This window comes from Flagellimonas sp. S3867 (assembly GCF_014698935.1).
In the GTDB taxonomy this organism is placed as follows: Bacteria; Bacteroidota; Bacteroidia; order Flavobacteriales; family Flavobacteriaceae; genus Flagellimonas.
Genome location: NZ_JACVMN010000001.1, coordinates 1,325,953 through 1,383,623 on the forward strand (window position 1 = coordinate 1,325,953; position 57,671 = coordinate 1,383,623).

The following is a 57,671-nucleotide window of genomic DNA, read 5'->3' on the forward strand; positions in this document are numbered from 1 at the left end:
CCCTGCGTACACTCCCTTTGGCCGAATAGGTTACCAAAACTCCATTTTGCTTCAGTGCCCGGTACATGATTAAAAATATTTCCTCGGTCCAAAGATCGGGCTGTACTCTGGCCCCAAAAGCATCAAAATAAATAAGATCGAACAAATTAGTGTCGGCTATCAATTTAAAATCCTTCAACTGTTTTTCTAAATAAAAACCTTCACTGATCATTATTGGTTCTTCCCAAGGTGTTTTATGCATTTTCATAAATGCTTCCCGATGTTCCTCAACATTTAGCCGACTGCAATAATCCAATTGATCTACTTCTTCCATAGGAACGGGGAATGCTTCGACTCCAACATAGTATATTTGCAAACCAAGGTTTTCCTTTTCCAAAAGTGTAATAAGGGTATTGAGGCCCGTACCAAATCCTATTTCCAAAATCTTGATGCGTGTATTTTTGAATAATCGAAGGCCATGGTCTATAAATACATGATAAGCTTCTTGCACTGCGCCATGTTTGGAGTGGTATTGCTCGTCCCAATCCTCTATTTGGATGGTTTTAGAACCGTCACCCGTTGTAATTATTCTTCTTTTCACAATAATTTGTTCGGATTATACTGATAATCAGGCATTCATTTCAGCCTACAATTGTACAAGCTGCACCAAAAATGTTAAATACTTTAGAGAATGAAAAAATCCTAAAATTTCAGCACAAAACTGTTTAATTTTAAGATAAAAGTAAGCAATGCACTAGCTTATTGTTTAATTTTACCGGTTCAAATCTTTTCAATATGGAAACAATGACAAACTCTTTGGTTGTAGAGAAGGCAAAAAACTCCAAAATCCATGATGTAGATTTTAACAATCTATCTTTTGGAAGCATTTATTCAGACCATATGCTGGTCTGCGATTATGCGAATGGACAATGGCAAGCTCCAAAGATTGTTCCATATCAGCCCATTACCCTGGAACCTTCTGCGAAGATATTTCATTATGGTCAATCTATTTTTGAGGGAATGAAAGCCTACAAAGATGAATCGGGCAATGCTTGGTTATTCAGGCCTATTGAAAACTTTACAAGATTTAACAAGTCGGCAAAACGATTGGCTATACCAGAACTTCCTGAAGCATATTTTATGGAAGGGTTGACTACTCTTTTGCAAGTAGAAAATGACTGGATTCCGCAAACACCAGGGAGTTCATTATATATAAGACCTTTTATTTTGGCTTCCGGAACTGGATTCCACGCTTCCCCGGCCGATGAATATAAATTCATAATTGCCTGCGCTCCTTCTGGAGCTTATTTTTCTGGCAAGGTAAAAGTGTTGATTGAGGAGAATTATTCTCGAGCAGCCAATGGGGGTGTTGGCTATGCAAAGGCAGGAGGAAATTATGCCGGACAGTTCTACCCAACCCAGCTCGCGGTTGAAAAAGGATATCAGCAGGTTATTTGGACCGATGATAACAACCACGAGTACATTGAAGAGGCGGGCGCCATGAACATTTTTGTTCGAATAAACGATACCTTGATCACAGGACCGACCAGCGACCGTATATTGGATGGCATCACCAGAAAAAGTATTTTGGATATTGCCAAAGATGAGGGAATTGCCACGGAAGTACGAAAAATAAGTGTAAAGGAGGTTGTTGAGGCTGCCATGAATGGTTCATTAAAAGAAATGTTCGGGGCGGGAACCGCTGCCGTGGTTTCACCCATTGCCGCTTTCGGATATAAGGATACCGATTATGAACTTCCTGAATTGGAAAATAGCTACGCTTCATTGCTCAAAAAACGGATAACCGATATTCAATATAACCGTGCCGAGGATAAGTTCGGCTGGCGCTACAAAGTATAGCACTACAATAAAAAGGGCGCCTTAAGGCGCCCTTTTTATTTATCTAAAATTGTTTGAATATCCGGTTTAAAATAATTCGGACCCTTCAGCACCTTTCCATCTTCTCTATAAATGGGTTTGCCGTCCTTGCCAAGTTTACTCATATTACTGCGCTGGATTTCTTCAAATACCTCTTCAATTTTGTATTGCATACCATGTTCCAAAATAGTTCCGCACAAAATATAAAGCATATCTCCCAAAGCATCCGCAACCTCCACAAGGTCATTATCATTGGCCGCTTCCAGGTATTCTTTGTTCTCTTCATCCATAAGATTGAACCGCAAGCGATTCTTTTCTTCTCCCAAATTGGCTTTTGGTCCTTTGGAAACTCCCAGTCCAAAAGAATTATGGAAGAGTTCAACAGCTTTGATTTTGCTTTTCATTATCCTTCGAATTGATTTAGTTTTGCATAAAAATATGAAATATGTTCAGCACAGGGCAACTAATTTTTGCCACCCTTTTTGTCATAGGCTTTGTAGCCATAATCATTTTTTCGTACCGTAAGGATAAAAAGCTTCATAAAAGGAATTATAAGGGGGTATTATGGATTCTAATCTCTTTTGTCACATTTATAATGATTTTGTTTTTGATTAAAAATTTTCTCAAAAATTAACACAAATCTTGCATTCACCACAAAAATCGTTTGCTTTACAACTTAAATCAGGGAGTATCACGTATACTATAGGAAAAGACGTACTTTTGTACTACTAAAGTTTGGTAAGAAATGACAACTTTTTTCGGCATCCTTTTTATTTTACTTGTGATTAACGCAGTTTTATTGATTTTTAGCGTTAACGGAGCTAGTGAGAAGTTCAAAAAACCTGTTATCAAAATTTCGGAGGCTTCAATTACCAAAATTTCCCCTGATCAACACTCCGATGCAGCATACAAGAAAGCGGTATAGTTTGTACCTTTAGGGTATGAAACAGGTACTTCTTGTTTTTTTGGGCGGTGGTCTGGGCAGTGCGCTCAGATACGTAATCTCCAAACCACTCAATTTAGTTTTACACAACTTCTTTTTGGGAACCTTTCTGGTTAATATTATAGGTTGTTTACTTATAGGTATTATTCTCGGTGTATCTGCACGAAACAATTTACTTTCTGCCAATGCCACTCTCTTTCTTGCCACAGGTTTTTGTGGTGGATTCACAACGTTTTCCGCCTTCGCTTTTGAAAAACATGGCCTACTAAAAAATAGTGAGCTTTTTCATTTTTCCGTTTATACCATATCCAGTATTGTTGTCGGAATAATTGCCGTTGCGCTAGGCCTTTGGCTTTCCAGACTAAGCGAATAAATTTCCATATAGCACCTTTCCTTTTTCTACTGACTTCTGAAGTTTCCTCAGAAGAACCGTTTTTATATTCAAAAAAAACAAGTGTTTAACCATTAAACAGTTTACTACGGAGGTTAAATATTCAATAAAGTTACTTTTTAAATCATATACCCCTAAAATTGTAGGGGTTATTTTAAAATAACCGTAAAAATATTACAATACCCCTATGTTTTTGTATGGCTAGATGTCAATTCACATATATTTGACCCATCAATTAACTACTTAAATATGAAAAAAGTTGAAGCAATTATTAGAAAATCCAAATTTGATGAAGTCAAAAAGGCACTTCATGAGATTGAGGTAAACTTCTTCAGTTACTGGGACGTAACCGGAGTAGGCAATGAGAAACAAGGGCATGTGTACCGTGGTATTTCCTATAGTACTTCCGATATACAGCGTAGGTACTTGGTCATCGTAGTATCGGACAGTTTTTTAGAACGAACCGTGAATACTTTGCTAGATGCCGCATCCACAGGAAATGTAGGTGATGGTAAAATATTCGTTTCCGATGTTATCGAGGCCTATCGAATCAGAACCAAGGAAAACGGAAGTGCCGGAATTAACTAACCACTAAACTTAACTCACAATACTTAAAAGATTATGGACGCAGGATTATTTACAGCGAATAACGTTTGGATGATGATTTGTACCGCATTGGTGTTTTTTATGCACTTGGGGTTCTCCTTTTTGGAAATCGGTCTCACCAGACAAAAGAATACAGTAAATATTTTATTTAAAAACGTATTTATTATATGTGTTGGACTCCTATTATATTATATAGGTGGATTCAATTTAATGTATCCCGGCTTTGAAGATGGGGATTGGGGCTTTTTAAAATTTGCAGGTTTCGGAATAGCAGCACCTGAAAACGGAATGACTCCAGAATATGCAGATGGAGGATATACTTGGTGGACAGACTTTTTGTTCCAAGGTATGTTTGCGGCAACGGCGGCAACCATTGTTTCCGGTGCAGTTGCTGAAAGGGTAAAACTTAAAAGTTTTATGCTCTTTACCATATTATATGTTGGATTGGTATACCCAATTGTAGGTTCATGGCAATGGGGAGGCGGCTTCCTTTCTTCTCTTTCTTTTGGAGAGGCCGAAGGGTTCTACGATTTTGCAGGTTCTACCTTGGTACATTCTGTCGGTGGATGGGGAGCTTTGATAGCCATTTATCTACTTGGAGCTAGAATAGGAAAATTTGGTGATGACGGAAAACCCAAGGCTATTCCAGGTCATAACCTACCGCTTGCAGCCGCTGGCGTATTAATTCTTTGGGTGGGGTGGTTCGGATTTAACGGTGGGTCCGTACTATCGGCCGATCCCGAATTGACCTCATTGGTTTTAGTTACAACTTCGTTGGCGGCAGCTGCTGGAGGAGTATCAGCTTTTGTAACTTCATTGTTCGCATACAAAACCTACGATCTTACTATGTTCTTAAACGGAATCTTGGGTGGTTTGGTAGGAATCACGGCTGGAGCTGATCAAATGTCTCCCAATGAAGCAGTAATCATCGGTTTAATCGCGGGTGTGGTAATTGTTGCTGGCGTTGCATTGGTTGACAAGCTTAAGCTTGACGATCCGGTTGGAGCTGTAGCAGTTCACTTGATCTGTGGAATGTGGGGAACCTTAGCCGTAGGTATTTTTGGGGCAATGGCAGGTTTTGACCAGTTCTTAGTGCAATTGGCAGGAATCGGCGCAGCGGCCACGTTCTGTACCTTGACCGCATTTATTATTCTGTTTACCATCAAAAAGGTGTCTGGAATTCGAGTGGATGAGCAGGAAGAACTACAAGGATTGGATATACATGAGCATGGAATGGATGCATATGCAGATTTTAGAATGAATCAACACTAACATTAAAAAAGGAAACGGAGCGTTTGGCAGAACGCTCCGTTAAATAACCTTTTTCACTGAACAATCTCTATTTAAAACAAATAAATGCTTCAGTATGAGGCACCTAAATGATTAAGATTATGAAAACGATTATCAGCACAAAATACATAAAAAAAATAGCTTTTTTAGCTTTCGCAAGCGTATCAACAATTGCTCTTTCGCAGGAGGAAGAAGAGGTCAAAACCAAGTTTGAATTCAGCGGAACTGTTGATGCTTATTACAGAACCAACCTTACAGCACCCAATGGTGAAGATGCCATTGCGCCAGGATCATCCTTTGCAAATTTAGATGGATTTTCATTGGGCATGGCCAACCTAATCGCCAACTACGAAGGTGAAAAAGTGGGCTTTGTGGCTGACTTGGTATTTGGACCAAGAGGAACAGATGCTATTTTTGCATCGCCAATGTACTCGGCCACAGGAGATGTTGTTAACCAATTGTATGTATATTGGAATGTAAGCGAGGATGTAACCTTAACCTTTGGTAATTTCAATACCTTTTTGGGGTACGAGGTAATTTCACCAGCCGCTAACTTTAACTACAGTACATCTTACCTGTTTTCATACGGGCCATTTAGCCATACTGGTTTAAAGGCTGATTTTGATCTAGGAAATGATTGGAGCGCCATGTTGGCTGTAATGAATCCGACCGATTTGACCGAACTAAATGGAACAGGGGATTATGCTGTTGGAGCACAATTGGGATACTCAGGTCAGTTCTTGAATTTCTTGTATAGTCAAGGTGGATTTGAAATCGACTACACAGGTGGGTTTGATGTAACCGAAGATTTCTTTTTAGGAATCAATGCTGCACATTTCAGTCAAGAGGATGACGGAGGAAGCTTTACGGGAATAGCCCTTTACCCTCAATTGGTCACCTCTGAAAACTTTACTATTGGATTAAGGGGTGAATACTTTATGGAAGGAGATTTCTTCGGAGCAATAGGAGCTTCTGATGCCGACGGAGATTCCAGCGTTTTGGCTTTAACCCTTACAGGAAGTGCAACAATCGGAGACTTGATCTTAAAACCTGAAATCCGTTTGGACAGTGCTTCGGAAGACGCTTTCATTGATAACGATGCTGATCCATCTGCAAGCTTGGCTTCCGTACTTTTTGCAGCTATTTATTCGTTCTAACCCAAACAATTATAGAATTGAACTAAAAGCCCTATTCTAAAGAATAGGGCTTTTACAGTTTTAAAAAATCCTTCACTCCTGCTCTCACCGGAGTTCTCAAATAATTTTGCCTCGGTACTAGAGGGCAGGAGTATTTTTTGTTATAAACGCAGTAAGGGTTATATGCTTTGTTGAAATCGATTAAAATGGCATTCCCCTTCGGAATGGTAAGATCAATATAACGACCTCCACCGTAGGTTTCATTCCCATTGGTTTCATCCAAAAACGGCAAAAACAGATAATCTTTATATTTCTCCTGCGTAAGTAACTCTGGGGTTTGATAAATTTCCAGCTCATGTCGTTTTCCGTTCAACTCAAAGTGAGCAATTCCATATAACACTTCTTCGGTTTTTTCGTCCGTGGTGGTATCCAACAAAAAAGGAACCGCATCCGGCGTTCTTTCAAACCTGGCTTGCACCATATACGTGGTATCTGGACCAAAAAAATCCAGCCCCTCAAAATCTTTACGATATTTATCTGGCAATGGCGATGTTTTAGGGTCCTTAAAACTCTTATTCAACTCATTTTGAAAATCCAGTATTTCCTTTACCCTAGACGATTCTATTTGTACAGTTTCATTGGAAACATGATATTTTTTATCCGATTTGCAGCTGGTCATCATGAACAAAGCCAAAAGTATTGGGCGTACCATTTTCTTAAATTAGTTTGATATAAAAGTAATGGAAATCATTCTTAGTAGTACCTTAGTACAGCTTCTTTTAAGTTGTGATTCTTATGAAAAACTCGATTATTTTGATGGTGTTGTTTTTTGCAACCTCCTGTATTTCCAAAAAAGAAGGTGAGCAGATCAGTTCAATTGAAAGGATTTTACCTGAACTTGCTACAGATAGATATAATGTTGGTTTTTTAATCATGGATGGGGTTTACAATACCGAGTTCACTGCTCCTTACGATATTTTTCAACATACACAGTATCGGAAAAACATTAAGGCGATGAACACCTTTACCGTTGCCAACACCCTGAATCCTATAACATCCTTTGAAGGCGTTCGTATTCTTCCAGATTTTGATTACACCAAGGATTCCATTCCCGATATTGACATTTTGGTGGTGCCAAGTGCAGAACATCATTTGGATACGGATCTACAGGACACCGTAATGCTCAATTTTGTAAAGAGAATAAGTAAAGATGCCATGTTTGTGACCTCGCATTGCGATGGGGCCTTCGTTTTGGCAAAAACCGGAATTTTGGATGAAGTTGCCTCTACCACATTTCCCAGTGATATTCCAAAGTACAAAAACATGTTCCCTCATTTAAATGTAAAGGACAGTGTTCTTTTTGTGCATGATGGAAAATTTATTACTTCGGCAGGAGGGGCCAAAAGTTTTGAGGCCGCACTTTACCTGTGTGAGCATTTGTACGGAAAGGAAATAGCCGAATCGATTGCTGGTGGATTAGTTATTGACTGGAATCTTGATGAAGTCCCCAGGTTTATTCCTCATTGATTTGATATCGTGCATCCTTCAAATATTTGGAAACCAACTCATTGAATTTTGAATCAATACGAAGTAGGGCAGTATCTTCCAGGTCATATAGTCTATCTGCATCATTAAATCCTTTTTTCAAGGCCTCTTCCAAATAAAAGAGTGCTGTGCCAAAATCTTCATTTTTAGCGCTCAGTGAAATAATATTTAGATAAAAGTCAAAATTTTCAGGTTCCAAAATAGTCTTCAGCATATATAAAAACGCAAGTGCATCTTCATCAATTAATGCCTCAGAATTTATGATATCAATATTATCCTCGGCCAAGGCATTGACATAACCCAACAGTCTGTTGCCCATTTCTTTTTCATATGGATTTGTACCCTTTCTGAATTTATCCAATTCCGTCATTTGATAATTCCACCAACCCAAATTATTGAAGTTGTGCGTAATAACATCCTCTTCTATATAGTATTGATAATCTTCTTTAAGCAATGATTCTTTGAGCATGGCCGCATTTTCACCTCTTTTCATCCCTTTAAAAATACGATCTCTACGTAATTCTTTTTGAACCATCCGAAGTGAATCAAGATTCTTGTACACACCATAAATTGACATCATCTCAACCATATGTTGCTCGGCTAACAAAAACTTTTTTAAACTTTTAAGCTCGTTCACTTTTTTTAGGTCATCAGCATAAACTTTGTTTACAAATGCGGAATCTGTTGGAATAACTCTTTTGCGCATTGCAGCCAAAGTAAAATATTGGAGCGCTTTGGATAAATACCCTGCTTCTGGCCAATCTTTGGATTGTCGGTACAATAATAATTGGTTTGGAAACCTGAACCTATCGAGCACTCTTTTCATTGCCCGCATTGAGGTGTAATTGTAATTGTTCTTGTTGCTAATGCCAATAAAATGAAAAGGTCGTTTGGGACTCAACAACTCAACATTGGCAATGGATGCTCCAACGGATAAAGCCCCTTTTACTTCTTTGACAAAAAGAGGAACCAAATTGGCGAAGCGACCACCGGAACCTGCCCCGGCAGCATAAACACGGGATTTTCCTATGGGCAGAATGTCTAAAACTCTATGAAACGTCCTCCCAGTTATGAGCATATTATCAGAAAGCGAAAGGCTATCCGCGAGCTTGGGAGCGGCCAAAACATATCCTTCTTCCTCTGCCGCATTTAAAAACATGGAAAGGGTTTGCTTTTCCTTTCCGTCCATATCGAAGACCAACAACAAAGGCCATTGCTTCTCTGTTGTAAAATTGGTCGGCAAGTACAATGAAAAGGTATCGGATACTGAATCGTTAACAGGCAACGCTTGCAGGATAGCGCCTTTTTTCAATACTATTTGCTGTGATACCACGATTTGCATAGCAATCATAGCAAAAAAAAGCGGTACGTATTTTTTACTCATAACTCTTTCATAGCAAAAATCTAGCCAAAAAGATTATCCTTTGGCTCAACATAAAATTAAACTAAAAAAACGATCAATCCTTAACATCTGTAATGGGCGCGTTGGCAACAACATTTGAAAGCACAATGTGGGTGCGACATTCACCGTATGCGATCAGTTCATCAATAAACTTTTCTAAATGCACTTGATCTTTGAGCACCACTTCCATGATAATATTTTCATTCCCGGTGATTCGGTAACAATTGACCACTTCTTTGTAGGTGCCGACCTTGTTTAGAAAGGGTTTTAACTTACCCATAAAAGCCCTCAACATTATTATCGCCTTTAACTGGTGGCCAGCCAGTGCATAGGAAACATTGGTGTTATACCCTTCTATAATACCCAAATCTTCCATTTTTTTTACTCTTTCGGCTACTGCAGGAGGCGTTAGCCCCACCTTTCGCCCAATATTGGCAAAAGACTCCCTCGCATTTTGTTGGAGGCATGTTAAAATTTCCCAATTAAGTTCGTCGATTTGCATAACAAGAAATTTCTGTGCTAAAAATTTGTAATTTAAAGTAATTTAGTGTTTTTGCTTTAGAAATCAAAGTCAGGTTATCTTATTCCTACGTAATTTTATACTAGAAAATTGCTAGAAAAAATGGAGAGAAATTCTTTAAATTCTCTTGGAATATACCGAAAATCGTTGGCTTTGCGTGACATGAGTGAAGCTGTGGCCCATTATTTCTCTTATAATAGGGATAGATTGTCATTACGTAAAATCGATAATTTTCGGAATGATATTTCCGATTCACTGATGACCGATGCATCTTTGATCACCAAAGAAGTGGAAATGGCTGCGCTTAGCAACTCCTATTCGGTCCGGATGAAAAGCTTGACCTTCATCAACATCATGACCCGTAACATTTTGGCCTATTGTAATGGTCTAGAGCGGGATGGTGTTAAGGAAAAGGAATACTTGAATTTGCTCAGAAGGGAAATTAAAACGTTTAGGTCTTCCTTTAAAAAATGGAGAAAATCATTCAATAACGGAAACGATTAAAACGGTTTTGTCCTAAATCTGCGCCTACATATTTCTTCGGTACTGACCTCCTACTTCAAAGAGTGCATTTGTAATTTGCCCTAAAGAACAGTATTTCGCCACCTCCATAAGTTTTTCAAAGAGGTTTTCGTTGTGAATTGCAGTCTGCTTGAGCTCATCCAGACATTTTTTTGCCTCAACCGTGTTTCTTTGTTGCAAGTTTTGCAACGAATCAATTTGATTCTGTTTTTCTTCTTCCGTCGCCCGAATCACTTCTGCCGGTAAAATGGTTGGAGACCCTTTTGAACTTAAGAAGGTATTCACCCCAATAATGGGATAGGCCCCTGAATGTTTCAACGTCTCATAATGAAGGCTTTCCTCCTGAATCTTAGAACGTTGGTACATGGTTTCCATAGCACCCAAAACCCCTCCTCGTTCGGTAATTCTATCGAATTCCAACAAAACGGCCTCTTCTACAAGATCGGTAAGCTCTTCAATAATAAAAGAACCTTGCAATGGGTTTTCATTTTGGGTCAAGCCAAGTTCTTTGTTAATGATCAGTTGGATGGCCATGGCCCTACGCACAGATTCCTCCGTGGGTGTAGTAATTGCCTCATCATAAGCATTGGTATGGAGCGAATTACAGTTATCGTAAATGGCATAAAGCGCCTGCAAGGTAGTTCGGATGTCATTAAAGTCAATCTCCTGGGCATGCAAGCTTCTACCTGAGGTTTGAATATGGTATTTGAGCATTTGTGCTCTTGGGTCGGCTCCATACTTCTCTTTCAGTGCTTTCGCCCATATTCTACGCGCCACCCTCCCGATTACGGCATATTCCGGGTCAACGCCATTTGAAAAAAAGAAAGAAAGGTTGGGACCAAATTTATTGATATCCATTCCTCTACTCAGATAATACTCCACATAAGTAAAACCATTGGAAAGGGTAAACGCCAATTGCGTGATCGGGTTGGCTCCAGCTTCAGCTATATGGTATCCAGAAATGGAAACGGAATAAAAATTACGTACTTGATGTTCAATAAAGTACTCTTGCACATCACCCATTAGCCTCAAGGCAAACTCCGTGGAAAAAATACAAGTATTTTGAGCCTGATCTTCCTTTAAAATATCGGCCTGAACGGTTCCACGAACCTGATTTAAGGTTTCTTTTTTAATTGTTGAATACACTTTTGCTGGCAAAACCTGATCTCCTGTCACTCCCAAAAGCATCAATCCCAATCCGTTGTTCCCTTCGGGAAGTTTTCCAGAATAACTTGGCCTCTTAACCTTTTTGGCTTTGAAAACCTTTTCAATTTTATCAGCTACATCTTTTTCCAAGCCATGTTGGTTGATGTACTTTTCACAATTCTGATCTATTGCGGCATTCATAAAAAAGGCCAAAAGCATCGGTGCCGGACCATTAATGGTCATACTAACCGAAGTCATTGGATCACTAAGGTCGAATCCAGAGTAAAGTTTTTTGGCATCGTCCAAACAGCAAATGGACACTCCGGCATTTCCAATTTTTCCGTAGATATCAGGTCTATGGCCAGGATCGCTGCCATAGAGGGTTGCAGAATCAAAAGCCGTTGAAAGCCTTTTGGCGGGCATATCCAAACTCACATAATGAAAGCGTCTGTTGGTACGTTCTGGACCTCCTTCACCGGCAAACATCCTTGTTGGGTCCTCACCTTCTCTTTTAAAAGGGTACAATCCCGCAGTATAAGGGAATTCCCCGGGTACATTTTCCTGCAAATTCCATTGGAGCACATCTCCCCAAGCTTCATACCTTGGAAGGGCAACTTTTGGAATCTGACTATGGGAAAGCGATTCGGTATGTGTTTTTATATTGACACCCTTGCCTCGTACTTTGAACGAATAGACGTCGGCTTTGTAACGTTCCTTCTTTTCCCTCCATTTTAGAATGGTCTCCCAATGATGTGGGTCAAGGTTCATTTTCAACCGATCAAATTCTTTTATCAACAAGGAAGCGAGCTGTTGGTCTTCTTTGTTTTTTAGCTGAGCATGTATATTGCTCTCTTCCAATCCCGATTTTGACAGTAATTGCGATGCGGAATTTTTCACATCAATATCTAAAATGGAAGTTAGGGTCAAAAATATGCCGTAGAGTTTTTGCGCAATCTTACTTTGCTCATCAACTTTAAAATCATAAGAGCGGTTATTCTCGGCTATTTCAGAAAGATATCGAGTCCTTGCCGGAGGTATCACGAATATCTTTTCAGACATTTCATCAGACACCTCGTAATCTGAAGTAAGGGTGGAATTAGCTTTTGAAACCAATGTATCCATGACCACCTTGTACAATTTGTTCATGCCAGGGTCATTGAATTGCGAAGCAATGGTTCCAAAAATGGGCAAATCGCTTTGGTCAGTGTCCCAAAGTCCATGATTGCGCATATATTGTTTTTTAACATCCCGAAGGGCGTCTTGAGCTCCTCTTTTATCAAACTTGTTTATAGCCACCACATCAGCAAAGTCGAGCATATCAATCTTTTCCAATTGGGTCGCAGCTCCAAATTCCGGGGTCATTACATAAAGTGAAACATCGCTATGTTCCAAAATCTCCGTATCTGACTGACCAATCCCTGACGTTTCCAAAATTATCATGTCAAAATTGGCCGCTTTGAGCACCTGAACTGCTTCCGCAACATGTTTGGACAATGCCAAATTGGATTGTCTTGTTGCCAGAGAACGCATATAAACATGCTCATTGTTGATTGCATTCATTCGAATGCGGTCACCCAATAAGGCTCCCCCAGTTTTCCTTTTGGACGGATCTACCGAAATAATTCCGATGTGTTTTTCTGGAAAATCTCCCAAAAACCTTCGAACCAGTTCATCGACCAAACTAGATTTACCGGCACCACCGGTACCTGTAATTCCGAGTACAGGCACCGAAAAGTTGTTTTTTTCAATGGCTGAAAGATAGGATTCAAACGCCTCATGTCTATTTTCGGCCAAAGAAATAAGTCGTGCCAGGGTATTCACCTGTTTTTCTTTCAGAAGGGTTTCCAATTTCTTCTTTTCAGGGATTACCAAATCTGGTACTGGAGCATCACAACGTTTTACTAGGTCATTGATCATGCCCTGCAATCCCATTTCTCGACCATCATCAGGAGCATAGATGCGTTCTATCCCATAATCCATTAAATCCTTGATTTCCTGCGGAAGAATCACTCCGCCACCACCGCCAAAAATTTTAATATGTCCTGCCCCTCTTTCCTGAAGTAAATCGAACATATACCGGAAATATTCATTATGGCCTCCTTGGTATGAGGTCATTGCTATGGCGTTGGCATCTTCTTGAATGGCACAATCCACTACTTCTGACACACTTCGGTCATGCCCCAAATGGATTACTTCCACTCCAGTGGCTTGTATAATTCGTCTCATAATGTTGATTGCGGCATCATGCCCATCAAAAAGGGAAGCGGCCGTTACGATTCGAATCTTATTCTTAGGCTTGTAGGGTATAATTTGCTCCATTGACAATAAATGGTCGAATTTAGAGCTGCAATTTACGGAAAATGCAATGAATAATACATTTTACTTAGGATATTATAAAAATAAAGGGCGCTTTCAGTTGCTTTTTGGATTATCCTAATTTTATCGAGATAAAAATACCATATGGAGTTAACGTTACTCATACATTGTACAGACCAGCCCGGAATTATAAGTTCCGTTACACAATTTATTCATTCGCAGGATGGCAACATAGTTTATTTGGATCAGCATGTGGATAAAGAAGCTGGGGTCTTTTTTATGCGGTTGACAAGTGAGTTTGACAATGTTTTCGGTTTATCTGAGTTCAAGAATGCCTTTGAACAAAATCTTGCAAAAAGATATGAGATGAGCTGGGATATTCATTTGGATGGTGAAAAACCCAAAATGGCCATTTTTGTATCTAAGTACAATCATTGCCTATATGACCTTTTAAGTCGATTTAATTCAGGTGAATTACCGGTTGATATTCCTTTTATTTTAAGTAACCATCCTGATTTAAAATATATTGCCGACCAATTCCAAATTCCATATTATCATGTTCCCGTATCCAAAGACACCAAAAAAGAGGCAGAGCTAAAACAGTTGGACTTACTTAAAGAGCATAAGGTCGATTTCATTGTATTGGCCAGATATATGCAAATAGTATCTCCTTACGTGATTGATGTTTATCCTCAAAAAATAATCAACATCCACCATTCATTTTTACCGGCCTTCGCTGGGGCCAAACCTTACCATGCAGCCTTTAAAAGAGGAGTTAAGATTATTGGCGCCACAAGTCATTATGTGACTGCAGAACTGGATGCCGGTCCAATAATTGAACAAGATGTGACCACTGTGTCGCATTCTCACTCCATTAAGGATTTTATTGCCAAGGGCAGGGATTTGGAAAAAATTGTACTCTCGAGAGCTGTTCAGCTTCATGTTGACAGAAAAACAATTGTTTATAATAACAAGACCGTTATTTTTTCCTAATTATCAATTGCATCTGTTTTTTTAAATCGATTTGCAGTACATTCACATTAATCATAAAACAAATTAATTATGAAACGTTTGCTGCTATGCTTTTTGGTTTTTCAATTTTTCGGGTGTGCCGAACTTCAACAGGTGGTCAACCAGTTACCTCAAGGTACTCCAGGAATAGGTAACGCTGAAATTGCACAAGGCCTTCGAGAAGCTCTCAATTTCGGAATAGAAAAACAGGTGAACAAATTAACGGCTAAGGATGGTTTTTTTAAAAACGATTTAGTGAAAATCTTACTCCCAGATGAACTTAAAAAAGTTGACAAAACACTAAGAGATGTTGGTTTGGGAAAATTAGCGGATGAAGGACTCAGGATATTAAATAGGGCAGCTGAAGATGCGGTAAAGGAAGCTACACCTATTTTTGTTGATGCAGTTAGTGGAATTACATTCAGTGATGCAAGACAAATTTTACTTGGAAATGACAATGCAGCCACCCATTACCTTGAAGGAAGCACAAGAAATAAGCTAAACAATAAGTTCACCCCAATCATCCAAAACTCTTTCAGTAAAGTAGGAGCGGATCAAATTTGGAGGAATATTATTACCAAATACAACAATTTACCATTAACTACGGATGTAAATCCTGATTTAACGAACTACACTACACAAAAAGCACTAGATGGTGTTTTTACGATGATAGCGGTTGAAGAAAAGGAGATAAGAACCAAAATTTCGTCTAGAACTACCGATTTGTTAAAAAAGATTTTCGCTTTGCAAGATTAATTGTAATTTTTTCTTAATAACGCAATAAGTTTCAGAAATTGTCGTTATTATCGTAATAAAACAAGGCAATTTCAATAAATTCCTAAAGTTATCTTAACCTTGGACTTTAAATAATGAAGGAATTTTGTAGTAAATTATCTGAGTTAGCATTTTTTTGAGTTAGTTAGTTTAAACCGGTGCATGCACCGGTTTTTTTATTTTCTTCAATTTATTGATTATCAGGGAAATAGGTGGGACCTGAATCTAAATTCAGATTAAATTGAAAAGGTAAACTATTATCGGGAGTTACTGATTTTAAGATTTCTTTAACATTTGGAAATGTTAATATCCTTAATTTCAAAGAAGGCTAATTCAATCAAAAACATGGGACGGTCATGTTATCTGATATTTTTATTCGCATTCGTTTGTGCGTCTTGTTTTTCCGCCATAAGTAAAAATGGTTGGAATAATGGAGACAAATATGCCAATATTGCCTTAAAAGATTCTCTAGAGTGGGCGGACTACTATTATAATATTGGAGAGTTTAATAAAGCCATTTCCATCTACCAAAAACAGCTTAATCTTAAGGATTCTGAAAATACGTATATCCTTAAAAAGTTGTCCCTTTGTTCTGCGGCAATGCAGAACCCAACTTCGGCAACCGGTTATTTACTAGATTATTTACAATTGGATTTCAAACCCACTTTCCTACTTAACGAGGGATTTGAATCTATACATGGTTCTGCAGAATTCGAGAATGTTTATGCCAAGGTGCTCCCAAAAGTCACCACTTGGTCCCTACTGTTTCTATTTGTTGCGGTTATTGGGTTTTATGTTGTTTTTGTAGTTACTATAAACAAACAGATACACACACAATCAAGGTTATTGATAGCTTCCTTTATTTTCATACACTCCCTTTTCATACTAAATATTAGCGTAAATAGGGCCAATTATATGTTTGAGTATCCGCATACCTATTTAATGTCCACCTGGGCTTCCTTTTTATATGGTCCATTGTTATACTTTTATTTTAAGGCAACATCACAGAAGTACAAGTTTAAAAAGATTGATATTTTACATGCCCTTCCAACACTCGCCCTGCTGGGCTATATGATGTTAAGTGTCTATGCTGTTTCTAGCGAAGATAAAGTTCATTTGATGCTTAGCCGAATTCAAAATGGATTGAACCCACAAGATTCTGGAAAACTACTATTACTGGTAATCTTAAAAATAGCATCCCTTACCATTTATGGATATTTTATACGAAAAATCTATTTAAAAAGCGCCCAAGAAAAGCTTCTGGATGCAAAAAAGCTAATTTGGCAGAAAAATGTCTACCAAATCCATATACTTTATGTAATAACCTATACAGCCTATGGTATTCTTGTCATAAATCAAGTTAATTCGGGTTTCCTTTATACCAGTTCTACAGCAGCCATGGCATTGATGGTACTCTATGTTGGCTATTCAGCAAACATTCAGCCCGATGTATTTAGCGGGGCCTATGCTTACAAAAATCGTTTGTTTCCCAAGTATGAAAAATCGGGCCTTACCCAAAGTTTATCGAATGAACTAAAAGAGAACTTAGTTTATCTTTTTGCTGTTGATAAAATATACAAGGAAAACAACATCAATCTGGATATGGTCGCCCAAAAGCTGAACACTACCAGACACAACGCGTCCCAAATCATCAATGAGCACTTCAATATTAGCTTTCATGAGTTTGTAAACATGTACAGAATTCAGGAAGCCAAAGAATTATTGTTGGAAGACAAGTCGCGCAAACTTAGTATTATCAATGTTGCTTACGAAGTAGGTTATAATAATAAGGTTACTTTCAACAAAGCTTTCAAAAAAGATACCCAATTGACTCCATCTGAATACCAAAAGAATGTTTTAAGGGTATAAAAAGAAGAGTATTTCTGCATCGGCATGGTAAAAGTTGATAAGTTTTAGCCCTTATTATCTACACTTTTCATTATTTTATTTTAGAAACAGCCCATGGGGACACTCCTAAAATATCATTGGTCTCATAAGGTAAATATTTGAATTAGTCAATCAATATCATCTTTGGGCTGTTTTTTATTTTTTCCAAACTGACCAATACATAAAAACCCTTTTTAGGGTACTGCAATTGAGGCGCGATAGCTACTAACCCTTATCCGTTAAAATTTTACCAAATTACCCGGTCATTCCGCGTAAATGGCCCTGATTTTGTTAATTTTTAGATAAAGTACCTGATTTCTAGACGAATACGACAAAGAGGCATGATCTATGCAGCCGTTTTCAACGTATCTTTGGTATAACAAATCTTATAGAATGAAAAATCAATATTGCAAAGTTGGAACTGTGACTCCAATTACAAGCGGAAATCAGGCCGTGGCCGTTTTAGAATTTAGGTATAGAAATTTTATCGAGAAGGCAGCAGATGCCACGTATATTGATACTAATCTTGGTGAATTCTTTAAAAGAAAAGCTCAGAACATTAAAAGGATATTGGAAGATTTGGGTAAATAAACTAATGTAGTTTTTCTAATTCCAATTGCATATCTTTTTGCATAATCTTTGCTTTTTCTGCAGCTTTTTCTGCAAAATCCAATCCTTGGGAAGCGTATAAAATTCCTCTCGAGGAGTTTACCAACAAACCTACATTTTTGGTAATTCCATATTTGCAGACCTCCTGCAAACTTCCTCCTTGGGCTCCAACACCTGGAACCAACAAAAAACTCTCAGGAACAATTTTTCTAATATCTTCAAGAAAAGTGGCTTTGGTCGCACCCACCACGTACATTAAATTTTCCGAATTCTTATAGGTTTTAGAAACCTCCAACACTTCTTTATACAATTCTTTTCCATTGACCTTCTTTGTTTGAAAATCAAATGCCCCTTGATTGGAGGTCAGGGCCAACAATATGGTATGCTTGTCACTAAACTCCAAAAAAGGTTCTACGGAGTCTTTACCCATGTAGGGGGCTATGGTGATGGAATCAAAATTTAAAGTTTCGAAAAATGCCCTGGCATAGCGGGTAGAGGTATTACCTATATCACCCCTTTTGGCATCTGCGATCGTGAAAATCTGAGGATGTTGGACGTTCAGATATTCCATGGTGCGCTCCAACGACTTCCAACCCTCCAGTCCGTATGCTTCATAAAAAGCAATATTCGGTTTATAAGCAACACATAGGTGATGTGTGGCATCTATAATTGCTTTATTGAAAGCAAAGATGGGGTCATCTTCCTTAAGAAGATGCTTGGGAATTTTATCTAAATCGGTGTCCAGACCAACACATAAAAAGGATTTTTTATGTCTGATTTGAGATACTAACTCTTCTATTTTCATAATAATGTTTCCCGAATACTCCTAAACACTGATTGTAATTTTAAAAAATCTCAGAAGCTTCCTTTAATTTCTCTGTGTTCTCAACCAGCATTAACTCGTCAACAATCTTTTGAATATCTCCGTTGATAATGTTTTGAAGATCATATAAGGTCAATCCTATTCTATGATCAGTCACCCTTCCTTGCGGATAATTATATGTTCTAATTTTTGCAGAACGGTCACCGCTGCTCACCTGAGAATTACGCTTGGCAGCATCTTCCTCCTGTTTTTTGGCCAACTCAAGGTCATATAATCTTGACCGAAGTACCTTGAACGCCTTTTCCTTGTTTTTATGCTGGGATTTCTGATCTTGGCACTGAGCCACCAAACCTGTTGGCACATGCGTCAATCGAACCGCCGAATAGGTTGTATTCACGGATTGTCCGCCTGGACCAGAAGAGCAGAAATAATCAATTCGAACATCTTTGGGGTCAATCTGTACATCAAAATCCTCAGCTTCCGGAATTACCATAACTGTTGCTGCACTGGTATGCACCCTACCCTGGGTTTCAGTTTGTGGAACTCTTTGAACACGGTGAACCCCAGCTTCAAATTTCAATGTGCCGTAAACATCTTCTCCGGAAACCTCAAAATGGATTTCCTTAAATCCACCACTCGTTCCTTCGTTTAAATCTATAATGTTGGTCCTCCAACCTTTGGATTCGCAATATTTGGCGTACATACGATATAAATCTCCGGCAAAAATACTGGCTTCATCACCACCAGTTCCTGCCCTTATTTCCATAACTACATCCTTTTCATCCTCAGGGTCCTTGGGAATTAGCAAGAGTTTGATTTCTTCTTCCAGTTTAGGAAGGGCGCTTTTGGCTTCATCCAACTGCATTTTTGCCATTTCCAACATTTCAGTATCACTACCGTCTGAAATGATTTCCTCGGCCTCTGAAATATTATTGGAAATTGATATGTATTCCTCCCGTTTATCAACAAGCATCTTTAAATCTTTGTACTCCTTGTTGAGCTTAACATACCTCTTTTGGTCAGAAATAATATCAGGTTGAATGATAAGGTCGGAAACCTCATCAAAACGTTGTTTTACAATGTTGAGTTTGTCAAGCATAGATCCATCCGCGTTAAGGTGCGAATTTACAATTTTTGATTGGATTGAAAGCTCAGGAGTTTCTGGCTAATTCCCAATAAAAGTCGTTCCCAAAGTGATGATAGAAGCATTGAGACCATCACTTCTGTCGTATTTACTAAATCGAAGGTCAATGGTCTTTAGTCCAAAAGAAAAAATCTTGGCATTTGTAAAAATATCCTTGTATTGCACTCCAAAACCATATTGATGTGCATCGTATTTTGAAAGATCATAGTCCGAAGTATAAAAATCTAAAGTGGACAGTGCATCTTCTTTCTGATAAAAATAATCCGCTGCAGATTGGGTGTAGTACCTATATGTTGGGTACAACGTGAACTTGTCTGTCAGCTTTAACGGTGCTTCAATGCTCGCCGTATGTGATGTTATGCCCCAATCATCCCAATAAAAGCGATAGTAGGAACGCAAAATCAAAAAATCAGTGGCATAAAAGTTTAAACGTCCTCCAAATGGCACCTTAAATCTTGAATCGGGCAATTGTTCAACGTTATCGGCCAATTGAAAATCATCTATAAAAAAGTCATTCACATCACCATAATATACCCGCTGAAAAGGTGTGCTCAGCAATCCATTTTGGGAAACCAAGTCCACAAACAATGCTCCTTGTAATTTTTTGCCCAAAATCTGCGAAAAGCTCAGTGAAACGGAATACGAATTCCTGTTTTCCTTGTCAAAAGCAGTGAATCCTGGATTATATGTTCCGATTCCCGTAATTCTATCATCAAAAAAACCAGGACGTAGCTCAATAGGATAAATGGCATTCCATTTATCTAAAAAGACACGAGCGCTTAGTGTAAGTTCTGTGTTTTTCTCATTAAAAAGTTTGGAATAACTTCCACCAAACCCTACAGAGAAATAATCGTATTCAGCAGAAAAATAAGCGTTGGCACTCCAAATGGAATTTCGGTCTTTGGAACTGTGTTGGTAAGTAGGGTTGATATAGGCCAACATATCTTTTCTTGAATCTCCGGAGGAGGCATCAAAAGGTGTAGCATTGATATTTCCGCCATCCAGAGGGTTTACGTTGCTTGAAGAGGCTGAGGTATATGCGGACAGCCCTACATCTACGGTTAACACATCGTCCTCGTTCATGGGCATACGTAACACTATGGTTGAAGTGGCATCGGTAAGTTCTTCGGTACCTTCCCCTCCGGTTACAGCTGCATTTTGCCCATCTTGGCTATAATAGCTGAACAACACATCTATTTCGCTCGTTTCCAAAACTCTTTTTGAATAGGAGTTATCTGTCTGCTGACCCCATGCGATGGAAATTCCAAAGCCTAAAAAAACAAGAAATGCCAATATATGTTTTGCAATCTGAACTCTTGGTTTATTTGATTTTTGGGGAATTGGACTTTTGGATTGCACAGTGCTCAATTTTTGTATTTAGTGTTTGATATTTGAATTTTCGCTTTCTAATTACAGCCGCAACCGCCACCTGTTTTTCCACCATTCGCTCCTGCCGAGGCTTCCCTGTAAATTTGGAAATTGGTTTCGAAACGTTCAGATGTCCGAGCGCCCAATTGCATTTCTATATCATTGATATAAGCTTTGTCATATTCCCGCACCGCTACGCATGAACTGCCCAAAAGCAATAAAACGGCTAAAAAAAAGAGTTTCTGCATCTTTAAATTTATTGATTTTTCTCGAACACAATTCCTGAGCTTTTATGGATTTTGTTGTCAGAATCCACAACAACCACTTCTACCCCATCAATCTGATTAATGAGATGAATACCACTATCTCTTCCCATGGTAAAAACGGCCGTGGCCATAGCGTCGCACAGTTCTGCATTTTTTGCAAAAACCGAAACACTATTGATTCCAGAAGTAGGGTATCCAGTTCTTGGATCAATGATATGGGAGTATTTTTTATCGTTTATAATGACATATTTCTCATAATTCCCAGATGTGGCCACCGAAGATTCTACCACAGGCAACCAACTAAATACTTTTTCCTTACTCAAAGGATTTGCTATACCTACAAGCCATTTTTCACCGGTCACTTTTGTACCCCAAGTAGTGAGGTCGCCAGATGCATTGATGATTCCTGCCTTAACTTGTTTAGAAACCAAAAGTTCTTTTGCTCGATCTGCCGCATATCCTTTTCCTATGGCTCCAAAACCTATACGCATGCCGATTTCTGTTAAATAAATGGTCTGTTCCTCTGGGTTGAGGATTATTTTTTCGTACCCTATTTTGCTAATGGATTGTTTTATGGCCAATGCCGAGGGCATCCCTTTCATTGTTCCATCAAATTTCCAAATATTATCCATGGAAGCGTATGAAATGTCAAAAGCTCCGTCCGTGATTTCTGAAATCTTTTTGGCTCGTTCAATCAAACCAAAGAGCTCAGGACTCACTTTTACCGGCTTGACTCCAGCATTTTTGTTGATCAAGGTTGTTTCTGAATCTTCATCCCAGGAAGAGATGATTTTTTCGATGCGTTTAATCTCCGACGCAGCCTCATCAATATTAATATAGCCAATATCTTCGTTGGGAGCCACCACGGTTATCTCAAACCGGGTACCCATAAGTTTCATTGTTCTTCTTACGGTAACATCCTTTTGCTGCCCGCTGGCAGTCAGCAGAAAAAAACAAGTCAAAAACAATGAAAATATCCTCATCTCACAAAATTGTTCAAAAGTGAAATGAACTCTTTAGGAGAGGCTCGTTTATCAAAACCGGTTTTACCCAACAGGGATTTTTCTTTGTCCAAAACAACAATTAATGGAAAATATCCGTGCGGGTTGAATTGTGCCGCGAGTGATTTGTTGGAATTTAATTTTTCTAACGGAAGTTTATTTTTCTTCTTTCTTGGAAAATCGGCATTGTACAAAACGTAGTGCGATTCCGAATAATCCTTAAAATCTTCCGAATCCAAAATATTTCGCTTAAAACGAATGCATGGAGCACACCAATCTGAGCCAGAGAACACTAAAACAATGGGTTTATTCGCCTCTTCGGCCAATTCCAATGCATCTTCAAAACTTTCTTGCCACTGCGCTTGTAGGGTGCCAAAAAAAAGAGAAAATGCTATAAGCAATAAGGGTTTCATCATCTGGACCAATTTTAGGTGGAAATTATTCAAAAACCCTTAAGGTTGTGCCATTAAGTTCTGTATTAAAAACTTTAAGTGGGTTACTGGTCACAGAGTTTAAAGGGGTTCCTGTTTGACTGAATCGTGATCCATGGGTGGAACATCTAAAAATTCCTCCATCTTCTGAAATAAACCGTACTTCTTCTGTTTGTTGATGGCTACATATTTGACTAGCCGCAATTAAGTCCCCCGCTAAATTTCGGGCAACCACAATATCGGTATATCCAAAGCTTGGATTGGATTTAACCAATATGAAACCTCCGTTGTTGGCTAAGGGTGCAGAATCGGTAGCATCAAGGTCAACCGTAAAATCCACACCATCGGGCTCTGGGAACTGTTCAAGGTTCTCAGCGTCACTGGAACATCCGTGTAAACAGGGGAAAGTAAGGGCAAATGCCGCACTGGCGCCCATACTTTTTAAAAAATCTTTTCTTTCCATAGCGTGGGGTTTATAGAAAGAACGCTAATTTGAAGTGAATCGTATACTAGTACTCGAACTTGCCAAACTCGCTTTTGATGGTCAGTTTTTTATCATCAGATGCCTCTACCCTACCGATGACTTGAGCCTTGACATTGAAGCGTTCTGAAATGGAGATGATATCCGACGCAACTGCCTCATTCACATACAATTCCATACGATGGCCGCAATTGAAGACTTGATACATCTCTTTCCAGTCTGTTCCGGATTGTTCTTGAATCAATTTGAACAGTGGTGGAATCGGGAACATATTATTTTTAATAACATGCAGATTATCCACAAAATGGAGAATTTTGGTCTGGGCGCCTCCACTACAATGCACCATTCCGTGAATCTCTTTTGAGGAATATTTTTCCAATATCTGTTTTATGATAGGCGCATAGGTTCGAGTGGGCGATAACACCAATTTTCCGGCATCCAAAGGAGCATCTTCTACAGCATCTGTCAATTGGGTATTTCCAGAATACACCAATTCCTCGGGAACCGAAGCATCGAAACTCTCTGGGTATTTCTCGGCCAAATATTTGGCAAAAACATCGTGTCGGGCGGAAGTCAATCCATTGCTTCCCATTCCACCGTTATATTCTGTTTCATAGGTGGCCTGACCAAAAGATGCCAATCCCACAATGACATCCCCTGCCTTTATGTTGGCATTGTCGATTACCTGATCTCTTTTGATTCTTGCTGTCACCGTTGAATCAACAATAATAGTTCGAACCAAATCCCCCACATCTGCCGTCTCCCCACCCGTAGAATGTATGGTAATCCCATGTTTATTCAAATCAGCAATCAATTCTTCTGTTCCATTAATGATTGCCGAAATTACTTCTCCGGGAATCAGATTTTTATTTCGACCTATGGTCGATGACAACATGATATTGTCTGTAGCACCAACACATATTAAATCATCCACATTCATGATCAATGCGTCTTGGGCTATTCCCTTCCAAACAGAAATGTCACCAGTTTCCTTCCAATACATATAGGCCAACGAGGATTTGGTACCGGCTCCATCCGCATGCATAACAAGGCAATGGTCCTCACTTCCAGTTAAATGGTCTGGCACAATTTTGCAAAAGGCCTTGGGGAAAAGTCCTTTATCAATGTTCTTTATGGCATTGTGAACATCTTCCTTGGAAGCGGAAACCCCTCTTTGGGCATATCTTTTACTGGTATCTGAGGACATTTATGTGGATTTTGCGCAAAAATAGCTGTTACTTGGCAAATAGTAACTCTCTATACTTGGTAAATGGCCATAAATCGTCTGAAATCAGCTTTTCCAATTTATCCGATTGCTCGCGAATAGTCTCAAAATAGGGTTTGACATTATCACAATAGGATTGAGCCTTTTTATTTATAGTGGACAGACTATTAGCTCTTTTTCGCACCGTGGTCATTTCATCTGTCAACTTTTTGATAGTAACAATGTGCTCGCCTATCTGCTCCAATATATTTAATTGGGTCTCCGCAAACTTTTTATGAGCTGCCCCATACACTTCTCTTAATCCATTAATATTCTCCAGCAGTAAATTTTGGTAAGAGATTGCTGAAGGCACAATATGACCATAGACCATTTCCTCCAAAACCCTGCCCTCAATTTGAAGATGAAGCACATATGTACCCAATTCCACCTCTTGATGTGCTTTTAACTCCACTTCGCTCATAACTTCCATATCCTTAAAAAGAGCTATGCTCTCTTTGGATGTAAGCACTTGAACAGCTTCTGGAGTATTTTTGTTGTTGCTCAGTTTGCGTTTTCTGGCTTCATCTTGCCATTCTTGGCCATAACCATCCCCATCAAAACGAATACGCTTAGAGGTTTTTATGTATTCGCGTAAAATATTGAACACGGCCTCGTCTTTCTTAAGGCTTTTTTTATCAATAAGTGCATCCACCTCTTTTTTGAAGTCGGTCAGTTGCTTGGCCACAATAGTGTTCAAGATGGTCATGGGTTTGGCGCAATTGGTTTTGGCCCCAACGCCCCTCATTTCAAATTTGTTACCGGTGAAGGCAAAAGGAGATGTTCGGTTTCTGTCGGTATTATCCAACAAAATCTCAGGAATCTTTCCAACCACATTGAGCTTAAGTTCTGTTTTTTCCTCTGGAGACAGTTTTCCTTTGGAAACACCTTCAAGTTCATCCAATACCTCACTTAGCTGATTTCCAATAAATATCGAAAGAATGGATGGCGGAGCTTCATTTGCACCCAACCTATGATCATTGCTAGCTGAGGCTATTGAAGAACGCAAAAGTTCTTCATAGGTATCCACCGCTTTAATGGTATTGACGAAAAAGGTTAAAAACTGAAGGTTTTTCATCGGTGTTGACCCTGGGCTAAGCAAATTCACTCCGGTATCGGTCTCCAATGACCAGTTATTGTGTTTTCCGGAGCCATTGACCCCAGCAAAGGGTTTCTCATGAAAAAGGACGGTAAAATGGTGTTTATCAGCAATTTCTTCCATGACATCCATCAACAATAAATTGTGATCCACGGAAAGATTGGCCTCTTCAAAAACTGGTGCCAACTCAAACTGATTGGGTGCCACCTCATTATGTCGCGTCTTCACAGGAATACCCAATTTGGTGCACTGTTTCTCCAAATCGCTCATAAAAGCAAGCACCCGGCTCGGAATTACCCCAAAATAATGGTCATCCAATTGTTGACCTTTGGCTGCGGAAGCCCCAACAAGTGTACGGCCCGTCATTACCAAATCCAACCTAGATTTCACCAATGCTTTATCCAATAAAAAATATTCTTGCTCCCAACCCAGGGTGGCGTGCACTTTCCTAACATTTTTATCAAAATATTGGGCCACTCCGGTTGCCGCTTCATCCATCGCATGAAGTGCCCGTAATAAAGGTGCTTTATTGTCCAAAGCCTCCCCGGTATAGGCCACAAAAATAGTAGGGATACAGAGCGTTGTTTTATAAATAAATGCGGGTGAAGTCGGGTCCCAAGCGGTGTACCCCCTTGCCTCAAAAGTATTGCGTATTCCACCACTTGGAAAGCTTGAAGCGTCAGGTTCTTGCTGCACCAACTGTGCGCCTCCAAATTTTTCCATGGCCCTTCCATCGGGTAAAATGTCGAAAAAGGCATCATGTTTTTCGGCAGTGGAGCCAGTCAATGGCTGAAACCAATGTGTATAGTGGGTCGCCCCCATGGACAAAGCCCAAGCCTTCATTCCTTCGGCCACCTGATCGGCTATTTTTCTATCTATTTTGGTGCCCTGAAAAATGGCTGATTTTACTTTATCAAATGCTTCTTTGGTCAAGAATTGAAGCATTCGTTCCTCGTTGAATACATTCTTCCCAAACAATTCTGACCTTCTTCCTGTTTCTTCCACTGTGGTATGATTTCTTTTACCACTCTCTTGTAAAGCTTGAAATCTCATTATGGACATCCTTTTTAGTAATTAAAACGCAAAACTACGATTATCAATTTAATAATATATCTTTAAAAAATTACTTTTTTTTCATTTTACCCCATAAAAAATAGGGGTAATAAAAATTATATCGACTTCTTTGTCTTTTTAGCCCTATAAAACACATATTATCAAACGAAAATATATATTTTTGACCTCGAATTATTTGAGAACATATAACTACCGGAATTATGAGCAAATCTAAATTAGAATACATCTGGTTGGACGGCCATCAGCCAACTCAAAACATGAGGAGCAAAACTAAAGTTGAAGATGATTTTAGTGGTAAACTGGAAGATTGTCCAATATGGTCCTTTGATGGTTCTTCCACAGAACAGGCATCAGGGGGTTCTTCTGATTGTTTACTGAAACCAGTTGCTATTTACCCAGACCCAGTTAGAAGTAATGGCTGGTTGGTAATGGCCGAAGTTTTAAGTGCCGATGGCACACCACACCCTTCTAACGCAAGAGCAACCATTGATGATGATGACAATGATTTTTGGTTTGGTTTTGAGCAGGAGTATTTTTTAATGGATACCAAAACCGACTTACCTTTAGGATTTCCACGTGGAGGGTTCCCTGGACCACAAGGTAAATACTATTGCTCTGTAGGTGGTAGATATACTTGGGGTAGAGATGTTGTTGAGGAGCATGCGGATTTATGTATTGAAGCGGGTTTGAATTTTGAAGGCATCAACCAAGAAGTTGCTCCAGGTCAATGGGAATTTCAATTGTTTGCCAAAGGAGCCAAAAAGGCCGGTGACGAAATTTGGATTGCGCGCTACCTACTGGATAGACTGACTGAAAAGTATGGATATTATATTGAATACCATCCTAAGCCTGTAAAAGGAGATTGGAATGGATCAGGAATGCACGCCAACTTCTCTAATACCACTTTACGAACCTGTGGTTCCAAAGAAATTTATGAGAAAATCTGTGAAGCGTTCAGACCAGTTACAGAGGAACATATAGATGTTTATGGAGAATTTAACGATGAGCGTTTAACCGGGTTACACGAGACTGCGCATGTATCTGATTTCTCTTATGGGGTTTCCGATCGTGGAGCATCTATCAGGATTCCGATTATTACCGTTGAAAAAGGATGGAAAGGTTGGTTGGAAGATAGAAGACCAGCGTCTAACGGAGATCCTTACAAAATTGCAGGCAGAATCATAAAAACTGTGAAGTCTGCAGATGTATAGTGTATAAATTAATTGTTGATAGTGTTTAAGCCGCCCCTTTGGGGCGGTTTCTGTTTTGCTTAAATGGCTTGACACGAATTACACCTATTCCACCAATATAAAACCTTCAATAAGATTCATGGTAAACATCGGAACTTATCGAGGAGTTCTTTTTTAATTAATTATACTAAACATATTTAGTTTAGGGTCAGGTATACAAAGAGCGCGTAGAACGCAAGCAAAACAATACCATCTCTCCATCCTAAGCGCAATCCCTTCGGAAAGAATACCAGAGGCAGTATTAAAAAGGAAATTCCAAGCATCCAGAAAATATCTCCAGTAAGCAATTCCTGATCCATCACTTTAATTGGTGTAATTATAGAAGTGATTCCCAATACTGCGAGTAAATTAAAAATGTTGGAGCCAATCAAATTCCCCAACGATATTGCCTTTTCTTTTTTGATAACGGCAACAACCGATGCCGCCAATTCCGGAATACTTGTTCCAACGGAAACAATCGTAATTCCAATAATCCTATCGCTCACACCAAAAGCCGATGCCATACCAACAGCACCATCGATCAACAATTCGGAACCGCCCCACAGTGCCGTTCCCCCTATTCCTAAAAAAAACACTGTTTTATGCAACGGCAATAATTCATCATCCTCGGGCATTTCATCCACCACTGCTGTTTTCTGAAATCTAAGTAAGAATATTAGGAAAAGAAATAGGAATACTACTAGTATAATACCTTCATACTGCTGCAACACACCATCAAAGTATATGAAACCAACAAAAAGCAAAGAGGCCAACATCATAACCGGCCAATCTGTAGTATAAAAACTTCGTCGTACATCAATTCTGCCCAGGAGTACCGTTATGGCCAAAACCAAACCTAAGTTAGCAATATTTGAGCCCACTACGTTACCTAGTGCCAAATCTGGAAATCCATCCAACGCTGCCTTAATACTCACAATAAGCTCGGGTGCTGAAGTAGCAAAAGAGACCACTGTCATTCCAATTACAATTTTGGGTATCGCCAACCTAAGTGACAATGCAACCGCAGCTTTCAACAACCAATTCCCTCCCAAAATCAATAATGCAAGGCCAAGAAGAATAAAAAGTAGATTTCCCAAAAGGTGAGTTTTGGCGTAAATATAGATTAAGATTTAATGAAATTATACTTCCAAGATTAAAAATAAAAACTAAATAAATAGTTAAATAACTACAAAAACAGTTGTTTAACTAAAAATATAATTATACATTGGCACAAAATTCATCAAATGCAAAAACTGACCAATAAGGAAGAAGAGGTAATGAAAATCCTGTGGAGGCTAAAAAAAGCCTTTGTCAAGGAAGTGCTAAAGGAAATGAAGGGAGATAAACCACATTACAACACCCTGTCCACCATTGTAAGGAATTTACAGGAAAAAAAATATGTTGGGCATGAGGCTTTTGGCAATACCCACCGGTACTATCCGCTTGTTACAAAAGAGGCGTATCGTAAAAAATTCGTCAACTCCACTATTGCGGATTACTACGATAATTCGTATAAAAGTCTGGTTTCTTTTTTTGCGAAGGAAGAAAAAATATCAGTGGAGGAATTAAAGGAAATTATTGATCTTATTGAAAACAAAAAGTGATGGAAGCATTGTTAATTCATCTTTTAAAATCGTCCGGGATAATACTTCTCTTTTTGCTTTGCTATATTATTTTTTTAAGGAAGGAGACGTTTTTTAAAGGCAATCGTTGGTTTTTATTTATGGGATTGTTGATTTCGTTAGCAGCTCCTTTTATCACCATGACCAAAACGGTTATATTGGAAGCTTTACCCATTTCTGGTGTACAGGCTACGCAATCAATTTCCCCAGTCAACCTGCAGCTTGACAATTCATCTTCCAACTTATGGCTAATTGTTTTTGCAATTTATTTGATAGGTGTGGTTGTTATGGGCTTTCGATTGGCTACACAATTTTATTCCATAAAAAGGTTGTTTGTAACCGCCAAATTGCTGAAGGAACACCCTTTTTATCATGTACAGACGCAACAGAATATTTCTCCTTTTTCATTTTTCAGATACATTTTTTACCACAAAGAGGAGTTTGACCGAGCAGAATTGGAATCCGTGATCGAACATGAAAAAGTGCATGCAAGGGAACACCACTCTTTTGATATCCTGTTGATGGAACTGGCTCTTGTTTTTCTGTGGTTTAATCCGGCGATTTGGTTTTATCGAAATGCCCTAAAGCAAAATCTAGAATTCTTGGCCGATGCCCAGAGCTGTGGCAAAGGAGAGGAAAAGAAAACATATCAATATTTAATGCTCAAACAGACCATTGGTACGCATAATCTGTTCATTGCCAATCCATTTTACAATTCATTAATCAAAAAACGAATAGTCATGTTAAATCAAATTCAATCCAAGAAAACAAACATGTTGAAGATGTGTTTTATTTTACCTGCCATTGCGTTGTTCCTGGTTAGTTTCAATACCAAAACCGAGTTTATCCTTGGCTCAGAAGACCAATTTATTGAAGACACAAAAGTGGACGACAAAACCATTGAACTTATTATTAACAAGGACACTTCGGATGAAGAATTACTAAAAATTAAAAACGACCTTGCCAAAGATGGCATTGATTTCTCTTACACGGTAGTGCATAATGTCAACAAAGAAATTATCGACATTTCACTACAATTAAGCGGCAAAAGTAGCGATGGAGAGAATTTTAGTGGAAACTACAACTCCAATTCAGATGGCCCAATAAAACCCATTTCCATTTTTTATGACAAATCCACAAACACCATCTCCTTCGGAAACTCCCAATACAATTCCATAAGCATACATTCTGATGATGACAGCCGGGTCTGGATCAATTCTGATGATAAAAAACATGAAAACATCACCATTGTAGAAAAAGATGGTGTAAAGAAAATAATGCTGAATGGTAAAGAAATTAGCGAAGAAGAACTAGAAGAAATGAATATTAACATTGACCATGATCACAATGAAAGTGATGTTCAAATACATATTGATTCTGACAATGCCATAAACAAAAGTGAACACAAAGAGATTAAGAAACACATATCAAGTGATAAACACATTCATGAAGAGGTAAACATCATTAAGGAAACGGATGTTCACAATGATTCAGATGCTATCCCTGGCAGTAATGGATTGTTATTTCGAAGCAGCGATTCGAAACAAAAGCCAATTTATTTTGTAGATGGAAAAAAAGCAAAGGAAAAAGACGTAGAAAAACTCTCTCCAGATGATATCGAATCCATAAATGTTCTAAAGGGAGATGGAGCCATAAAAAAGTATGGCAAAAAAGCAAAGAATGGGGTAATTGAAATCATTACCAAAAAGAAAAAGTAGCCCTATAAAGACATAAAAATTACAATACAAACCGACCATTAAATGGTCGGTTTTTTATTTCTGTCCTAAACGAAATTGCCCAAAACTGTCATTTTTGGACCAAAACTTCCCTTGGTTTTGAGAAATTGCCTAAAAACATCCCTACAAATACTTCAGTTTATAATGTTTATTGATATTTTAAATTACATTTTAAAACATTTCTTAAGATAGTTACATAATTTTTAAAGTCAATCTCATTTATTTACTTACAAATCTGTATTCAATTGTATTGATTTCCTTCCAAAAATTTGGAAACATGATTGTTGTCATTTTATCTTAAAAAAACGTAACCGGTTCAAAGCAATTTTTCAACCCTTAAAATCAATCAGCACATGATCACAATTGTTAAGTTTTTAGTGATGTTGCTCATTCAACTCATCGCTCTAATTTTTGTCTAACCTTTAAAACCAAACGCCATGCTTACATTATTTGGAATACTGATTATATTATTTGGAATTGTTACCCTACTAGAATCATTGATTGGTGCAGATTTAGCCAAGCAAATGATGAACAAGTCCAAAAAATAATTAAAGAAAACCCGATCTTTAACCGGGTTTTTGATTTTATGGAAGTTCTATTATTCCTTACCCATTTTTTGCAGAAAAGCAATGTCTTCCTCCACCGTCAATAGAAGTAGGCTAGTGGCCGTACAGAAAACAGGACTGGTAATACAATGATGACCATTCCAACTACCGTCCTCATTTTGAATTTTCAAAATACGTCCACTCATATTATCATACCAATCTTTCCAATCTTCGTCTTTGCTCACCAGCAAGGACTCCCCGGTTTGCAGGTAACTTAAAAACTCTTCTCCTCCATTATTGCCAAAACCATTTAGCACTTCATCCTTTTGTGCTGTTTCCTTGGCGGATTCATATACTTTGTAAGCCGTTCCATATTTCTGGGCATCGCCCGCAGCGTATCCTATTTCCTCAAGAGTTTGGGCATTAACTTCAGCATTGGACGCTATCTTGCCCTCAGCTTTTGCTTTACGAATATCTGCCTTGACTTTTCTGGCTTCTTTGGCGCTTGCTCTTACACTTCCGCTTACCGAGTACAATATAATTCCAGCTCCGTCGTCCGTTTTTACCGACCCGTCTTCCTCATTGTAGTTTTCTTTTTGGTACTTTCTAGATCTTTCCAGAACTTCTTCGCTTACCTCTACACCTACAACTTGCGCAGCTTCCAAGGCACTATTGGCCATTCCGCTCTGCAGTACTCCTGCCCAACCAGCACCTCTCTGCTTACCGTGTTCGTCAGTTCCTTCTTGGATACGAGCAATACAAATGTCCAAGCAACGAACAATTCGTTTTTTGTCTATCCCCACCAAATCCCTGTCCAAAATGCTGGAAAGGAACTGGGCGGCCAAAACGGCTTCAATATTTGCCCCCAGTTTTGACTGTATCTGGGTATTTCTAACTTGAGTGATATATGGCTCGTCGTTTTCAGTACTTTCTATGGTTTCCAAAAGATAATCCAATGCTTTTTTAAGATTTTGGGCGTGAGTCCCCTTTTTTAGGGTTGTGCCACTCCTAAGTAAAGCCATACCCACCATAGCAGTAGTTGCGGGATCTGCTTTTACCGCTTGGGGATCTTTTATATGTTGTGCAGAATGACTACCTGCTCCATACCCTCCGTTGGGTAATTGTGCTTTCGAGAGCCATTGAAGTCCATCCCGTACCGCAAATTGAATATTCTCATCTGACTTATATCGAATAAACCCTTCAGACGATTGTTCGCCCATTACAGTCATAAATACGCAACCTTTTTCCGGTTGTAAAGTTCTTTTTGGGCCCGAAGCCATCAATGTAGTGTAAAGCACTCCGCTAATCAATACTATAGCAGGCGCCAGCAGTAATTGCAATTTTGTCCTCATCATTAAAAGTTTTAATTTTTTGTTGAAGCTAGATAACAGATCATGTCAAAAAAATGAGCATTTAGTATGGCGTACGTTCCAATGAGTATCCTCGTGCTTTTAGTGAGTGAAGAAAATCCTAAACCTCCATAACTATCTTTTTTATAAAAACTTTAGCAATTCACTTGCGCTCTGTCTTCCCTGATTTGATTATTTTACATTTTTGTAACAAATCAAACTTAAAAAAGTGAAAAAAATAACAATTTTACTTATTGCAATTGTTTCCTTGCATGCCTGCAAGCAGGAACCCAAAAAAGAAGAAACCCCAAATCTTAGTGCGGATTTTGCAACACTTCTAAACAATTATTATGAGGATGGTCTAAAATTGAATCCTATCAATGCTACCACTGCAGGGGATCATCGCTACGACGATGTTTTTACCAATCAACTATCCGACGAACATATAGCCAAAGCCAAGGCCCATTTTGAAGGGTACAAAAACAAATTGAACACTTTTCCAGATGAAAGTCTTACGGAAAGTGAGCAAATGAGCAAAGCCATCCTAGAATGGCAATGCGATATCAATTTGAACGAATTCAACCATAATGCCAATCTTACTCCAATCGACCAAATGTGGTCTCCCAACCTATTCATGGGACAATTGGCAAGTGGTTCTAGCGCTCAACCCTTTGAAACTGTTGAGGATTATCAAAAATGGATGAAACGTGTAGATGGTTACTTGGAGTGGCTGTCGAGTGCCCAAGCTAAGATGAAAGAAGGTATTGAAAAAGGACATGTTCTTCCAAAATCATTGATCAAAAAAGTATTGCCACAACTTGAATCATTAACGGTTAAAGAGTTGGACAAACATCTCTTCTATACCCCTATAAAAAACATACCCGATAGTTTTTCCGAAGAGGAAAAATCGCAGCTTACAGCCGCCTATCAAAGCATGGTGAACGACAAAATTGTTCCTGCTTACGAAAAACTGCACGCTTTCATGGCCAACGAATATATGGATGCTGGCAGGGAATCAAGTGGTATTCAAGGAGAACCCAACGGAGATGCCTATTATGCACATCAAATAAAAAAGTATACCACTACCGACATGACGGCAGCAGAAATTCATGAATTGGGATTGAGTGAAGTGGCCCGGATTCGTTCCGAAATGGAAAAAATCAAAGAGCAGGTTGGTTTTAAGGGAGATTTAAAAGCTTTCTTTGATTATGTAAGAGGTAATAAAGAGCTAATGCCATTTACCGACCCTCAGCAGGTTATTGATAATTTCAATGCCATACATAATCGGATGAAACCTCAAATTGAAAAGCTTTTCGACGTAAAACCAAAGACTCCTTTTGAAGTGAGACGTACCGAAGCTTTTCGGGAAAATTCTGCAAGTGCAGAATACAACCCAGGTTCATTGGATGGTACCCGTCCAGGAATATTTTACACGCCCATTCCAGAAGTAACCAAATACAATACGTATTCGGACGAATCTTTGTTTTTGCATGAAGCCATACCAGGGCATCACTATCAAATTTCATTGACTCAAGAAAATGAGGAATTGCCAAAATTCAGAAAAACATTATGGTATAGTGGATATGGTGAAGGATGGGCACTTTATAGTGAATCTTTGGGAACAGAATTAGGTCTGTATACCGATCCTTATCAGTTATTTGGCATGTTGGGCGCAGAAATGCACCGAGCCGTTAGATTGGTTGTTGATACTGGTTTGCATTCCAAAGGATGGACCAGGGAGCAGGCCATTCAATACTCATTGGATAATGAGGCCGAGTCTGAAGCTTCCATCATTTCTGAAATAGAACGTTATATGGCCAACCCGGGACAAGCATTGTCATATAAAATAGGACAGCTCAAAATTCGGGAATTGCGCAAAAAAGCGGAAGATGCTTTGGGTGATACGTTTGATATCCGTCAATTTCATAATCAGGTTTTGGAAACTGGTTGCGTTCCACTAGCATTGTTGGAAAACAAAATTGACAATTGGATCAAAGAAAATAGTTAACTACAACTACGGGCCGCTTAAAGCGGCCCTTTTCTTTTCAATATTTTTAAGCTAAAACTTTGGTTATCTTTGCATTGACCAACTACAAAAGTTATGTTCTATAAAATCTTGGCAAAAGTCAACAAGGTCATTCTTCCTTCGTACACCAAACGCCAATTGGACCTTTCCAGTGCATCCAAATTACAGTTGGCAATAATCGGCTGGCGCTATTTTGTCACGACAAGGGCATTGGATTAGTATTGAAGTAGTGATTTTATCTCACGCCCTTTAAGCATATCCACTCCATTCAAAAAGGTAAGTTGTACTAAAAAATTGCATTGCACCACTTCACCGCCTAATTTTTCGACCAATTTGCATACAGCAGCTGCCGTTCCTCCCGTAGCCAATACATCATCGTGTATCAAAACTTTTTCGCCGGGTTCTATAGCATCTGTGTGAATTTCCAAAATGCCCTCGCCATACTCCAAAGCATAAGGTTCAGAAACGGTTTTATAAGGTAACTTCCCTTTTTTACGAACTGGAACAAAACCTGCATTAAGTTTTGATGCCAGCATTGGGGCAAAAATAAACCCCCTACTGTCTACCCCAACAACTTTATCTATCTGCTTGCCCTCAACCAGTTCGAACAGCGCATTGCTTGTTGCATTCAATACTTGTGGATTATTTAAAAGGGGGGTAATATCCTTGAAAATGATTCCGGGTTTGGGAAAGTCAGTTACATCCCGGACGAAAGCTTTAAAATCCATAGATTTTTTGGATGAGGTGGTTTTGTTGTAAAGTTAAAAAGAAATATATTTGCACCCCATTAAAAAGGCCGCGTGGCGCAACTGAATAGCGCATCTGATTACGGCTCAGAAGGTTGCAGGTTTGAATCCTGCCGCGGTCACTCAGGATTATCATCTAAATTCGAAAAGTCTGTAAATCAATGATTTACAGACTTTTCCATTTTTGCCAAATCCATCTGATATCATATAAAACCGTGCAATTCGGCGGACGATTCGGTGCCCACTTTTCAGAATCCACTAAAACAATGTGCAATAAGTGTTAAAGGGCCGGGGCGATGGTTTTTAAACGGAAAGTTATTTGAAATTCAGTAACCTAAAGTTTGGAAACAATGCATCAATGTTTCAAGATTCACGGAAAATCCTCGATCACGGTTTGGCTTCTTTTTTAAACTTCTAGATTTGGTTCTAGTTAGTGATACTTCATTCATCAACTGCTAAACAAGCGCTGTTTTCACTCTAACAGTTTCAAAACCTTCGATAATTTCATGAAGCAACATTTTTTTTGCATTTCTATCTTCAAAAACTTCTCGCATGTTTTTGACAATGCCATAAGGAATGTTTCTTAGTTCAAGATTAGAAACCCAATGCCTCGATGTTTTTTGGACTATACATTCACTAATTTTACTGTTTAAAGCTTCTCTTTTAGATACTCGTTGGGCATTCGTTCCAAACTCATCAAATTCTATTCTTAAAAGACTACATAAGTTTTCAAATTGCTTATCAGAACCAATGGCCAAAACGAGTAATTTACCATCTCTTGTAATATACATATCTCCATATGGTGCAATGTTGGGATGCTGGGTTCCCATAGGTTGTGGAATATGCTCTTCCATTAACCAGTTAGTGGCTTGATTTGCCAATGACGCTAAAGCACTCTCGTAGAGTGAAACTTTGATATGTTTTCCTTTACCTGTGTTTAACTTGTTAATAATTGCACATAGAATAGCTTCTTTTAAATGGTGGGCGGCAAGTATATCAATTAAAGCAACTGGCATTTTTACAGGGTTTCTATTTGGTTCACCGTTCATAAACATAAACCCGGTTTCAGCCTGTAATACAACATCAAATGCCGGTCTTGATTGGTCATCACCAAATCCTGTAAGTTCTGCATAAATGAGAGATGGATTGTATTGTTTCAAATCATCATAACCCAATTTAAGTTTTCTGGAAGTACTTGGTTTATAGTTGGTTATGACAATGTCAGCATCCTTTATATGATCAATTAAGATCTTATAGTCTAAGATATCCGTAATATTAAGTAATAGGCTCTCTTTCGAGAAATTTGCAGCACAATAATAAGCAGAGATAGATCTTTCTTTGGATTCAGTTGGGAGTTTCCATGTTCTTGTAACATCTCCATTAGTAAGTTTGTTTTCTATTTTAATAACTTTAGCACCTAATTCCGCAAAGAAAGTCCCTGTTAAAGGACCAGCCAAAACGCTAGCCAGTTCTACTATTTTTAAGTTTTTAAACATAAGATGATTTCTAAAAGAAGATTTTATTTATTCTGTAGAAAAACCATGATTGTCTTCTGTATTCATAGATTCTTCCTTTTGTTACATTAATGACCACCAACTTGTTTATATAGATGTAAAGTACATCTATATAGACTCAAAAAATAATAAAATCGATGTAGTGAATCATCGTTTATTTGAACTTTAACCACTTTGCAATTATAGTCCGTTCATTCAGTCGGCTTGTTTTATCAAACAATCCCTCCGGTTTCCTAATGCTTTAATTTCATCGGAATTAGACATTGGGACAATAGGAAAACTACCTTATTAAAGAGGTCCATAAAACGGCCTTGAATAGAAACGCCTAAAAAACACGCTAATAATCCAATTCCAACTTATGCCAGTTACCTATATTATATATCTTAAAATATTGAATATCAGTATTTAACATATAATTGGGGGTATGTTACACAAATTACGGGTATCTTTGTGAAGTTAAAATTCAGAAAGCCCAGATTCATTTAGTCTTACCCAATTCTCGATTTATTTTCAGCTCTCTTCATTTTTTTAAAGCAATAGTGCAAAAAACATATTAAGCTAAACGTAGGGGTAGCGAATGTGGTCGGGATACAGTTTTCACAATAAGACAAGTCTTCACCATTAGATTTTCTCCACGTACCTCAAGTTTTTTATGCTTATCCAAGATTCTTATGCCTTAGGCTAGAGAGGATTCAAAACAAAATTAGAAGTAGTATCAAAAACCCAAAATTTTCAAAAAGAACAAACACTGATTTCTCAAGGACATTAAGAAAGAGGGTGAACAATTATTTCAAAACAAACAACATCAGTAAGTATGCCAACAAAAGCATGATCACAAAGACCATGACAATGCTTACCTTGTTCTTCGCTCCATTGGTCATGATTAATATTGGCCTTGTGTCCAGTCCATGGCTTCTTTTTATGCTGTACATCACAAGTGGAATTGGAATGGCGGGAATTGGAATGGGCATCATGCATGATGCCATACATGGCTCGTATTCCAAACATCAAAAAGTAAACAGGTACTTGGGCTACACCATGAACCTGATCGGCGCAAACGCCACAGTTTGGAAAATCCAACACAATGTACTCCACCATACTTATACGAATATAGAAGGAGCGGATGACGATATAAATACGCCCTTTTTTCTACGTTTCTCACCCCATGCCCAAAAAAATAGGCTGCACAGGTTTCAACATTTGTATGTATGGTTCTTCTACGGTCTGTCGACAATTTCATGGGTCACAGCCAAAGATTTCATCCGACTTTTCCGTTATAGGAAGATGGGGTTCCTCGATAAAAAGAATGAATTTAGAAATGAAATAATAATGATAGCCGGCTGGAAACTATTGTACTATTCCTATGCCTTAATCATACCATTGTTACTAGTACCCCTGGCTCCATGGATAATCATCTTGGCATTTCTGAGTATGCACCTTGTAACTGGTCTTTTGATCAGTATTGTCTTCCAAGTGGCACATATTATGCCCAGTACCGAATTTCCCTTACCGGATAAAGATGGGACGATTGAAGGTGATTGGTATGCACACCAGTTGGCAACCACCACCAATTTTTCACCCAAAAGCCGGTTTTTCTCATGGTTGATTGGAGGGTTGAACTATCAAATAGAACATCACTTGTTGCCAAATATCTGTCACATACATTATAAAAAAATATCAGGTATAGTTGCTCAAACCGCTAGGGAATATGGGATACCCTATCATACAAAAAAAACATTTGCTGCTGCCATTGCGGATCATATTGGAATTTTGCGCAAGTTGGGGAAAATGCAGCCCATTCCTACACAATCAAATCTCAATTTCTAAGACAATAAAGTGAAGAACAATGAATATTATAATACAAACATTAAATAAAATAGTAAACAATAAATATAAAGTAATGCAAGAAGGAACAGTAAAATTTTTTAATAACGCCAAGGGATTTGGCTTTATCAAACCAGCAGATTCAGAAGAAGATGTTTTTGTACACCAGAGTGGCCTTATCGATGAAATTCGCGAGAACGACAACGTGAAATTCACAGTGGAAAGAGGTGAAAAGGGAATGAACGCAGTCAATGTAGAATTGGTCAAATAATCTCTTATTTTCCAGAATAGTTAAAATGCCATCCTTTTAGGATGGCATTTTAATTTTCGTTTGCTGTTTTCCCATTGTTAAACAAGTTCCGGCTTATAAGTGGAACAAATCCTGGGGGGAAGAACTTGCCAATCTAATTAATTCATTCTTCAAAAGAATAAAAAAAACAGAAAAGCCAACAAAACTGAAATAAGAAGAGTTGTTGAACTGAAAGTGCCATTCAGCCAGTTGTGTGCTAGTTTGCCCATAAGTTTCATTGGTGGGTCACCATAATAATTGTATTGGTGCTTTTCAATCATATGATATCTATATAGCCCTCTAATGATGCCCACTGTCATGTGAATAAACAATAGCATCATAATCATGGATTCCGTATTCAAATTCCCAGACATTCCCATCATTTATTTTTAATTGCATCACCCACACCAATAAAAGGAATTGCTCCAGCACCCGTTACCTCAGGTAAAATCCCGTTCCATTTTTCTATGGCCTTAAGATTTGCTTCAATCTTCCTGAGTTCAATAAGATCGGGTGAAATATTCATTTTTTGTAACCGTAATGCTTCGGCTTCGGCTGTTGCCGCGGCAATGGTCTGCTCTGCTTCAACCTTTATCCTATCCAAGTCCCTTTTTGCCTTTAGTGCATTTTGCTCTGCAGTTTGTTTTGCCTCAATGGCATCGGTAAAGGTTTGGGAAAAACTAAATGAGATAATCGAAAAGGCGTCAACCGATATGTTCGATGCCAGCAATCTTGAAGTGAGTGCTTGTTGCATTTCAGTACTCACGGCCGGCCTCTTGGTAATCAATTCCTCTGCAGTATATCTGGCTGAAACAGCTTTCATTACTTCTTGAATGGCAGGGTCGATGATACGCTCCTTAAATTTCACCCCAATTGTTTGATAAACCAAGTTAGCTTTATTGGGTATGATGTGATAATTGAGGGCCACGGATAAATCCACATCCTGCAAATCAGATGAAGAAGAAGCTGCATCTGTCATCGCCTTTTGAATTTTCACGTCCATTAGAATGACGGTCTGTACAATTGGTATTTTGAAATGGATTCCCTCATTCAACACGTTCTCCTGCACGGCACCAAAATTCTGGACAACTCCTCGCTCACCTGCACCAATCTGAACCCATGGTTTAAATGCAAACAGTAATGTTATCAATGCACCAATAATGAACAGATTTCTCCATTGACCTTTTTTCAGTATGTTCTTTATGTCGCCCATAGGGTCATTATCCATAGTAATCAGGTTTAATTCTAAAGGTAGGATTTCATGTATCCAAGCATGTTGTACCAATCCAAGACAATCTTACATAAATCACACATTGTAAAGTGGGGATATGAAGCTATTCACCTTGAGACTGGCTGCTTAAAAGTTTGCTGTCTTAAAAAAGAGGTGATTTCCGAACAAAAGAAAGCAATGGGTCATTTCGCCCCTAGCGGAGACTTTTTTTGAACCCAAAGGGCATTTTAGCTTCAATAAGGCGTTCTAAGAGTGAGCTACAGTTATCTGGGACAATGGACTTTGGAAGAGTTCTCTCGACAGGTGAGCAGAGTCGGAATTAAAAAACCTTAAATAACTTGTATAACCAGTTTATAAGGGTTATTGTCGTGTTAAACTTACCTTAATCATGTTACGTTAGACTATCTTTACGTCTTATAAGATGTGTAGATAAGGGTGCGTATTGCGCCCGTCACAATAAGTAAATAGAGAAGGAATAATGAAGCAGACAAAAAAAGGACCTGGAGACAGCAACATTGTTTTTGACAGGCCATTGGCTCGTCATGAGAGCTGGAAAAATAGCCGTAGGCATACTGCCTTGAAGCTCATACGGTTTTCTTAAGAACCAGAAATATTTAAAAAGGGGCGAAAGCCCTTTTTTTAGTAATTGTGCCATTGATCGATACACACCGTTACTTTTAACAACCTATCAACACAATTTAGGTTATCGGCCCATAAATGGCAAACTCCTTTTCTTTTTCAATGGCCCAAATGGTATTACCATAATCAAAATGCCAATACTCCTTTAGGTCACATACAAAATCTTCATCTTCAAATAAATTAATCAGCAGGGCTCTATTTTTCTTCGCTTCGGGACTAATACCCGGATAGTAGGGATAGCACTTTTTTGAAAGGTCAATCTCTAATCCGTTGTTGGTGCCAAAATTCATTACACAATCTTCGATCTTATCATAGATCAAAGCGTCCACTGCACCGCCGGTCACATGCATGGACTTTGTAGAGGGAGCGATGAAATAACTAATGATTTTTTTAATATCGCCATCCGATTTTTCTGGATATTTTTTTTTAAAGGAAGCAAATGTAATCTCCCAAAGAAGTCGTTGATGTTCAAAAGACCTCCAAGTGGAGCGAATTATCAGAATTTTATCTTGCTGGTCCAATACTTTGCTGATTCGGCCTATTTTTTCGATAATAGCTTCCCGGACCAAGTATTGATAATCTTCCAAAATTGATGGTTCAAAAATCAAATTAAAATTCGTGTCCAGCAAACTCACCAGTTGTGAATGATTTTCTCGAATCCAAATAGAGGGGACTAAAAGTTTATGCTGAAGGTCTTTTGTCTCGATCGCGTCACAGTATGCTTGCACATTCATATAGGTTGATCGTGTTTTTTGAAATGTTTGGGGTGCCAAATGCCCTTAATAGCGCACAATAATTGAGGTCGAAGGCTACGGTATCACCCACTTTTAAACTTGTTTCGGTATTATCTATCAACATGTGATCACTACTAGCACCCAACACAATTATTTTTTGTTTTGGAGTAATTCCTGAAATCATGACATCTTGCATTCCAATCGCGAGAACTGCCCTATCCATCAAGCCTTTGTTCTCAAACTTAGGGGTATCACCATTCGCATTTTGATATAATTCCCCATAGGGTTGTGATGGTTTTCGTTTTGCTTCGATAACCTCGGCCAGTAAAGTAAAGATATCTGTAAAAAGTCCTGGTATCGGTTTTCTACAAAGTGCTTCCCTACCTAAAAAAATAGATTCGCCCAATCGTAAGCTATTTATTCTGCCCACATCTTTTGAAGACTTAAACCAGTTGTAATTTGCAGAGTTTCCGCCGGACACCATTGCTAGGGTAATTTTGAATTTTTCTTCCAAACGCATAGCTATTGAAGACAACTGGTTCATTTTGTCTGCATCAGGGCTTATTCCGCCAAAGCATGCAAGATTCGTTCCTATGCCTACCAAGGCCAGGCCTTCCAAGTTTAGCACTTCTTTTACAATGGCACTCATTTCCGAGGGCATAATCCCTTCCCGTAAGTCTCCAAGCTCCACCATAAGAACAACCTTATGTATGATATGGTTTCTTAATGCATATTCCGAAAGTTTTTTTAGAACTATCAATTCAGAATTTAGACTTATGTGCGTATGGATAACTACGTCCTCTACCTGACTGAGTGCAGGTGTTCTGAGCAATAGGTATTGCGCCCGAATACCCGCTTTGCGCATTTTTATAATATTCGAAATTCTAGAGTCTGCCAGAACTTCAATACCATTTTTGACCAAGATGTCAGCAATTATTGGGTTGCCCCCAATCACTTTGGTTACTCCTATTATATCGATTCCCTTAGAACCATAGAGCGTTTTCAACTGTTGTATATTATGGGCAATTTTTCCTAAGTCTATATCTATCCTAGGAAGATTCAAACCAACACCGACTCTCTCTTTAACTCTGGAAATGTTTTGACCAACTCCTTTACCAGTTTATCACATCCGTGTATCAGGACATCTGCAACTGGCAGATTATATTCTGATTCATACTCCTCTACGATTTGGTTCACTTCAGCAGGGGTCATTTTTTCATGGTTAATGGTGATTGCTATGACCTTTGATTTGGAGAATATTTCTATCATTTCAATCTCCTCTACCAAATCCAACAATGGGATTTTGGGATAGTCACAATAGTTTTTTCGTTTTGGAGGATGCTGTATGATTATTGCATCCGGCATTGCACCACGAATAATGGCACTTGAGGAAGTAAATGCAGGATGACTTAATGCACCCTGGCCTTCAACAACGATGACCTCAGGTTCTTCTTGCTCATAGGCATTTAAGATGGCGTTTTCAACTTCGCCGGTAGCAAACCCTGATGTTAAGACATCTATGGCAACTCCGTATTTGGAGCCTTGGAGCAAGCCTGTCTGACCAGTGGTCACAAAGACGGCGTTCAGACCTTCATTCCGTAAGGCTTCCACTACTGCTAATGCGGTAGTTCTTTTGCCCACCGCACAGTCCGTTCCCATTACCGTAATTATCGGAACCTTTACTTCTTGAATGCGTCCCGAAAAATTATGGAGGTCTTCACGTTTTGGTGGTTTCCTAACATCCAGTATAGTTACTCCATAATTGCGAGCCATACGGGTAAATTGGGTATTCTCGTTAAAAAATTCAGGAAGACCGTTAACGATATTCATCCCACTTTTCATAGCGGTAAGAATAATTTCTTTTTGTTCATCGTTTAAAAAGGAAGCGAGCGGGGCAATACCATAGATAAAATATTTCGGAATAGTGCTTAATTCTTCTAGGGCAAGTGCTATACTTTCGAAAATGGGAATGGCATTTTTTACTCCATCAAGATATTCTCCCGCATCCTGACCAGCCTTCGAACTATCGATAACCCCAACAATATCATAGGTCTCCGATTGTCGAATAAGTCCATTGGCCACTTTACCGTCAATACGGCCAAATTCATTTTCGCAATAAATTAAAGCCTTAGCTCTCATAAGTTTTATTATTTAGTTGTCCGCATCGATAGTGCCACCTTCATAAGGTTTTAATTCCCTATCAAAACAAACCTGTTGATTATCGTTAGGTTGATTCTGAAGGGTTCAATAATAGATTCTGCGAGCATACAATCGCCCAATAAATACAATTGAAGTACTTACCTTAGCACATACTACCTCTCCTATTTCAAACCGTTTTGCCATTGTACCAATTCCCTATTATACATTCATGCGCTATTGTTAGTCCTTTATAGTAGTACAAATCATCTTGAATTTATGATTTGCTTCTATTGAACTGTTGGAATGCCCTGGTATAATTATCGAGTCTCCTTTTTGCATAAAGGTGGAGTTATCATTGATAACTACTTCCGCTTTACCGTCAATTATGTAAATAAAACGTGAAAAAGGGGATTTCTCATAAGATTGCACTTTGCCATAATCGAATACAAATGCCTGTATTACACAGTTGTTTTCGACCAATATGTTTTTTACCACTATCGTATTAGGAATATACTCTAGTACATCTACCAAGTTAAACTTCTTGGATTCTTCAAATTCATCATTTTCCACGGTTGAGCAATAAGGTTTAATATGTTTTCCTTTTTCTTCTTATTCCGCTCTGTTTTTGGCATTCCGTTTTGCCCTTTTGGCGGCCTTTTTCTCTTTAGCCGTACTTGATGGTGCTGTTTTTCCTGATTTTTGTTTTCCTTCTTTTTCTCTCGACATAGTTTTTATTATTTATTGATTTATAGAAGTGAAACGGCAATCACCAACATTATTAAAAAAAGCACAAAACAGATAGCGCATTTTCTCATGGAGTATAATTTATCATTGCTGCTTTCGATATAAATTTGCTTCGCAAAAACAATGGTTACGGCAATACCAGTCCTTTTGCCTTTTTACGAAAAAAGAGCAGTGTTTTTTAGTTCCTGCTCTTTTTTGGGCTTTTAAATGATCTAAAAGCACTTAACAACAAATCAAATTTTCTTTCTCCTTTTGCAATGGTAATATTATTACATTGCCTTAAATTATTCTTTGATTTTTATCAAATCTGGTTTTAGGTTTTTCTCCAATTCCTTCCACTTTGCAGTTTCTTGGCTTGTATTATCGAATACAGGCCTAAAGACATTTCTTAATTTTTTAAGAATATCGTAAACCAAATTGTTCTTTTCGAATATGTCCATGCATGTTGTATTAGTCCTGTTCATTAAAATCATTACAGCGTGTAAAGATGCTACAGAATCATGGGGATTTTGCTATATAAATATTTGTGAACCTTACATATATCACAGGTTCTCCAAATTTTGCTGTCTTTTTTTCTTCATTTTTTTGAAAAAAGACGGGGTGAGACCAGTAATCTTTTTAAACTGATTTGACAAATGCGATGGGCTGCTGTAATGAAGTTTATAGGCTATTTCGGTCAAGTTGAACTCATCATATAGCAATAATTCCTTTACTTTTTCAATTTTATGTTTGATGATATAATGCTGTATGGTGATTCCTTGCACTTCAGAAAATGTATTCGACAAATAGGTGTAGTCGTATCCCAATTCTTCGCTTAAATAACCAGAATAATTTGTTTTTGGAATTTCATCATTGTAATGAACCATTTCAACTATTACATTTTTTATTCTTTCGATTAATATACTCCTCTTATCATCCAACAATTCCAATCCGGACTTGAGCAGATTATTCTTAAGTTGAATTCGCTTTTCATGAGTAATTTCCCCTATCGTTTCAACCATGCCTAGATTCAATATAACGTAGTCCAGTCCCAACTTTATTAATTCTTCCTTTACCAACATTTTACAGCGAAGACTGACCATATATTTTATGTATAATCTCATATACTTAGTTTAAAAGTAAAGGTGGTCACTTAGCTGGTGCGTAAAAATCAATGAGCTTTTACATCTTAAATCCTGCCCAGTTAAAAACAGGTTTTCTGACTGACTAATAGGATTCTAATGCCCTTTGAAAAAAGTTAAAGTAATTGCTCTTTAAAGGTAGTCAATAAATGGTATTTTGATGTATGAACACAAAATCATTATTTGACCGTTGAGTCCAATAAGAAAAGATATTTGAAGATTAAAAATGAGATATGTTCTTTTGGATAAATCAATTATTCAAAAAACGGGACCTATTCCAAATATTCCTTAAGGAAATCGCACTTTGAGGACTCCCTCAAACGTAACAATGCCCTCGTTTTTATCTGCCTTATCCGTTCCTTCGTAATGCCTAGTTGGTAGGCAATTTGATCCATTCCCATTGCATTATTGGTTCCTATGCCATAATACTTCTGGATCACGTAGGTCTCACGATCTGAAAGGATATCGAGCAACCCCTCCAATTCTGTTCTTAATGAATTTTCAATAAGACCCTTTTCAGGGCTATCTAAATTGCCCGAACTTAAAACTTCATACAACGTAAAGTTGTCACCTTCGGTATTTAATGTTTCATCCATTGACATGGGCCACATGGAATGTTTTATGCAGAGTTGCACCTCAGCAAGGGAAACGTCAATCATATCCGAGATTTCTTCAGCATATGGGAGCCGTTGGTGAATCTGTTCGAAATTGGAGGAAGCTTTGGTTATTTTGTTGATCACGCTTATTTTATTCAAAGGCAATCTCACCATTCTAGTGGTTTCTGTTAACGCCTGAAGTATCCCTTGACGTATCCACCAAACGGCATAGGAAATGAATTTAAACCCACGGGTCTCATCGAATCGGGCTGCGGCCCTAACCAATCCGAGATTTCCCTCATTAATCAAATCAAGTAATTTCAAACCCCGACCTTGATATTGTTTGGCCACGGATATAACAAATCTTAAATTGGAATTGACCAACTTTTCAAGGGCCAAATCGTCGCCCTTTCTTATAAGAATTGCCAATGCGACTTCCTCGTCTTCCGTAATCATGGGGATACGGCTTACATCAACCAGATATCTTTTAAGTGATTCACCATCCCTATTGGTAACTTGTTTTGCTATTGAAAGTGGCCTCATGGTATTTGGTGCTTAATCATAACCCGCTTCGGATGTAAATCAGGTTTCCGTTGCCTTTGGGATTGTTGCTTTGTGTAATTTCGATGGTGCCAATTTATTTGACCAAGAAGGTAAGTTTTCGAAAGCCATAATATCACCCTTCCATTGACCTCAAAAACTTATCTCGATAGACTGCCCTGGCCACTTTATCCCTTCGCAACTTGGATTCTTTTTTGAACTCCCCAACATCTTTAATTCGTTTCATACGCTGCGTTTTCTTGAACTTTCGTTTGTACCTTTTCAGGGCTCTTTCAATATTCTCACCAGGAACAATTTTGGTTATAAGCATATCCAATAATATTTATTTCGTTCAATTACAAAACAGTTGTCCGTATATAGGAACTATGAATGCACAAAATCACTTTCCCAATCGCAGGTAGTGCAAAAGCAGTAACAACGCAGGCCTTTACGGCATTTGGTACATGAATGTTGAAACTTTCAAAAAATAGCTTAGAATGGGCCCCAAATGATAATTGGAAAATGACAATGGAGAGGGCTCTCTTTTTATTTCAAGACTGGCTCAATTTTCGTGGATAGTCTATAAAGTTTGATAAAGAAACGGATATTAATTGAATATAATGGATTTATTCCCTTTATTATTATTCGATTAAAACTTTAGATATCAGGTTTCCTGATATCTAATATGCCACGGGGATTGTAAAAGGAACATTTGTTGTGGCAACGAACTTATAGTTATGGGGTAATTAATCCCAGGTCTACTTAAACTTTAATAACCAAAATCCAATAGTTCAATTTCCCATACCTATTTCTAAACATACCTAATATTCATCTAAAGGTTATTTTAATAACACAAAACGGTGGGTTTAGTGAATCGAATGTGTCCCGTAAAAGGTGAATTAACGAAACTACTAAAAGAGACCATAAAAGAGAGACTTCTCAAATAAATCCAGTGATTTAACAGAGTAGATCCTTAAAAACGGCTGTAGCTGTTGCAGGATTTCAGCAAATAACAATTCTCGCTTTTATAAATGTACAGAAATCGGCAAATTATAAGGTATGCAACAACAACCGATGCCTTTTGGAAAAATTCTTGCCGGTAACTTGTAGGTTTTGAAAAAACATCACTGGTCTTTTAAATAGATAGAGCCGATAAACTGAAAAAGCGAACCCATTTACTTTATCAGTAATATCATATTACCGATGACATATATTAAGAGACAATTTCAGTTGGACACTCATTTAAAATATGACAATGGTCATATAGTTAATTAATTGTTTTTTTAATATTTATCGCTCGTACTAACTGATCTTAGGTTTTGGACAACATATACTTTCTGATGATAATTGCACTTGCCGTTTTGGCAATCGCCGATCTTGTGGTAGGGGTCAGCAACGATGCTGTTAATTTTTTGAATTCTGCCATAGGCTCAAAAGCCATTTCATTCAGGTCCATGATGATCGTTGCCAGTCTGGGCATTGGTATCGGTGCGGTTTTTTCAAGTGGTCTTATGGAAGTTGCCAGAAAGGGAATCTTTGTCCCTGGCGAATTTTACTTCAGCGAGATCATGATTATTTTTATGGCGGTAATGATTACGGACATCCTTTTGTTGGATTTTTTCAACACTCTTGGCATGCCAACATCAACCACGGTATCCATAGTTTTTGAATTACTGGGCGCAGCAGTGGCCATGGCCATCATAAAAATTGGGGCCGATAATGGTTCCATTTCAGAAATTTACAACTATATCAACACTGCAAAGGCAACAGAAATCATTCTTGGCATCTTACTTTCTGTAGTAGTGGCCTTTTCCGTTGGTGCACTTGTGCAATATGTTTCACGTGCACTGCTTTCCTTTAATTTCGAAAGAAGATCGAAATGGGTGGGAGCAGTTTTTGGCGGAATCGCTTTAGCGGCAATCACTTATTTTATTTTCATCAAAGGTTTGAAAGGGACCGATTATTACCTTGAAATCAAACCCATAATACAAGGAAAAACAGCCTTAATCGTAGCCATAAGCTTTGTAATATGGACTTTACTATCCTATTTTGTGGTCAAATTTCTCAAAAAGAATATTTACAAGCTTATCATTGCAGTAGGTACATTTGCTCTGGCATTGGCCTTTGCCGGCAATGATTTGGTAAACTTCATTGGTGTTCCCATCGCTGCGTGGCAATCTTATGAAGCTTGGTTAGCTTCGGGAATACCTGCAAGCGAATTCCCCATGGACGTTTTAGGCAGTAAAGTTCCTACACCAACATTACTTCTCTTATTTGCTGGTTTGATTATGGTGTTGACACTTTGGTTTTCAAGTAAGGCAAGAAGAGTGGTTAAAACCTCAATTGACCTTTCAAGTCAATCGGAGACTCATGAACGCTTTGAACCTAACTTTTTGTCACGAAACATAGTGCGTTTTTCAATGCTGGTTTCCAAATATACAGCAACTGTTCTTCCCAATACCATCCAAGAAAAAATAGAAAAACAATTTGAGAAACCTGTTATTGAATTACCTAAAGGGAAAACACATGAACTACCTGCATTTGACATGGTACGTGCAGCCGTAAACCTAATGGTGGCTAGTGTTTTGATTTCTATTGCGACATCAATGAAACTACCTTTGTCCACCACCTATGTAACTTTTATGGTAGCAATGGGTACTTCGTTGGCAGATAGGGCGTGGGGTAGCGAAAGTGCTGTGTATCGCGTAGCCGGTGTCCTCAATGTTATTGGAGGCTGGTTCTTTACCGCCATCAGTGCTTTTATTGCCGCCGGTACCGTCGCCTATCTTATCCATTTAGGTGGTGGAACCATGATTGCCGTATTGTTGTTGCTAGCGGTCTTATTATTAACCAGAAATTACATTAAGCATACTAAAAAGACTAGGGATGTCAAAGCTGAAGATAGCTTAAATAAGGCCGAAAGTAAGTCTATACATGGTGTTATAGAAGAAAGTGCGGACAATATCTCCAAGGCCCTAAAAAGAGTAAGTAAAATAAACCACAATACTATCGTTGGATTAATCAATCAAGACTTAGACCTCCTCAAAAAGGCAAAGTTGATGGTTGTAAAGCTAGAGTCCGAAATAGAAGAACTGCAAAACGATATTTTCTACTTCATCAAAGATTTGGACGATTCATATTTAGGAGCCAGTAAATTCTATATCGATGTCATTGGTAGCATACAGGATGTGGCCCAATCATCAAGTTTAATTACAAGAGTCAGCCATAAGCATGTAAATAATAATCACAGGGTATTGAAGAAAAAACAAGCCGAAGAGCTCTTGGACATCAATGAAAGGTTGGTTCATCTTTTCTCAGAAATTAGGGCTGTATTTGACTCCCGTAGTTTTGATATAATTGTACCCGGTATTATTGAAGAAAAACAAATGTTGTTAAATCGTGTTCAAGAGTCCATTCAAAGACAGGTCGAACGTACACGAACCGAAGATTCCAGTCCTAAGAACACCACACTCTATTTTAGCATTCTTTTGGAAACCAAAGACTTAATACTGGCCAATATGAATATTCTAAATCTGTATTATGATGAACATGATCGGTCAATAAAGATGTTTGAAGTAGATGAATAACAAACCGTTAGGAATATTAGGCAACGGTCATATCCAAATTTTTTTGCTTTTTTTCTTTTCCATTTTCCAATAAAGAATCCTTTTCTCCATAGAGCAGTTCTGCCACCGAAATCAAGTTTTTAATGATTTCGTTCAGATTGTCTTTATCATTCACAAGGGAAGAAGCCATATCTGCGGTGATCAAATTTTTCGCTATGAGCGTATTGATGGATTTGTTGGTCAAATGCTTCCCCTCTTTTGCTCTGTTTCTGAGCACCAAAAGTTTGGCATAATGCCTTTCCTTATCTTCATGGGTTCTGAACAGATATATAACACGGAGAACTTTTACAATTTTTTTTCGAAACTTATTGTATTCCTTAACCAAATGAACATTGTCTGAATCCAGGTATTGAGATAGATTAATGCTAATTTCCAAAACGGCCTTTATAATCTCCACCATCTTGCGATTGGCAATAATAATCTCGGAGATTCTATCATTTTGATCTTTACCCATCTTCAAAGTGCTCTGTGCGGTAGTTGCATACCTGATTATCTCACCATAAATGGTCTTTACCTTGTTATAGTAAAGGTCGCGAACATCGGTTTTTAAATCTTCTTTGGAGTTCTCAATAATTTCTTTTGGTCTCAAACTTGATTTTATATCCCCTCTATGGATATTAAGGGCGTGTGTGACAATCTCAAACACTGCATTTTCAAACAAGTACTTTGATTCTTTAATGAGTGCTGAAACTACGGTGCCGGGAAACTTCAAAACACTTTCGTTCAGGTATTTGGGAACCTCTATTCCCTTATCATCCGTTTCCCGGAAAAACTTCATTAAGAATCTTTCGATCATCTTTATAAACGGTAGCATAGTGATTACGCCCAAAACATTAAAAATTGTGTGGAACAATGCCAATTTAAGCGTAAAGTCACCGCTTGAAATACCAAACACATCTGAAAGATAATTTACCAGGTCTGCAAGTGGGAATATGATGGCCAATGCAACTATCCCGGTAATTAGATTGAATATTAAATGTGCTCCTGCCAACCTTTTCCCCGCAATGTTAGAACCTAAGGAGCCCAAAACTGCCGTAATAGTGGTTCCAATATTTGCTCCTATGGCCAGGGCCAGGGCATTCTCATATTCAATTTGTCCAGCTGCCAAAGCGGTCAAAATCAACGCCAATGTTGCACTGCTCGACTGAAGAATTGTGGTTATTAAAATACCAACTCCAGTATAAACTACTATCCCCAAGAACCCTGGAATTGCATATTGGGTAAGATCTATATACTCCTTGAACACATCAAAACCCTCTTTCATATAGTGGACTCCCAAGAAGAAAAATCCCAATCCGGCCAGGACACTCCCTATTCCCTTTAATGAAACCTTTTTTTGTAATGAAAAAATAATTCCAAATACAAGCATGGGCATTGCCAAGGTCGATATCTTTATTTTTAAGCCAAAACCTGCCACAAGCCAAGCAGTCGTAGTAGTTCCTATATTTGCCCCAAAAATCAATCCCATTCCACCGCTTAGGTTAATCAATCCGGCACTTATGAAAGAAATCGTAATTACTGACACCAATGAACTTGATTGAATAAAGGCAGTGACCAAGGCACCGGTTGTAATTGCTTTGTATAGTTTGCTGGTCGCTTTTTTTAAGATTTTTTGAAGAGGGCCTTTGGCATAAACTTTAAACCCTTCCTCCAGCATGATCATCCCAAAAAGTAAAACAGCAATACCGGCCGTAATTGTTTTGAAGTTTGGATTGAAAAATAAAACAACGGCAAGTACAAATAAGAAAATATAGAAAATTGACTTTTTTACCATTTTATCATATGATGACCCTTTGGAATGGCAGTGTAGGGTTCATTCCGTCAAATATCTACTTGTTAGTCCAAAGTAAGTATAATGCAAATTACTTACAACCTCAATTGATGATTTCTTTTAATGAAAGTAATCCTGCCTTACAAGTTGATCCTTCAATACTCCAAATGCGTAAGGTATTTGGACAACCCAACGAAGAAAATTGAGTTTACCCCCTTTCAATGACCCATTGATTAGTTCTGAAAGAATGTTTTGACTTATTGTCGTGACGGTTCCATTCAGTATTTTTCAGGCACAAAGGTTTGATACTCCATTGGAGGGCGCACATAGCCTACATCTTTAAGCAAAGGAGGTAGCTTTGTAGTTGGAAAATCCATTTTTTCATACGGAATCTGACTTAAGATATGACTAATACAGTTTAATCGTGCTTTTTTCTTATTGTCGGCATTCACCACATACCAAGGTACTTGTTTGGTATCGGTATGTGCAAACATATCATCTTTAGCTTTTGAGTACTCCAACCATTTAGATCGCGACACCAAATCCATGGGACTAAATTTCCATCGCTTCAAAGGATCTTCAATACGACTTTTAAAGCGCTTTTCTTGCTCCTCATCACTTACTGAAAACCAGTATTTTAAAATTATGATATTCGATCGAACAAGCATGCGCTCAAAATCCGGACAAGATCTCAAAAACTCATCGTACTCATCATCAGAACAAAAACCCATTACTTTTTCCACCCCTGCCCTGTTATACCAACTTCGATCAAAAAGTACCATCTCACCTGCAGCAGGCAAGTGAGCTACATACCTTTGAAAATACCATTGGGACTTCTCTTTTTCTGTAGGTATTCCTAATGCGACCACCCTACATATACGTGGATTCAAGGGTTCGGTAATTCTCTTGATCGTTCCTCCTTTACCCGAAGCATCCCTCCCTTCAAAAACAATCACCACCTTTAATCCTTGGGATTTTATCCATTCTTGAAGGTTTACTAGTTCCTTGTGCAAACCAGCCAAAACATCTTCGTAATTGTATTCTTTACTACTGCCAGATTTGACTTTAGATTCTGCCATAATCAAAGTTAAGAAAAAAACTAGGTGATCAATAGTTCATCATTGTTATCTAAGTAATATGATTCCAAGTTTTTATTTACAAAAAATACTGCTTAATTATCGATCATTATTTGATAATAATCAGTTTTCTATCGTTAATACAAAAATTTACCATTTGAATGGTTCCTTTAAACTTTTAGATTATTGTTTGAAACTTAGTTTTGAAAATGTTAGTCTTATAAATTGAACGTTTGTTGTGGCAACGAACTTATAGTTATGGGGTAATTAATCCCAGGTCTACTTAAACTTTAGTAACCAAAATCCAATAGTTCAATTTCCCAGCAAACTAAAAGCTCCCTTAGTTAAAAATTGTGCGTTTGCCCTAAAGCCATCTGTGTTTTCAATAGCCGTATAACCTTGCGATATTGATTTTACTGTAACTTCTTGTTGATTAAAATAATACGTATCTCCTTCCTTTTTATCCAATACCAATACATAAGTGATTTCATCCAGCTCGATAACAGCTTCACTGGGCAATGTCTTAGCAGTTTCAAAATCAATAAAAATACGTGCCTCTACGAACATTCCTGTCAAAAAATTGTTTTCTGATTCATTCTCTAGATGTCCGTGTACTTTTATCGTTCGGTTTTCTTCTATTGCGGTTCCCACAAGATGTACTTCTGCTTTAAAAGTTTCCGTTGATGCTTCTGGAATGCTAAAGTCAATTTCCTGACCTTTTTTTACCTTCATAATATCCTTCTCAAAAACTGCTAGTTCAAGGTGAATATGATCGTTATCAATAATTTCCAAAATAGAAGTTGCAGGGGAAACGTACATTCCTTTTGTCACGTTCATTTGCGTAATACTACCCGAAATAGGAGCGTAAATGGTTGCTACAGAACTGAAATTACCTTGTAAGACAATTGAAGTCGAAATATTGAGCATTTGCAACTGTTTTCCCAAACCGGTGTGTTTTGCAACCGCTGTTTTATAATCGCTTTCAGCCTTTAAGTAGTTTTTTTGTGAGGTGATATTCTCTTCGGTCATGGTTTTCTGTCTGGCGTATTCAGCTTTCAAATAGGAAAGCTGGCCATTAACTTCCATATATTCCTGTTGAAGGGCCACAAATTCAGGATTTTCAATAGTGACCAGTACCTGGCCTTTGCGAACCTTATCCCCAATAAGTAAGGGAGCAGTTTTAATATACCCGCCCATGGACGCATTTACCACAACCCTGTTGCCTGGAGGCACATCAATCATCCCATTAACATTAATACTGGTTGGAAATAGCATTTCTTCCAAACTTCCCAATGCCATTCTATTCTGTTCAAATTGGGATTGCGTAACTTGGATACGCTTATCTATTTGTTCCTTGTTTCCAAACTCAGCATCAGTTGATTTGTTTTTTCCACCGCAACTAGATAGGGTAAAAACAAGACTTAATACTATTATTTTATATATGTTTTGTATCATAACAATGTATTTATAAGGTTAGGAAATTGATGGCGATCGCGGTTTGGTTATACTGTTGGAGTTTATCCAAATAATCCAATTTTATTTCATAAGCACTTTCCAAACTTTGGATGTACTGATAAAAATCGATTTCCCCGTTCCTGAAACTACCACTGGCCGTTTTTAAAATTTCATCTGAAAGTGCCGTGCCCTCATTTTCATAATACTCCAGTGTTTCTTGAAGTTGTGTCAACGTTATTTTGAGTGTATTCCATTTTGCATTCAGTTGTATTTTATATTCATTGGACTCTGCGATTGAGGCATCTTCAGCAAAGCGCGCCGCTTTGATTCGTGATGATTGGCCACTAAAAAGAATAGGTATTTTAACCCCAAATTGATATCCGGACAAACTTTCGTTGAGCGTAGAATTTGTTCCTTGAAAATACTCAAAACCAATATCGGGCAACAATTGCTGCCTTTTAAAACGTTTTTCCGCCTCGGATAAAGAAATTTTATTTTGTTGGAACCTGATTTCGGGACTGCTGTTTATATCCAATTTTATTAATGGGATTTTTAGCACAAGTTCACCTGCAATTTGGATGCTATCGTCCAATTGTATGGTTTTGAGGAGGCCCATATAGGCAATTGCCACATCCTTTTGCGTCTGCGCATATTTAAGTTGTATTTGTTTCTGTTTGGATGATGCCGTTATTTTTTCCAGATAGTTGGTTTCCCCAAGTTCAAATCGCCGAGCGGCCACCTTGGAAAAATTGGCATACAAGCTGTCCAATCTTTGATAGACCTGTTCCTTTTCCCTAGCGATTTGATATTCATAATATTTGGCCGTTACTTTTCTTTCCAGTCCTTTTTTCTGAATGTCATAGGTACTGGAAACAACATTGTAATACGCTTTATTCACCTTCTTTTCTGAAAAATATACGGTCGGAAAGCGAAAATCCTGCTGAAAACCAAATACTCTAAGCGGCTCATCGTTCATTGCCAAATTGTTCTTATCAAATTGATAATACAATTGTGTTTTATCAAAACTAAATGCGCTATTGATCAGGGCATCTGATTGTTCTACCTTTAATTGACTGGCCTTGAGGCCTATATTGTTCTCAATGGCCATGGGAATAAGCTCTTGCAAAGTTTTAGGCTTTTGTTGGGCAGTTGTGGTAATGGAAAACAATAATGCAACTACACTCAGGCCGGTTACCGTTCCTTTATCAGAAGTGCTACGCTCTTTTTGATCTGTATTCAAATAAGCATATAGCACCGGCAATACCACCAAGGTCAATAATGTGGCCGTTATTAACCCTCCTATGACAACTGTTGCCAAGGGACGTTGTACCTCAGCTCCTGCACTGGTGGAAATTGCCATGGGCAAGAACCCCAGCGCAGCTGCCGATGCGGTTAACAATACAGCTCGTAATCTATCTTTTGTGCCTTGCTTGATTAAGGTTTCCATATTTTCAAATCCTTGTTGTTTTAGTTCTTTAAAATGCTCTATCAATACAATTCCATTCAACACTGCAATTCCAAACAGAGCAATAAAACCTACTCCTGCGGAAATGCTAAACGGTAAACCACGAATCCATAATAACAAAACACCGCCTACGGCGGCCAGCGGAATCGCTGAATAAATCATTAAGGCTTCCTTAACCGATTTAAAGGCAAAATATAGTAGCACGAATATTAGAATCAAGGCGATGGGTACCGCAACCATCAATCTTGATTTAGCGCTCTGCAAATTTTCAAACTGGCCACCATAGGTAATGGTATAGCCCACAGGCAATTTTACATTTGAATCTATTAAATCTTGTATATCATCAACCACGGATTGCAGGTCGCGATTACGCACATTGATTCCCACAACAATTCTTCTTCTAGTATCATCGCGGGAAATTTTTGCAGCTCCCTTTTTATAACTGATATCTGCCAATTCACTTAACGGCACCTTTCCACCAGCCGGTAAATCGACATACAGATTCTTGAGATCGTTGATGTCTTGACGTTTCTGTTTATCCAATCGAACCACCAAATCGAACCGTTTTTCACCTTCAAAAACACTCCCAGCTGATTTTCCGGCAAATCCCATAGACACCATATCATTCAACTCTTGAATATTGAGGCCATATCGGGCAATTTTAGCACGATTATAGCGTACACTCATTTCTGGTAATCCGGCTATTTTTTCCACAGTAATATCCGCAGCTCCGTTTACATTTTCTATCAAA

At 38.3% G+C, this 57,671-nt stretch carries 53 protein-coding genes and 1 tRNA gene (2 of these 54 only partly in view); 22 read left to right on the top strand and 32 right to left on the bottom strand.

The annotated features are described in order from the left end of the window. A protein-coding gene (gene mnmD / locus IAG46_RS05985; RefSeq protein WP_190809397.1) for a tRNA (5-methylaminomethyl-2-thiouridine)(34)-methyltransferase MnmD crosses the window boundary here: on the bottom strand, positions 1-580 show its 5' portion. Its footprint begins 83 nt before the window's first position; only the first 580 of its 663 coding nucleotides appear in the window; it begins with the start codon at positions 578-580; the stop codon falls past the left edge of the window. A gap of 194 nt (positions 581-774) precedes the next feature. On the opposite strand from mnmD, the gene IAG46_RS05990 reads away from it, so the two are divergent. Further along, positions 775-1,839, top strand: a complete 1,065-nt coding sequence (locus IAG46_RS05990; RefSeq protein ID WP_190809398.1) for a branched-chain amino acid aminotransferase — start codon at positions 775-777, stop codon at positions 1,837-1,839. 35 nt (positions 1,840-1,874) lie between these two features. On the opposite strand, the gene IAG46_RS05995 is transcribed toward IAG46_RS05990, so the two are convergent. After that, a complete protein-coding gene (locus IAG46_RS05995) occupies positions 1,875-2,261 on the bottom strand; it encodes a nucleoside triphosphate pyrophosphohydrolase family protein (RefSeq protein ID WP_190809399.1) in 387 nt (128 codons plus the stop codon). 41 nt (positions 2,262-2,302) lie between these two features. On the opposite strand from IAG46_RS05995, the gene IAG46_RS17635 reads away from it, so the two are divergent. The 6 genes from IAG46_RS17635 to IAG46_RS06020 all read left to right on the top strand — a co-directional run bounded on the left by IAG46_RS17635 (position 2,303) and on the right by IAG46_RS06020 (position 6,244). Continuing rightward, positions 2,303-2,491, top strand: coding sequence for a hypothetical protein (locus tag IAG46_RS17635; RefSeq protein WP_223826590.1), 189 nt, complete (start codon positions 2,303-2,305; stop codon positions 2,489-2,491). Positions 2,492-2,602: 111 nt separating this feature from the next. Further along, entirely contained in the window at positions 2,603-2,782 is a 180-nt protein-coding gene (locus IAG46_RS06000; protein WP_190809400.1) for a hypothetical protein, read from the top strand. 16 nt (positions 2,783-2,798) lie between these two features. Beyond that, a complete protein-coding gene (gene crcB, locus IAG46_RS06005) occupies positions 2,799-3,173 on the top strand; it encodes a fluoride efflux transporter CrcB (protein WP_190809401.1) in 375 nt (124 codons plus the stop codon). Between the two features lie 267 nt (positions 3,174-3,440). Beyond that, positions 3,441-3,779 carry a P-II family nitrogen regulator gene (locus IAG46_RS06010; protein WP_190809402.1) on the top strand — a complete coding sequence of 113 codons (339 nt, stop codon included), beginning with the start codon at positions 3,441-3,443 and terminating at the stop codon, positions 3,777-3,779. A gap of 33 nt (positions 3,780-3,812) precedes the next feature. Next, the gene (locus IAG46_RS06015; protein ID WP_190809403.1) at positions 3,813-5,069 is read left to right on the top strand and encodes an ammonium transporter; all 1,257 of its coding nucleotides are present in this window, start codon (positions 3,813-3,815) and stop codon (positions 5,067-5,069) included. A gap of 119 nt (positions 5,070-5,188) precedes the next feature. Then, positions 5,189-6,244, top strand: coding sequence for an outer membrane beta-barrel protein (locus IAG46_RS06020; protein WP_190809404.1), 1,056 nt, complete (start codon positions 5,189-5,191; stop codon positions 6,242-6,244). A 52-nt stretch (positions 6,245-6,296) separates the two neighbouring features. Here the strand turns inward: IAG46_RS06020 and IAG46_RS06025 are convergent, their stop codons facing one another. Then, positions 6,297-6,935, bottom strand: a complete 639-nt coding sequence (locus tag IAG46_RS06025) for a DUF1684 domain-containing protein (RefSeq protein ID WP_190809405.1) — start codon at positions 6,933-6,935, stop codon at positions 6,297-6,299. Positions 6,936-7,018: 83 nt separating this feature from the next. Between IAG46_RS06025 and IAG46_RS06030 the strand changes: the two genes are divergently transcribed. Continuing rightward, complete coding sequence (locus IAG46_RS06030) at positions 7,019-7,750, top strand: DJ-1/PfpI family protein (RefSeq protein WP_190809406.1); 732 nt, start codon at positions 7,019-7,021, stop codon at positions 7,748-7,750. Here IAG46_RS06030 and IAG46_RS06035 read toward each other — a convergent pair. Both IAG46_RS06035 and IAG46_RS06040 read right to left on the bottom strand, forming a co-directional pair. Beyond that, positions 7,737-9,152 (bottom strand): alpha/beta hydrolase, encoded by a 1,416-nt coding sequence (locus IAG46_RS06035; protein ID WP_190809407.1) that lies wholly within the window; start codon positions 9,150-9,152, stop codon positions 7,737-7,739. The genes IAG46_RS06030 and IAG46_RS06035 overlap by 14 nt on opposite strands. A gap of 73 nt (positions 9,153-9,225) precedes the next feature. After that, positions 9,226-9,672 (bottom strand): Lrp/AsnC family transcriptional regulator, encoded by a 447-nt coding sequence (locus IAG46_RS06040; RefSeq protein ID WP_190809408.1) that lies wholly within the window; start codon positions 9,670-9,672, stop codon positions 9,226-9,228. A 120-nt stretch (positions 9,673-9,792) separates the two neighbouring features. Here IAG46_RS06040 and IAG46_RS06045 point away from each other — a divergent pair, with 120 nt between their 5' ends. Then, entirely contained in the window at positions 9,793-10,194 is a 402-nt protein-coding gene (locus IAG46_RS06045) for a hypothetical protein (RefSeq protein WP_190809409.1), read from the top strand. A gap of 24 nt (positions 10,195-10,218) precedes the next feature. Here the strand turns inward: IAG46_RS06045 and IAG46_RS06050 are convergent, their stop codons facing one another. Beyond that, a complete protein-coding gene (locus tag IAG46_RS06050) occupies positions 10,219-13,677 on the bottom strand; it encodes a methylmalonyl-CoA mutase family protein (RefSeq protein WP_190809410.1) in 3,459 nt (1,152 codons plus the stop codon). A 141-nt stretch (positions 13,678-13,818) separates the two neighbouring features. Between IAG46_RS06050 and purU the strand changes: the two genes are divergently transcribed. The 4 genes from purU to IAG46_RS06070 all read left to right on the top strand — a co-directional run bounded on the left by purU (position 13,819) and on the right by IAG46_RS06070 (position 17,937). Then, positions 13,819-14,667 (top strand): formyltetrahydrofolate deformylase, encoded by an 849-nt coding sequence (purU, locus tag IAG46_RS06055; RefSeq protein WP_190809411.1) that lies wholly within the window; start codon positions 13,819-13,821, stop codon positions 14,665-14,667. Positions 14,668-14,736: 69 nt separating this feature from the next. Further along, positions 14,737-15,441 carry a DUF4197 domain-containing protein gene (locus IAG46_RS06060; RefSeq protein ID WP_190809412.1) on the top strand — a complete coding sequence of 235 codons (705 nt, stop codon included), beginning with the start codon at positions 14,737-14,739 and terminating at the stop codon, positions 15,439-15,441. Between the two features lie 363 nt (positions 15,442-15,804). Next, a complete protein-coding gene (locus IAG46_RS06065) occupies positions 15,805-17,328 on the top strand; it encodes an AraC family transcriptional regulator (RefSeq protein WP_190809413.1) in 1,524 nt (507 codons plus the stop codon). Positions 17,329-17,739: 411 nt separating this feature from the next. Then, the gene (locus IAG46_RS06070; protein ID WP_190809414.1) at positions 17,740-17,937 is read left to right on the top strand and encodes a hypothetical protein; all 198 of its coding nucleotides are present in this window, start codon (positions 17,740-17,742) and stop codon (positions 17,935-17,937) included. 1 nt (position 17,938) lies between these two features. Here the strand turns inward: IAG46_RS06070 and pyrF are convergent, their stop codons facing one another. The 9 genes from pyrF to IAG46_RS06115 all read right to left on the bottom strand — a co-directional run bounded on the left by pyrF (position 17,939) and on the right by IAG46_RS06115 (position 26,891). Further along, the gene (gene pyrF, locus IAG46_RS06075) at positions 17,939-18,760 is read right to left on the bottom strand and encodes an orotidine-5'-phosphate decarboxylase (protein WP_190809415.1); all 822 of its coding nucleotides are present in this window, start codon (positions 18,758-18,760) and stop codon (positions 17,939-17,941) included. Between the two features lie 40 nt (positions 18,761-18,800). After that, the gene (gene prfA, locus IAG46_RS06080) at positions 18,801-19,877 is read right to left on the bottom strand and encodes a peptide chain release factor 1 (RefSeq protein ID WP_190809416.1); all 1,077 of its coding nucleotides are present in this window, start codon (positions 19,875-19,877) and stop codon (positions 18,801-18,803) included. A 66-nt stretch (positions 19,878-19,943) separates the two neighbouring features. Continuing rightward, a complete protein-coding gene (locus tag IAG46_RS06085) occupies positions 19,944-21,185 on the bottom strand; it encodes a DUF3570 domain-containing protein (RefSeq protein ID WP_368668172.1) in 1,242 nt (413 codons plus the stop codon). 143 nt (positions 21,186-21,328) lie between these two features. After that, positions 21,329-21,538: a DUF4266 domain-containing protein gene (locus IAG46_RS06090; protein WP_190809417.1), complete on the bottom strand. Its 210-nt coding sequence runs from the start codon at positions 21,536-21,538 to the stop codon at positions 21,329-21,331. A gap of 8 nt (positions 21,539-21,546) precedes the next feature. Continuing rightward, complete coding sequence (locus tag IAG46_RS06095) at positions 21,547-22,539, bottom strand: FAD:protein FMN transferase (protein ID WP_190809418.1); 993 nt, start codon at positions 22,537-22,539, stop codon at positions 21,547-21,549. Then, on the bottom strand, positions 22,536-22,973 hold the full coding sequence (locus IAG46_RS06100) for a thioredoxin family protein (RefSeq protein ID WP_223826591.1): 438 nt from the start codon (positions 22,971-22,973) through the stop codon (positions 22,536-22,538). The genes IAG46_RS06095 and IAG46_RS06100 overlap by 4 nt, the downstream gene beginning before the upstream one ends. 22 nt (positions 22,974-22,995) lie before the next feature. Beyond that, positions 22,996-23,451 carry a ubiquinol-cytochrome c reductase iron-sulfur subunit gene (locus IAG46_RS06105; protein WP_190809419.1) on the bottom strand — a complete coding sequence of 152 codons (456 nt, stop codon included), beginning with the start codon at positions 23,449-23,451 and terminating at the stop codon, positions 22,996-22,998. 46 nt (positions 23,452-23,497) lie between these two features. Continuing rightward, positions 23,498-24,676 carry an AIR synthase related protein gene (locus tag IAG46_RS06110; RefSeq protein ID WP_190809420.1) on the bottom strand — a complete coding sequence of 393 codons (1,179 nt, stop codon included), beginning with the start codon at positions 24,674-24,676 and terminating at the stop codon, positions 23,498-23,500. 28 nt (positions 24,677-24,704) lie between these two features. Then, entirely contained in the window at positions 24,705-26,891 is a 2,187-nt protein-coding gene (locus tag IAG46_RS06115) for a glutamine synthetase III (RefSeq protein ID WP_190809421.1), read from the bottom strand. A 212-nt stretch (positions 26,892-27,103) separates the two neighbouring features. Between IAG46_RS06115 and IAG46_RS06120 the strand changes: the two genes are divergently transcribed. Next, positions 27,104-28,114, top strand: a complete 1,011-nt coding sequence (locus IAG46_RS06120; protein WP_190809422.1) for a glutamine synthetase beta-grasp domain-containing protein — start codon at positions 27,104-27,106, stop codon at positions 28,112-28,114. A 176-nt stretch (positions 28,115-28,290) separates the two neighbouring features. Here IAG46_RS06120 and IAG46_RS06125 read toward each other — a convergent pair whose 3' ends face one another. Then, on the bottom strand, positions 28,291-29,229 hold the full coding sequence (locus tag IAG46_RS06125; RefSeq protein WP_190809423.1) for a calcium/sodium antiporter: 939 nt from the start codon (positions 29,227-29,229) through the stop codon (positions 28,291-28,293). Positions 29,230-29,376: 147 nt separating this feature from the next. Here IAG46_RS06125 and IAG46_RS06130 point away from each other — a divergent pair, with 147 nt between their 5' ends. Both IAG46_RS06130 and IAG46_RS06135 read left to right on the top strand, forming a co-directional pair. Next, positions 29,377-29,736 (top strand): BlaI/MecI/CopY family transcriptional regulator, encoded by a 360-nt coding sequence (locus IAG46_RS06130; protein WP_190809424.1) that lies wholly within the window; start codon positions 29,377-29,379, stop codon positions 29,734-29,736. A gap of 119 nt (positions 29,737-29,855) precedes the next feature. Further along, positions 29,856-31,472, top strand: coding sequence for a M56 family metallopeptidase (locus IAG46_RS06135; RefSeq protein ID WP_190809425.1), 1,617 nt, complete (start codon positions 29,856-29,858; stop codon positions 31,470-31,472). A 616-nt stretch (positions 31,473-32,088) separates the two neighbouring features. On the opposite strand, the gene IAG46_RS06140 is transcribed toward IAG46_RS06135, so the two are convergent. Then, entirely contained in the window at positions 32,089-33,390 is a 1,302-nt protein-coding gene (locus IAG46_RS06140) for a hypothetical protein (RefSeq protein WP_190809426.1), read from the bottom strand. A gap of 223 nt (positions 33,391-33,613) precedes the next feature. Here IAG46_RS06140 and IAG46_RS06145 point away from each other — a divergent pair, with 223 nt between their 5' ends. Together IAG46_RS06145 and IAG46_RS06150 are read left to right on the top strand one after the other, a co-directional pair. Further along, positions 33,614-35,392, top strand: coding sequence for a DUF885 domain-containing protein (locus tag IAG46_RS06145; protein ID WP_190809427.1), 1,779 nt, complete (start codon positions 33,614-33,616; stop codon positions 35,390-35,392). 93 nt (positions 35,393-35,485) lie between these two features. Continuing rightward, positions 35,486-35,629, top strand: a complete 144-nt coding sequence (locus tag IAG46_RS06150) for an SsrA-binding protein (protein ID WP_190809428.1) — start codon at positions 35,486-35,488, stop codon at positions 35,627-35,629. On the opposite strand, the gene IAG46_RS06155 is transcribed toward IAG46_RS06150, so the two are convergent. Then, positions 35,626-36,138 (bottom strand): adenine phosphoribosyltransferase, encoded by a 513-nt coding sequence (locus IAG46_RS06155; protein WP_190809429.1) that lies wholly within the window; start codon positions 36,136-36,138, stop codon positions 35,626-35,628. The genes IAG46_RS06150 and IAG46_RS06155 overlap by 4 nt on opposite strands. Before the next feature lie 66 nt (positions 36,139-36,204). On the opposite strand from IAG46_RS06155, the gene IAG46_RS06160 reads away from it, so the two are divergent. Next, a tRNA-Arg gene (locus tag IAG46_RS06160) sits at positions 36,205-36,278 on the top strand. Positions 36,279-36,611: 333 nt separating this feature from the next. Here the strand turns inward: IAG46_RS06160 and IAG46_RS06165 are convergent. After that, positions 36,612-37,652 carry a CaiB/BaiF CoA-transferase family protein gene (locus IAG46_RS06165; RefSeq protein WP_190809430.1) on the bottom strand — a complete coding sequence of 347 codons (1,041 nt, stop codon included), beginning with the start codon at positions 37,650-37,652 and terminating at the stop codon, positions 36,612-36,614. An 846-nt stretch (positions 37,653-38,498) separates the two neighbouring features. On the opposite strand from IAG46_RS06165, the gene IAG46_RS06170 reads away from it, so the two are divergent. Both IAG46_RS06170 and IAG46_RS06175 read left to right on the top strand, forming a co-directional pair. Further along, a complete protein-coding gene (locus IAG46_RS06170; RefSeq protein ID WP_223826592.1) occupies positions 38,499-39,497 on the top strand; it encodes an acyl-CoA desaturase in 999 nt (332 codons plus the stop codon). Between the two features lie 73 nt (positions 39,498-39,570). Continuing rightward, on the top strand, positions 39,571-39,765 hold the full coding sequence (locus IAG46_RS06175; RefSeq protein WP_190809770.1) for a cold-shock protein: 195 nt from the start codon (positions 39,571-39,573) through the stop codon (positions 39,763-39,765). Between the two features lie 397 nt (positions 39,766-40,162). Here the strand turns inward: IAG46_RS06175 and IAG46_RS06180 are convergent, their stop codons facing one another. The 9 genes from IAG46_RS06180 to IAG46_RS06220 all read right to left on the bottom strand — a co-directional run bounded on the left by IAG46_RS06180 (position 40,163) and on the right by IAG46_RS06220 (position 47,858). Continuing rightward, on the bottom strand, positions 40,163-41,011 hold the full coding sequence (locus tag IAG46_RS06180; protein ID WP_190809431.1) for a prohibitin family protein: 849 nt from the start codon (positions 41,009-41,011) through the stop codon (positions 40,163-40,165). A 701-nt stretch (positions 41,012-41,712) separates the two neighbouring features. Further along, entirely contained in the window at positions 41,713-42,387 is a 675-nt protein-coding gene (locus IAG46_RS06185; RefSeq protein WP_190809432.1) for a M15 family metallopeptidase, read from the bottom strand. Then, positions 42,365-43,450: an alanine/ornithine racemase family PLP-dependent enzyme gene (locus IAG46_RS06190; protein WP_190809433.1), complete on the bottom strand. Its 1,086-nt coding sequence runs from the start codon at positions 43,448-43,450 to the stop codon at positions 42,365-42,367. Before IAG46_RS06190 ends, IAG46_RS06185 begins: the two co-directional genes overlap by 23 nt. Continuing rightward, on the bottom strand, positions 43,447-44,526 hold the full coding sequence (locus IAG46_RS06195) for a DUF1611 domain-containing protein (RefSeq protein WP_190809434.1): 1,080 nt from the start codon (positions 44,524-44,526) through the stop codon (positions 43,447-43,449). The genes IAG46_RS06190 and IAG46_RS06195 overlap by 4 nt, the downstream gene beginning before the upstream one ends. A 240-nt stretch (positions 44,527-44,766) precedes the next feature. Further along, positions 44,767-45,096, bottom strand: a complete 330-nt coding sequence (locus tag IAG46_RS06200) for a cupin domain-containing protein (RefSeq protein WP_190809435.1) — start codon at positions 45,094-45,096, stop codon at positions 44,767-44,769. A gap of 458 nt (positions 45,097-45,554) precedes the next feature. Next, positions 45,555-45,710 carry a hypothetical protein gene (locus IAG46_RS06205; protein ID WP_190809436.1) on the bottom strand — a complete coding sequence of 52 codons (156 nt, stop codon included), beginning with the start codon at positions 45,708-45,710 and terminating at the stop codon, positions 45,555-45,557. Between the two features lie 102 nt (positions 45,711-45,812). After that, positions 45,813-46,373: an AraC family transcriptional regulator gene (locus tag IAG46_RS06210; RefSeq protein ID WP_190809437.1), complete on the bottom strand. Its 561-nt coding sequence runs from the start codon at positions 46,371-46,373 to the stop codon at positions 45,813-45,815. 290 nt (positions 46,374-46,663) lie between these two features. Further along, positions 46,664-47,530: an RNA polymerase sigma factor RpoD/SigA gene (locus IAG46_RS06215; RefSeq protein WP_190809438.1), complete on the bottom strand. Its 867-nt coding sequence runs from the start codon at positions 47,528-47,530 to the stop codon at positions 46,664-46,666. A gap of 133 nt (positions 47,531-47,663) precedes the next feature. After that, a complete protein-coding gene (locus IAG46_RS06220) occupies positions 47,664-47,858 on the bottom strand; it encodes a 30S ribosomal protein S21 (protein ID WP_190809439.1) in 195 nt (64 codons plus the stop codon). A gap of 1,009 nt (positions 47,859-48,867) precedes the next feature. Between IAG46_RS06220 and IAG46_RS06225 the strand changes: the two genes are divergently transcribed. Beyond that, positions 48,868-51,114 (top strand): inorganic phosphate transporter, encoded by a 2,247-nt coding sequence (locus IAG46_RS06225; RefSeq protein ID WP_223826593.1) that lies wholly within the window; start codon positions 48,868-48,870, stop codon positions 51,112-51,114. A gap of 16 nt (positions 51,115-51,130) precedes the next feature. On the opposite strand, the gene IAG46_RS06230 is transcribed toward IAG46_RS06225, so the two are convergent. The 4 genes from IAG46_RS06230 to IAG46_RS06245 form a co-directional block, all read right to left on the bottom strand. Continuing rightward, the gene (locus IAG46_RS06230) at positions 51,131-52,927 is read right to left on the bottom strand and encodes a Na/Pi cotransporter family protein (protein WP_190809441.1); all 1,797 of its coding nucleotides are present in this window, start codon (positions 52,925-52,927) and stop codon (positions 51,131-51,133) included. 275 nt (positions 52,928-53,202) lie between these two features. Continuing rightward, the gene (gene ppk2 / locus IAG46_RS06235) at positions 53,203-54,003 is read right to left on the bottom strand and encodes a polyphosphate kinase 2 (protein WP_190809442.1); all 801 of its coding nucleotides are present in this window, start codon (positions 54,001-54,003) and stop codon (positions 53,203-53,205) included. Positions 54,004-54,312: 309 nt separating this feature from the next. Further along, positions 54,313-55,455: an efflux RND transporter periplasmic adaptor subunit gene (locus tag IAG46_RS06240; RefSeq protein ID WP_190809443.1), complete on the bottom strand. Its 1,143-nt coding sequence runs from the start codon at positions 55,453-55,455 to the stop codon at positions 54,313-54,315. Between the two features lie 10 nt (positions 55,456-55,465). Beyond that, positions 55,466-57,671, bottom strand: partial view of a CusA/CzcA family heavy metal efflux RND transporter gene (locus IAG46_RS06245; protein ID WP_190809444.1) — the 3' portion only. The gene runs 2,126 nt beyond the window's last position; the window shows 2,206 of its 4,332 coding nt (coding positions 2,127-4,332); its start codon lies beyond the right edge, outside the window; it ends in the stop codon at positions 55,466-55,468.

Coding starts and splice junctions, on each gene's coding strand:
- IAG46_RS05990 (WP_190809398.1), top strand. CDS start 775: ATGGAAACAATGACAAACTCTTTGGTTGTAGAGAAGGCAAAAAACTCC.
- IAG46_RS05995 (WP_190809399.1), bottom strand. CDS start 2,261: ATGAAAAGCAAAATCAAAGCTGTTGAACTCTTCCATAATTCTTTTGGA.
- IAG46_RS17635 (WP_223826590.1), top strand. CDS start 2,303: ATGTTCAGCACAGGGCAACTAATTTTTGCCACCCTTTTTGTCATAGGC.
- IAG46_RS06000 (WP_190809400.1), top strand. CDS start 2,603: ATGACAACTTTTTTCGGCATCCTTTTTATTTTACTTGTGATTAACGCA.
- crcB (WP_190809401.1), top strand. CDS start 2,799: ATGAAACAGGTACTTCTTGTTTTTTTGGGCGGTGGTCTGGGCAGTGCG.
- IAG46_RS06010 (WP_190809402.1), top strand. CDS start 3,441: ATGAAAAAAGTTGAAGCAATTATTAGAAAATCCAAATTTGATGAAGTC.
- IAG46_RS06015 (WP_190809403.1), top strand. CDS start 3,813: ATGGACGCAGGATTATTTACAGCGAATAACGTTTGGATGATGATTTGT.
- IAG46_RS06020 (WP_190809404.1), top strand. CDS start 5,189: ATGAAAACGATTATCAGCACAAAATACATAAAAAAAATAGCTTTTTTA.
- IAG46_RS06025 (WP_190809405.1), bottom strand. CDS start 6,935: ATGGTACGCCCAATACTTTTGGCTTTGTTCATGATGACCAGCTGCAAA.
- IAG46_RS06030 (WP_190809406.1), top strand. CDS start 7,019: ATGAAAAACTCGATTATTTTGATGGTGTTGTTTTTTGCAACCTCCTGT.
- IAG46_RS06035 (WP_190809407.1), bottom strand. CDS start 9,152: ATGAGTAAAAAATACGTACCGCTTTTTTTTGCTATGATTGCTATGCAA.
- IAG46_RS06040 (WP_190809408.1), bottom strand. CDS start 9,672: ATGCAAATCGACGAACTTAATTGGGAAATTTTAACATGCCTCCAACAA.
- IAG46_RS06045 (WP_190809409.1), top strand. CDS start 9,793: ATGGAGAGAAATTCTTTAAATTCTCTTGGAATATACCGAAAATCGTTG.
- IAG46_RS06050 (WP_190809410.1), bottom strand. CDS start 13,677: ATGGAGCAAATTATACCCTACAAGCCTAAGAATAAGATTCGAATCGTA.
- purU (WP_190809411.1), top strand. CDS start 13,819: ATGGAGTTAACGTTACTCATACATTGTACAGACCAGCCCGGAATTATA.
- IAG46_RS06060 (WP_190809412.1), top strand. CDS start 14,737: ATGAAACGTTTGCTGCTATGCTTTTTGGTTTTTCAATTTTTCGGGTGT.
- IAG46_RS06065 (WP_190809413.1), top strand. CDS start 15,805: ATGGGACGGTCATGTTATCTGATATTTTTATTCGCATTCGTTTGTGCG.
- IAG46_RS06070 (WP_190809414.1), top strand. CDS start 17,740: ATGAAAAATCAATATTGCAAAGTTGGAACTGTGACTCCAATTACAAGC.
- pyrF (WP_190809415.1), bottom strand. CDS start 18,760: ATGAAAATAGAAGAGTTAGTATCTCAAATCAGACATAAAAAATCCTTT.
- prfA (WP_190809416.1), bottom strand. CDS start 19,877: ATGCTTGACAAACTCAACATTGTAAAACAACGTTTTGATGAGGTTTCC.
- IAG46_RS06090 (WP_190809417.1), bottom strand. CDS start 21,538: ATGCAGAAACTCTTTTTTTTAGCCGTTTTATTGCTTTTGGGCAGTTCA.
- IAG46_RS06095 (WP_190809418.1), bottom strand. CDS start 22,539: ATGAGGATATTTTCATTGTTTTTGACTTGTTTTTTTCTGCTGACTGCC.
- IAG46_RS06100 (WP_223826591.1), bottom strand. CDS start 22,973: ATGATGAAACCCTTATTGCTTATAGCATTTTCTCTTTTTTTTGGCACC.
- IAG46_RS06105 (WP_190809419.1), bottom strand. CDS start 23,451: ATGGAAAGAAAAGATTTTTTAAAAAGTATGGGCGCCAGTGCGGCATTT.
- IAG46_RS06110 (WP_190809420.1), bottom strand. CDS start 24,676: ATGTCCTCAGATACCAGTAAAAGATATGCCCAAAGAGGGGTTTCCGCT.
- IAG46_RS06115 (WP_190809421.1), bottom strand. CDS start 26,891: ATGTCCATAATGAGATTTCAAGCTTTACAAGAGAGTGGTAAAAGAAAT.
- IAG46_RS06120 (WP_190809422.1), top strand. CDS start 27,104: ATGAGCAAATCTAAATTAGAATACATCTGGTTGGACGGCCATCAGCCA.
- IAG46_RS06130 (WP_190809424.1), top strand. CDS start 29,377: ATGCAAAAACTGACCAATAAGGAAGAAGAGGTAATGAAAATCCTGTGG.
- IAG46_RS06135 (WP_190809425.1), top strand. CDS start 29,856: ATGGGATTGTTGATTTCGTTAGCAGCTCCTTTTATCACCATGACCAAA.
- IAG46_RS06140 (WP_190809426.1), bottom strand. CDS start 33,390: ATGATGAGGACAAAATTGCAATTACTGCTGGCGCCTGCTATAGTATTG.
- IAG46_RS06150 (WP_190809428.1), top strand. CDS start 35,486: ATGTTCTATAAAATCTTGGCAAAAGTCAACAAGGTCATTCTTCCTTCG.
- IAG46_RS06155 (WP_190809429.1), bottom strand. CDS start 36,138: ATGGATTTTAAAGCTTTCGTCCGGGATGTAACTGACTTTCCCAAACCC.
- IAG46_RS06165 (WP_190809430.1), bottom strand. CDS start 37,652: ATGTTTAAAAACTTAAAAATAGTAGAACTGGCTAGCGTTTTGGCTGGT.
- IAG46_RS06170 (WP_223826592.1), top strand. CDS start 38,499: ATGATCACAAAGACCATGACAATGCTTACCTTGTTCTTCGCTCCATTG.
- IAG46_RS06175 (WP_190809770.1), top strand. CDS start 39,571: ATGCAAGAAGGAACAGTAAAATTTTTTAATAACGCCAAGGGATTTGGC.
- IAG46_RS06180 (WP_190809431.1), bottom strand. CDS start 41,011: ATGGATAATGACCCTATGGGCGACATAAAGAACATACTGAAAAAAGGT.
- IAG46_RS06185 (WP_190809432.1), bottom strand. CDS start 42,387: ATGAATGTGCAAGCATACTGTGACGCGATCGAGACAAAAGACCTTCAG.
- IAG46_RS06195 (WP_190809434.1), bottom strand. CDS start 44,526: ATGAGAGCTAAGGCTTTAATTTATTGCGAAAATGAATTTGGCCGTATT.
- IAG46_RS06205 (WP_190809436.1), bottom strand. CDS start 45,710: ATGGACATATTCGAAAAGAACAATTTGGTTTACGATATTCTTAAAAAA.
- IAG46_RS06210 (WP_190809437.1), bottom strand. CDS start 46,373: ATGAGATTATACATAAAATATATGGTCAGTCTTCGCTGTAAAATGTTG.
- IAG46_RS06215 (WP_190809438.1), bottom strand. CDS start 47,530: ATGAGGCCACTTTCAATAGCAAAACAAGTTACCAATAGGGATGGTGAA.
- IAG46_RS06220 (WP_190809439.1), bottom strand. CDS start 47,858: ATGCTTATAACCAAAATTGTTCCTGGTGAGAATATTGAAAGAGCCCTG.
- IAG46_RS06225 (WP_223826593.1), top strand. CDS start 48,868: ATGATAATTGCACTTGCCGTTTTGGCAATCGCCGATCTTGTGGTAGGG.
- IAG46_RS06230 (WP_190809441.1), bottom strand. CDS start 52,927: ATGGTAAAAAAGTCAATTTTCTATATTTTCTTATTTGTACTTGCCGTT.
- ppk2 (WP_190809442.1), bottom strand. CDS start 54,003: ATGGCAGAATCTAAAGTCAAATCTGGCAGTAGTAAAGAATACAATTAC.
- IAG46_RS06240 (WP_190809443.1), bottom strand. CDS start 55,455: ATGATACAAAACATATATAAAATAATAGTATTAAGTCTTGTTTTTACC.